Annotated in this window: 53 protein-coding genes and 2 pseudogenes (1 of these 55 running past the window's edge); 24 read left to right on the top strand and 31 right to left on the bottom strand. The window is 63.2% G+C overall.

All coding sequences use genetic code 11. From position 1 onward, the window contains the following. Nucleotides 1-153 precede the first annotated feature (153 nt). Together AC3WPZ_RS09730 and AC3WPZ_RS09735 are read left to right on the top strand one after the other, a co-directional pair. Nucleotides 154-435, top strand: coding sequence for a hypothetical protein (locus AC3WPZ_RS09730; RefSeq protein ID WP_492439331.1), 282 nt, complete (start codon nt 154-156; stop codon nt 433-435). Nucleotides 436-534: 99 nt separating this feature from the next. Then, nucleotides 535-711, top strand: coding sequence for a hypothetical protein (locus AC3WPZ_RS09735; protein WP_492439333.1), 177 nt, complete (start codon nt 535-537; stop codon nt 709-711). 125 nt (nt 712-836) lie between these two features. Here AC3WPZ_RS09735 and AC3WPZ_RS09740 read toward each other — a convergent pair whose 3' ends face one another. Continuing rightward, on the bottom strand, nt 837-1,787 hold the full coding sequence (locus AC3WPZ_RS09740; RefSeq protein WP_492439386.1) for an IS5 family transposase: 951 nt from the start codon (nt 1,785-1,787) through the stop codon (nt 837-839). Here AC3WPZ_RS09740 and AC3WPZ_RS09745 point away from each other — a divergent pair. After that, a complete protein-coding gene (locus AC3WPZ_RS09745) occupies nt 1,787-2,455 on the top strand; it encodes a LysR family substrate-binding domain-containing protein (protein WP_297393939.1) in 669 nt (222 codons plus the stop codon). The genes AC3WPZ_RS09740 and AC3WPZ_RS09745 overlap by 1 nt on opposite strands. Nucleotides 2,456-2,459: 4 nt before the next feature. Here AC3WPZ_RS09745 and AC3WPZ_RS09750 read toward each other — a convergent pair. The 16 genes and pseudogenes from AC3WPZ_RS09750 to AC3WPZ_RS09825 form a co-directional block, all read right to left on the bottom strand. Then, nucleotides 2,460-2,764: pseudogene (locus AC3WPZ_RS09750) on the bottom strand (aminotransferase class III-fold pyridoxal phosphate-dependent enzyme); the annotation flags it as partial. Between the two features lie 71 nt (nt 2,765-2,835). After that, nucleotides 2,836-3,252, bottom strand: a complete 417-nt coding sequence (gene panD / locus AC3WPZ_RS09755) for an aspartate 1-decarboxylase (protein WP_056278406.1) — start codon at nt 3,250-3,252, stop codon at nt 2,836-2,838. A gap of 11 nt (nt 3,253-3,263) precedes the next feature. Continuing rightward, nucleotides 3,264-4,289, bottom strand: coding sequence for a biotin synthase BioB (gene bioB, locus AC3WPZ_RS09760; RefSeq protein ID WP_291086725.1), 1,026 nt, complete (start codon nt 4,287-4,289; stop codon nt 3,264-3,266). A gap of 85 nt (nt 4,290-4,374) precedes the next feature. Then, nucleotides 4,375-5,163 (bottom strand): citryl-CoA lyase, encoded by a 789-nt coding sequence (locus tag AC3WPZ_RS09765; protein WP_056278412.1) that lies wholly within the window; start codon nt 5,161-5,163, stop codon nt 4,375-4,377. A gap of 36 nt (nt 5,164-5,199) precedes the next feature. Continuing rightward, a complete protein-coding gene (locus AC3WPZ_RS09770) occupies nt 5,200-6,045 on the bottom strand; it encodes an HpcH/HpaI aldolase/citrate lyase family protein (protein ID WP_236944073.1) in 846 nt (281 codons plus the stop codon). Next, a complete protein-coding gene (locus tag AC3WPZ_RS09775; protein ID WP_056278598.1) occupies nt 6,042-7,406 on the bottom strand; it encodes an MmgE/PrpD family protein in 1,365 nt (454 codons plus the stop codon). The genes AC3WPZ_RS09770 and AC3WPZ_RS09775 overlap by 4 nt, the downstream gene beginning before the upstream one ends. 16 nt (nt 7,407-7,422) lie before the next feature. After that, nucleotides 7,423-8,601 carry a CaiB/BaiF CoA transferase family protein gene (locus AC3WPZ_RS09780; protein ID WP_069047327.1) on the bottom strand — a complete coding sequence of 393 codons (1,179 nt, stop codon included), beginning with the start codon at nt 8,599-8,601 and terminating at the stop codon, nt 7,423-7,425. An 11-nt stretch (nt 8,602-8,612) separates the two neighbouring features. After that, nucleotides 8,613-9,770, bottom strand: coding sequence for an acyl-CoA dehydrogenase family protein (locus AC3WPZ_RS09785; protein ID WP_056278421.1), 1,158 nt, complete (start codon nt 9,768-9,770; stop codon nt 8,613-8,615). A gap of 51 nt (nt 9,771-9,821) precedes the next feature. Then, the gene (locus tag AC3WPZ_RS09790; RefSeq protein WP_492439338.1) at nt 9,822-10,604 is read right to left on the bottom strand and encodes an enoyl-CoA hydratase-related protein; all 783 of its coding nucleotides are present in this window, start codon (nt 10,602-10,604) and stop codon (nt 9,822-9,824) included. A gap of 31 nt (nt 10,605-10,635) precedes the next feature. Continuing rightward, nucleotides 10,636-12,618 (bottom strand): acetoacetate--CoA ligase, encoded by a 1,983-nt coding sequence (locus tag AC3WPZ_RS09795; RefSeq protein ID WP_492439340.1) that lies wholly within the window; start codon nt 12,616-12,618, stop codon nt 10,636-10,638. Further along, nucleotides 12,615-13,838, bottom strand: coding sequence for a CaiB/BaiF CoA transferase family protein (locus tag AC3WPZ_RS09800; protein WP_056278429.1), 1,224 nt, complete (start codon nt 13,836-13,838; stop codon nt 12,615-12,617). The genes AC3WPZ_RS09795 and AC3WPZ_RS09800 overlap by 4 nt, the downstream gene beginning before the upstream one ends. 14 nt (nt 13,839-13,852) lie before the next feature. Next, nucleotides 13,853-14,641 (bottom strand): enoyl-CoA hydratase/isomerase family protein, encoded by a 789-nt coding sequence (locus tag AC3WPZ_RS09805; protein ID WP_056278432.1) that lies wholly within the window; start codon nt 14,639-14,641, stop codon nt 13,853-13,855. A 208-nt stretch (nt 14,642-14,849) separates the two neighbouring features. Beyond that, entirely contained in the window at nt 14,850-16,442 is a 1,593-nt protein-coding gene (locus tag AC3WPZ_RS09810) for an AMP-binding protein (protein WP_291086736.1), read from the bottom strand. Between the two features lie 99 nt (nt 16,443-16,541). Beyond that, nucleotides 16,542-17,480, bottom strand: a complete 939-nt coding sequence (locus tag AC3WPZ_RS09815; protein WP_492439343.1) for an electron transfer flavoprotein subunit alpha/FixB family protein — start codon at nt 17,478-17,480, stop codon at nt 16,542-16,544. Beyond that, nucleotides 17,480-18,229, bottom strand: a complete 750-nt coding sequence (locus tag AC3WPZ_RS09820; protein WP_291086739.1) for an electron transfer flavoprotein subunit beta/FixA family protein — start codon at nt 18,227-18,229, stop codon at nt 17,480-17,482. The genes AC3WPZ_RS09815 and AC3WPZ_RS09820 overlap by 1 nt, the downstream gene beginning before the upstream one ends. 64 nt (nt 18,230-18,293) lie before the next feature. After that, nucleotides 18,294-18,899, bottom strand: coding sequence for a TetR/AcrR family transcriptional regulator (locus tag AC3WPZ_RS09825; RefSeq protein ID WP_291086741.1), 606 nt, complete (start codon nt 18,897-18,899; stop codon nt 18,294-18,296). A gap of 151 nt (nt 18,900-19,050) precedes the next feature. Between AC3WPZ_RS09825 and AC3WPZ_RS09830 the strand changes: the two genes are divergently transcribed. The 19 genes from AC3WPZ_RS09830 (at nt 19,051) to AC3WPZ_RS09920 (ending at nt 41,971) form a co-directional block, all read left to right on the top strand. Further along, nucleotides 19,051-20,187, top strand: a complete 1,137-nt coding sequence (locus tag AC3WPZ_RS09830) for an acyl-CoA dehydrogenase family protein (RefSeq protein ID WP_297393952.1) — start codon at nt 19,051-19,053, stop codon at nt 20,185-20,187. Between the two features lie 78 nt (nt 20,188-20,265). Next, complete coding sequence (locus AC3WPZ_RS09835) at nt 20,266-21,474, top strand: acetyl-CoA C-acetyltransferase (RefSeq protein ID WP_492439346.1); 1,209 nt, start codon at nt 20,266-20,268, stop codon at nt 21,472-21,474. Nucleotides 21,475-21,519: 45 nt separating this feature from the next. Further along, complete coding sequence (locus tag AC3WPZ_RS09840) at nt 21,520-23,652, top strand: 3-hydroxyacyl-CoA dehydrogenase NAD-binding domain-containing protein (protein ID WP_492439348.1); 2,133 nt, start codon at nt 21,520-21,522, stop codon at nt 23,650-23,652. A gap of 51 nt (nt 23,653-23,703) precedes the next feature. Next, nucleotides 23,704-25,323, top strand: coding sequence for an acyl-CoA carboxylase subunit beta (locus AC3WPZ_RS09845; RefSeq protein WP_492439350.1), 1,620 nt, complete (start codon nt 23,704-23,706; stop codon nt 25,321-25,323). An 8-nt stretch (nt 25,324-25,331) separates the two neighbouring features. After that, complete coding sequence (locus AC3WPZ_RS09850) at nt 25,332-27,293, top strand: acetyl-CoA carboxylase biotin carboxylase subunit (RefSeq protein ID WP_056278457.1); 1,962 nt, start codon at nt 25,332-25,334, stop codon at nt 27,291-27,293. 55 nt (nt 27,294-27,348) lie between these two features. Beyond that, entirely contained in the window at nt 27,349-28,524 is a 1,176-nt protein-coding gene (locus tag AC3WPZ_RS09855; RefSeq protein WP_056278460.1) for an acyl-CoA dehydrogenase family protein, read from the top strand. Beyond that, the gene (locus AC3WPZ_RS09860; protein WP_492439352.1) at nt 28,521-29,681 is read left to right on the top strand and encodes an acyl-CoA dehydrogenase family protein; all 1,161 of its coding nucleotides are present in this window, start codon (nt 28,521-28,523) and stop codon (nt 29,679-29,681) included. Before AC3WPZ_RS09855 ends, AC3WPZ_RS09860 begins: the two co-directional genes overlap by 4 nt. Then, complete coding sequence (locus tag AC3WPZ_RS09865) at nt 29,653-30,621, top strand: AAA family ATPase (protein WP_069047335.1); 969 nt, start codon at nt 29,653-29,655, stop codon at nt 30,619-30,621. The genes AC3WPZ_RS09860 and AC3WPZ_RS09865 overlap by 29 nt, the downstream gene beginning before the upstream one ends. After that, nucleotides 30,605-32,059 (top strand): vWA domain-containing protein, encoded by a 1,455-nt coding sequence (locus AC3WPZ_RS09870; protein WP_056278469.1) that lies wholly within the window; start codon nt 30,605-30,607, stop codon nt 32,057-32,059. Before AC3WPZ_RS09865 ends, AC3WPZ_RS09870 begins: the two co-directional genes overlap by 17 nt. 37 nt (nt 32,060-32,096) lie before the next feature. Next, entirely contained in the window at nt 32,097-33,737 is a 1,641-nt protein-coding gene (locus AC3WPZ_RS09875) for an MBL fold metallo-hydrolase (protein WP_492439355.1), read from the top strand. 38 nt (nt 33,738-33,775) lie between these two features. Then, the gene (locus AC3WPZ_RS09880) at nt 33,776-34,267 is read left to right on the top strand and encodes a PaaI family thioesterase (RefSeq protein WP_082586013.1); all 492 of its coding nucleotides are present in this window, start codon (nt 33,776-33,778) and stop codon (nt 34,265-34,267) included. 31 nt (nt 34,268-34,298) lie between these two features. Continuing rightward, entirely contained in the window at nt 34,299-36,080 is a 1,782-nt protein-coding gene (locus AC3WPZ_RS09885; protein ID WP_322315495.1) for an acyclic terpene utilization AtuA family protein, read from the top strand. 43 nt (nt 36,081-36,123) lie between these two features. Further along, entirely contained in the window at nt 36,124-37,317 is a 1,194-nt protein-coding gene (locus tag AC3WPZ_RS09890) for an acyl-CoA dehydrogenase family protein (protein WP_056278480.1), read from the top strand. 144 nt (nt 37,318-37,461) lie between these two features. Continuing rightward, nucleotides 37,462-38,208, top strand: a complete 747-nt coding sequence (locus tag AC3WPZ_RS09895; RefSeq protein ID WP_235501463.1) for a TetR/AcrR family transcriptional regulator — start codon at nt 37,462-37,464, stop codon at nt 38,206-38,208. After that, nucleotides 38,175-38,423, top strand: a complete 249-nt coding sequence (locus tag AC3WPZ_RS09900) for a hypothetical protein (RefSeq protein WP_492439358.1) — start codon at nt 38,175-38,177, stop codon at nt 38,421-38,423. Before AC3WPZ_RS09895 ends, AC3WPZ_RS09900 begins: the two co-directional genes overlap by 34 nt. 451 nt (nt 38,424-38,874) lie before the next feature. Continuing rightward, nucleotides 38,875-39,495: a glutathione S-transferase family protein gene (locus AC3WPZ_RS09905; protein WP_056278490.1), complete on the top strand. Its 621-nt coding sequence runs from the start codon at nt 38,875-38,877 to the stop codon at nt 39,493-39,495. A gap of 41 nt (nt 39,496-39,536) precedes the next feature. Continuing rightward, a complete protein-coding gene (locus AC3WPZ_RS09910) occupies nt 39,537-40,205 on the top strand; it encodes a cupin domain-containing protein (RefSeq protein ID WP_056278601.1) in 669 nt (222 codons plus the stop codon). 130 nt (nt 40,206-40,335) lie between these two features. Then, nucleotides 40,336-41,397 (top strand): flavin monoamine oxidase family protein, encoded by a 1,062-nt coding sequence (locus AC3WPZ_RS09915; protein WP_492439361.1) that lies wholly within the window; start codon nt 40,336-40,338, stop codon nt 41,395-41,397. Nucleotide 41,398: 1 nt separating this feature from the next. Further along, nucleotides 41,399-41,971 (top strand): TetR/AcrR family transcriptional regulator, encoded by a 573-nt coding sequence (locus tag AC3WPZ_RS09920; protein ID WP_056278498.1) that lies wholly within the window; start codon nt 41,399-41,401, stop codon nt 41,969-41,971. Between the two features lie 147 nt (nt 41,972-42,118). Here AC3WPZ_RS09920 and AC3WPZ_RS09925 read toward each other — a convergent pair. The 3 genes and pseudogenes from AC3WPZ_RS09925 to AC3WPZ_RS09935 all read right to left on the bottom strand — a co-directional run. Then, nucleotides 42,119-42,841: pseudogene (locus AC3WPZ_RS09925) on the bottom strand (heavy metal-binding domain-containing protein); the annotation flags it as partial. Between the two features lie 47 nt (nt 42,842-42,888). Beyond that, nucleotides 42,889-43,176, bottom strand: a complete 288-nt coding sequence (locus AC3WPZ_RS09930; RefSeq protein WP_056278500.1) for a heavy-metal-associated domain-containing protein — start codon at nt 43,174-43,176, stop codon at nt 42,889-42,891. Between the two features lie 11 nt (nt 43,177-43,187). Beyond that, a complete protein-coding gene (locus AC3WPZ_RS09935) occupies nt 43,188-43,664 on the bottom strand; it encodes a hypothetical protein (RefSeq protein ID WP_056278503.1) in 477 nt (158 codons plus the stop codon). A 718-nt stretch (nt 43,665-44,382) separates the two neighbouring features. Here AC3WPZ_RS09935 and AC3WPZ_RS09940 point away from each other — a divergent pair. Beyond that, nucleotides 44,383-45,243, top strand: coding sequence for a P-type ATPase actuator domain-containing protein (locus AC3WPZ_RS09940; protein WP_492439364.1), 861 nt, complete (start codon nt 44,383-44,385; stop codon nt 45,241-45,243). A gap of 387 nt (nt 45,244-45,630) precedes the next feature. Here AC3WPZ_RS09940 and AC3WPZ_RS09945 read toward each other — a convergent pair whose 3' ends face one another. Continuing rightward, nucleotides 45,631-47,157 (bottom strand): Fic family protein, encoded by a 1,527-nt coding sequence (locus AC3WPZ_RS09945; RefSeq protein WP_291087647.1) that lies wholly within the window; start codon nt 47,155-47,157, stop codon nt 45,631-45,633. A gap of 296 nt (nt 47,158-47,453) precedes the next feature. Here AC3WPZ_RS09945 and AC3WPZ_RS09950 point away from each other — a divergent pair, with 296 nt between their 5' ends. Further along, on the top strand, nt 47,454-47,840 hold the full coding sequence (locus AC3WPZ_RS09950; RefSeq protein ID WP_291087649.1) for an HU family DNA-binding protein: 387 nt from the start codon (nt 47,454-47,456) through the stop codon (nt 47,838-47,840). A gap of 108 nt (nt 47,841-47,948) precedes the next feature. Here AC3WPZ_RS09950 and AC3WPZ_RS09955 read toward each other — a convergent pair whose 3' ends face one another. The 10 genes from AC3WPZ_RS09955 to AC3WPZ_RS10000 form a co-directional block, all read right to left on the bottom strand. After that, entirely contained in the window at nt 47,949-48,851 is a 903-nt protein-coding gene (locus tag AC3WPZ_RS09955) for a hypothetical protein (protein ID WP_069047377.1), read from the bottom strand. After that, complete coding sequence (locus AC3WPZ_RS09960) at nt 48,844-49,938, bottom strand: helix-turn-helix domain-containing protein (protein WP_291087652.1); 1,095 nt, start codon at nt 49,936-49,938, stop codon at nt 48,844-48,846. Before AC3WPZ_RS09960 ends, AC3WPZ_RS09955 begins: the two co-directional genes overlap by 8 nt. A gap of 187 nt (nt 49,939-50,125) precedes the next feature. Further along, nucleotides 50,126-50,707 (bottom strand): RES family NAD+ phosphorylase, encoded by a 582-nt coding sequence (locus AC3WPZ_RS09965; RefSeq protein ID WP_291087654.1) that lies wholly within the window; start codon nt 50,705-50,707, stop codon nt 50,126-50,128. A 12-nt stretch (nt 50,708-50,719) separates the two neighbouring features. After that, nucleotides 50,720-51,190, bottom strand: a complete 471-nt coding sequence (locus tag AC3WPZ_RS09970; protein ID WP_291087657.1) for a MerR family transcriptional regulator — start codon at nt 51,188-51,190, stop codon at nt 50,720-50,722. A gap of 24 nt (nt 51,191-51,214) precedes the next feature. Beyond that, nucleotides 51,215-51,571 (bottom strand): hypothetical protein, encoded by a 357-nt coding sequence (locus tag AC3WPZ_RS09975; protein ID WP_291087714.1) that lies wholly within the window; start codon nt 51,569-51,571, stop codon nt 51,215-51,217. Nucleotides 51,572-51,869: 298 nt separating this feature from the next. After that, nucleotides 51,870-52,322, bottom strand: coding sequence for a hypothetical protein (locus tag AC3WPZ_RS09980; protein ID WP_291087659.1), 453 nt, complete (start codon nt 52,320-52,322; stop codon nt 51,870-51,872). Between the two features lie 157 nt (nt 52,323-52,479). Then, nucleotides 52,480-53,592: a tyrosine-type recombinase/integrase gene (locus tag AC3WPZ_RS09985; protein ID WP_291087662.1), complete on the bottom strand. Its 1,113-nt coding sequence runs from the start codon at nt 53,590-53,592 to the stop codon at nt 52,480-52,482. Nucleotides 53,593-53,970: 378 nt separating this feature from the next. Next, a complete protein-coding gene (locus AC3WPZ_RS09990) occupies nt 53,971-54,657 on the bottom strand; it encodes a hypothetical protein (RefSeq protein WP_492439368.1) in 687 nt (228 codons plus the stop codon). After that, nucleotides 54,654-55,037, bottom strand: a complete 384-nt coding sequence (locus tag AC3WPZ_RS09995) for a hypothetical protein (RefSeq protein WP_492439370.1) — start codon at nt 55,035-55,037, stop codon at nt 54,654-54,656. Before AC3WPZ_RS09995 ends, AC3WPZ_RS09990 begins: the two co-directional genes overlap by 4 nt. A gap of 2 nt (nt 55,038-55,039) precedes the next feature. Further along, on the bottom strand, nt 55,040-56,165 hold the 3' portion of the coding sequence (locus AC3WPZ_RS10000; RefSeq protein ID WP_492439372.1) for a hypothetical protein. Its footprint extends 44 nt past the window's final position; 1,126 of the gene's 1,170 nt are visible here — the last part of the coding sequence; its start codon lies beyond the right edge, outside the window; it ends in the stop codon at nt 55,040-55,042.

Below are 56,165 nucleotides of genomic sequence, written 5' to 3' on the forward strand. Positions count from 1 at the left end.
ATGGCGGTCTCCTTGGTAGGTGGATGGGACCTCCATCGTGACCGAAAAAGACTCAGGAGGCGTCCATGCCATCCTCGCTGAACTCGCGGCGCGCATCCGCTGCGATTATTTTGCCGCCAGTGCGCGGCACGCTGCCCTCACCCGCCGCCGATCTTGACGTTGCCGCGCTTGATCGGCGTGCCGCTGTCCATGGGCGGCACTTCACAACGCGCCATGCTCGATACCTTCTTCGGTTCGCTCGATTGGCGCTGGGGGGGGTGCGGGCCTGAGGTGCCCGAGCGTCAGATGCCGTTCGAGGCCCTGGACAAGCTGGGCCCTGCCTATCTGCTGGTGCTGGACCGTGGCTACCCGGCGGCGTGCCTGCAGCAGCGCGGCATTCGCTTTTGCACCCGTGGGACAAGGTCAATGGCTTCAAGGCCGTGCGGGACTTCGTGAGAAGCGGGCTGGACCAGGCAACCGTGACCTTGAGGCCTCCCTTCGCGCCGCGATGCGCTGGACTATGGCTGTACGCCCGTTCCCGTCACGGTGCGGCTGGTGCGCCAAGTCACCCCCGAGGGCCAGGTTCGGGTGCTGCTGACCACCCTGCCCGCCGACGCCGTTGCCTGCAACGTGTTCGCCGACCTGTATCACCAGCGCTGGGGTGTGGAGGAGACGTCAAAAGCAAGGCTTAACGGGCTAAGGAAGGTCTGCAAAACACCCGCTGCAGCGTGAGCTGAGACGATGAATTTCGGATGACGATATTGAAGTCGGGTTCGGATGGTTTGCAAAGACGGATTTCGACCTTCTGCGGCCGTTTTGACCTGGCTCGCAGGGCATCGCCCGGGCTGCAGGCGCACTCACCCCTGCAACCTCAAGATCTGCCTGCGCACCATCCACAGATTGCTTAGCGCAAACAGCATCGTGAGGCGCGCTGTGTTCTTGGCCAAGCCCCGGTAGCGCACCTTGGCATGACCGAACTGCTGCTTGATCACGCGAAACGGGTGTTCCACCTTCGCCCGGATGCGCGCCTTGGTCTGCTCCAGTTTGTCCATGATCTCGCCCATGGGCGTGCTCTTGTCGAGCACCTTGCGCTTGCCCGGGCGCATGGCCACGTGCCAGTTCGCATTGATGCCCTGCGTTTCTTCGCGCTTGGCCACACCCTGGTAGCCCGCATCGGCGAACACGTCCGTCTCTTCTCCATGCACCAGCGCGCCGGCCTGTGTCACGTCGTTGACGTTGGCCGCCGTGCCCACCACGCTGTGCACCAGGCCCGAGTCGGCATCCACGCCAATGTGTGCCTTCATGCCGAAGTGCCATTGGTTGCCCTTCTTGGTCTGGTGCATCTCGGGGTCGCGCTCTCCCGTGCTGTTCTTGGTCGAACTGGGCGCGGCAATGATGGTGGCGTCCACCACGGTGCCGGTCTTGAGCAACAGGCCTTGATGGGCCAGTCCGGCATTGATGGTAGCCAGCACCTGAGGGGCGAGTTGGTGTTTCTCCAGCAGGTGGCGAAAGCGCAGGATGGTGCTCTCGTCGGGCAAGCGCGCGGCGCCGTCCAGGCCCACAAAGCGACGGTACAAGGGGCGCTCGTGCAGCTCTGCTTCCATCGCCGGATCGCTCAGGTTCCACCACAGCTGCAGGCAGTGGATGCGCAGCATGGTCTCGACCGCAAAAGGCGGGCGTCCACCCAGCGCCTGGTGTGCTCCACGGGCGTGTGGCTGGATGAGCGCAACCAAGGCCTGCCACGGCACAATCTTGTTCATCTCTACGCAGCGCTGTCGTCGCTCTGCGTAACGGCGTTGGCGGGCGATTGCGCATTGGCTTTGTAGGCTCCGCCACCTATGCGATGCTGCCACGCGTACTGCCGCTTTTTCGCGAGCGCTACCCGAATGTGGTGCTCGACTTGCGCGAAGGCACGACCACACAGATACTTCGCGACCTGGAGGCTGGTGCGCTGGACCTAGGGCTCGTTCGATACCCCGTGGCAGAAGCCACACCGATCGAAATCAGACCGGTGGAATGGGACAGGCTGGTGGTCGCCTTGCCGATGCACCATCCGCTGACCCGGCGCAAACGCGTGGCGCTATCGGACTTGGCCAATGAAGCTTTCATCATGTACTCAGCGTCGAGCGCGGTAAACCTTAGAGCACAGGTGATGCTGGTCTGCCAGACCGCTGGCTTTACTCCCCGGGTCACGCAGGAAGCCGTGCAGGTTCAGACGTTGGTCAGTCTTGTGGAAAGCGGCATCGGGGTGGCATTGGTCCCTGCAGCATGCAGCACAGGTTCCACCAGGCGAGTGGAGTTTCGCGATGTGTCGTCAGAAGCATCGCTCGCGGTAGCGCTCGGCGTGGCAATGCAGCCGAGCGCCGACGGTAGCGCTGCACAGCGTTTCCGGCAGATGTTGGAAGAGAACCCTCCTCAAAACGGTGACACTGTTCTTTTGCGTCGCCGAAAGCCAGTTCCGCGCGGATCACTTTGACGCTCTCGGTGGCGCTGGCGCCGTCGCTCCCGGTGAAGGCGTGGCCCAGGCCAGTGAGCGCAGCCAGGCGCTCGGACAGTTCAACCGCCGGCCCGTGGGTGAAACCAGCCAGCATCACGTGGTCGAGCGTGTGCAACTGATCGATCAGCGCGGTGCGGATGGCGGGGTGGTTGTGCCCGAACAGGTTGACCCACCAGGAGCTGATCGCATTCAGATGGCACCAGCCTCCGTGGTCGCGCAGCCACACGCCTGGGCCCGCGCCACGGGAATCAGCGGCAGCGCAGCACCCTCGGACGCGTGCAGCTTCATCTGGGTGCAGGGGTGCCAAACCCCAGCCGGGCTGCGCTAGCGCCAGGCGTCGTTGGCCGACACAGGTAGCATCAAAGCTCGGCGCCTAGGGGCAGGATGACCGGATCGCCGGACTGCGGACCGGCGGGCTCGCTGCGGGTCTCGACGATGCGGTTGGCGGCGTCGGGGAACACCAGCTTCGGCACGGCCTCGTCGAGCTTGTCCTCGTGAACCATGCCAAAGGCCGCGATGATCACCAGGTCGCCCACACTGGCGCGCCGGGCGGCCGAGCCGTTGAGCGAAATGATGCCGCTGCCGCGCGGCGACTTGATGGCGTAGGTGATGAAACGTTCGCCGTTGTTGACGTTCCAGATGTGCACCTGTTCGTTGGGGCGGATGTTGCTCGCCTCAAGCAGGTCTTCGTCGATGCCGCAGGACCCTTCGTAGTGCAGCTCGCAGTGGGTGACGGTGGCGCGGTGGATTTTGGATTTCAGCAGGGTGCGAAACATGGTCGTGGTCCTCAGGCGCCCATAGTGTGGCGCGCATGCAGGCCCAGGCGCTGCATCAGCGCCCGGTCGCGTTCGATGTCGGGGTTGCCGGTGGTCAGCAGCTTCTCGCCATAAAAGATGGAGTTGGCGCCGGCCGCAAAACACAGGGCCTGCACCGCATCGCTCATCTGCTGGCGCCCGGCCGACAGGCGCACCCGGGCCCGCGGCATGGTGATGCGGGCGACCGCGATCATGCGCACGAACTCCAGCGGGTCCAGTTCGGCCTGATCGGCCAGCGGCGTGCCTTCGACCTTGACCAGGTTGTTGATCGGCACCGATTCGGGGTAATCGGGCGCCAGGTTGGCCAGCTGGGCGATCAGCGCCGCACGCTGCACCCGCGTCTCGCCCATGCCCACGATCCCGCCACTGCAGACCCGGACGCCCGCCCCGCGCACGCGTTGCAGGGTGTCGAGCCGGTCCTGGTAATCGCGCGTGGTGATGATGTCGCCGTAAAAGTCGGGGGCGCTGTCCAGGTTGTGGTTGTAGTAGTCGAGCCCGGCGTCGCGCAGGGTTTCGGCGTGGCCCTCGTTGAGCATGCCCAGGGTGGCGCAGGCCTCCAGGCCCACGTCCTTGACCGCGCGCACCAGCTCGGCCACGGCTTGCACGTCGCGGTCCTTGGGCGCGCGCCAGGCCGCGCCCATGCAGAAGCGTGTGGCGCCGGCCGCCTTGGCGCGCACGGCCGCGTCGCGCACCTCTTCCACCGCCATGAGCTTGCTGGCCGCTACGCCGGTGTCGTAGTGCACCGACTGCGGGCAGTAGCCACAGTCTTCCGGGCAGCCACCGGTCTTGATCGACAGCAGCGTGGCAAGCTCGACCTCGGTCGGGTCGAAGTGCTCGCGGTGAACGGTCTGCGCGCGAAACAGAAGCTCGGTAAACGGCTGATCGAACAGCGCCACTACGGCTTCGGTCGACCAGGCTCCCACGCTCGATGCCTCGGCAGTCTGCGAAGGTGATTGCACCCAGTGAATGGGTTCTTCTCTCAGGATCGTGTCATTCATCGCGCAATACTCCAGTGGTGTCCAGCAAAATTCAATCGATAGATCGACGCGGGCGCATCGTGCCTGCAAGGCCAGCCACAGCGCTTCAGGCGCCTTGCGGCCTGATGTGCTGGGTGGCCTCGTCTTCGACCCGCTGCCAGATCTCGACCGCCATCGGGTTCTTGCTCTCTTCCAGGATGTGCCCCACCAGCCCGATGGCACGCGCCAGGACGCCGATGCCGCGCACGATTTTCCATGGCAGCCCGAGTTCGCAGCTGATGGCGCCGATGGCGCCGGTCGCGTTGACGGGAAGCGACTTGCCAGCGGCGCGTTCGGCCTCGTCGCAGATCAGTTGTTCCAGGCGGATGTAGTCGCCGGAAAAGCCGTTGTCTTTGGCGATCTGGAACAGGCGCGGGGCACGCGGATCGACCGGCTTGTGCAGCGGATGGCCGAGCCCCGGAATGATCTGGCCACGCTCTCGGTAGGCCGCCACGGTTTCGCGCGCAATGCGCTCCAGATCGGCGTCGCGTGTGCCCGGCGGCAGCGCCTCGTACAGCATTTTGGCGGTGCCTTCGGTGCTGCCGACGAACACGCTGCCCAGGCCGCACAATCCGGCCGCCACCGCCGCCTGCAGCGATTCGGGCGCACCGGCGTAAGTCAGTCGCGCGACCAGCGCACTCGGCGTGATGCCGTGTTCGACCAGCGTCACCGCGATCGCGTTGAATACGTTGGACTCCTGCGGCGTCGGCATGCGCCCGACGATCTGCAGGAAGGCCATATCACCCAGGTTGAGATGGCCAAGAATTTCGTCGGGCAGGCTTTTGCCGTGCACCTCGATGCGGTCGGGGGTACTCCACGCAATGTCGGAGCGGATGGGTTTGTTCTTGCGGGTCATGAGAAATTCCAGTCGGTTTGGGGTGGGCTTAAAAAATCAGGCGCTCAGACCCGCGTCGCGCAGCACGGCTTGTGCACGCTGGTACACCGGCAGATCGACCATCTGGCTGTCAACCGCCACAGCGGAACCACCCGCCGTTTCAAATGCTTTGCAGACGCGGCGCGCCCAGTCAAGCCGTTCGGGGGTCGGCGTGAACACCGCCTGGACGATGGCAAGCTGCTTCGGGTGGATGCACAGCTTGGCACCAAAGCCGAGTCGACGTGAGCGTTCAGTGTCCGCCTGCAAGCGTTGCAGGTCCTCGATCGCGGTGCTGACACCATCAACTGGCGCGGCCAGCCCGGCCAGCCGCGAGGCCAGCACCACTTGTGAGCGGAAAGCCAGCAGCTCTGACTCCGCGCCATCGGGCGCACAGTCAATGCCCAGATCGAGCGCCAGATCGACGCTGCCAAAAGCCAGGCGGATCACGCCCGGCACGCTCGCAATGCTGTGGATTTCCCTAAGTCCGCGCGCCGACTCGATGATCGGCAACACGTCCTTATAGGTGATCTCGACCACGGTGCACACGGCATCGATACCCTCGGCCTTGGGCAGCATCACCGCCGCCACACCAGGATGGCGACACAGTTCGAGATCGTCTTCAAACCAGGGCGTGCCAGCGGCATTGATGCGCACAACCAGCGGTGCCGACGCATCAAGCGCCGCCGCCAACGCGTCGCGTGCGCTCGCCTTCGCCTCGGGGGCAACCGCGTCTTCCAGATCAACAATCACCGCGTCGGCGCCGCTGGCGCGCGCCTTGGCAAAACGCTCAGGCCTGTCTGCGGGCACAAAAAGATAGGCACGCGGCAGGACATGGAGGCCGGGGGTGCTGGTCGCCATGCTCATGCCGCCAACCAGCGCTCGATGTGCGGCGCCTCGGCGACCGCCCAGACGCGCGCGATCAGTGCCTCCACCTCTGCAGGCGTGGCCCCCTTGCCGTAGGCCGCCAGGCGCTGCGCCTTGTCTTCCAGCTCGGCACGTGTCAGGGTGTTGCCAGGGTCGCCTTTGGGCTCATCGACCCGCGCGCCAAAGGTGTGGCCATCGCGCGTGCTCACCGTTACCTTGCCGATCCAGCGCTGCGGGTAGGCCTTATCGACCTCGGCGTCGAGCTGCATCGTCACGCGGTCGCGCAAGGCGGCCACGCGCGGCGCGAGGTAATGCGCTTCAAATTCATTCAGCCCGGCAAAGCCGTATTCGGCGGCCAGCGCCAGCACCGTGCCCATTGAGAATTTGGCCTGGTGCACGGTGGCGGGCACGGTGACGCGGCCCAGCACGTCGATGGCGCCCTGGTGCACATGGGTGGTCACCGCGGCAATATCGTCGGCCTTGAGCCCATGCGTCTGCATCAGCGCCAGCAGCGCGTCGGCGCTGGGGTGGGTGTGGCGGCACGAGGCGTGGTATTTGAACGAGGTTTCCGCCGTGGCCCAGCGCTGGCCCAGGCGGTCGGTCAGGCGCGCCGGATCGGCGTCGTTCGACATGCCCGCAGCCATGCCTTGCGCGCCTTCCAGAATCTGGCGCGCGCCGGTCAGCCCCTCGCGCGCCAAGTAGGCGCAAGCCAAGCCGCTGGACGCCGCATGCGCGGTGTGCAGTTGCTTGGAGTCGGCGGCGTCGCGCAAAAACTCCCACAGCCCGGCGGCTTGTGTGCCGGCGCTGCCGAAGGCATGCAGCATGGTGGTCGCATCGAGCTTGAGCAGCCGTCCGGCCGCCGCAGCGGCGGCCAGCGTGCCGGCGGTGGCCGTGGTGTGAAAGATGCGGTAGTGCGAGCGGCCCAGGAACTCGCCCACCCGAATGCCGACTTCATAGCCCGCCACTACGGCGGCCAGGAACTCGCGGCCGCTGGCACCGATGTCCTGCGCGATGGCCAGCGCCGCCGGGAACACGACGGCTGCGGGATGAAACACCGAGCCGTTGTGGACGTCATCCTGCTCGGCGAAATGCGAGGCGGCCGCGTTGACCATCGCAGCGAAATGGGGCGAGGTGGTGCGGCGCGAGATCAGCACCTCGGCGCGGCCGGAGGCCGGCCCCATGGTGCGGGCATAGGCTTCGATGGCCTCGACCGGCCGGGCGCCCTTGCCCGCCAACGCGGAGGCGTACCAGTCGAGGAACAGGTCTTCGGTTCGGCGCAGCACCGGCGCCGGAATGGTGTCGAATGACAGATCGGCGGCAAAGGCAGCCAGCGTCGCGCTCGGGTTCGTATCTGGGGTCATGGCATCGATCTCGCAGTCAGATGGCTTGGTCTGCACGCAGCCGGGCGATGTCAGTCTCGCCGTAGCCGAGCTCGGTCAGGATGGCTTCGGTGTGCTGACCCAGCGCAGGCACCGGCCCCATGGGCGGCGGCGGCTCGCTGCCCTGGACGTGGTGCGGCGGGTACAGCGCCGGCAGCGTGCCGCCTGGCGAACCGATCTCGGTCCAGCGCCCACGCGCCGCGAGTTGCGGGTGCTTCCACAGGTCGGCCATCTCGTTGAGCTGGCCGTTGGCGATTTGCGCCGCATCCAGCCGCGCCACCAGTTGCGCCGCGGTCAGAGTGGCGCAGACACCTTCGATGATGCCGCGCAGTTTCTCGCGCTGGGCCAGCCGGTTGGCGTTGCCCAGGTACTGTGCGGTCAGCTCGGGCAATTGCAACACCTGGTTGCAGAAGGTGGCCCATTCGCGGTCGTGCTGCACCGCCAGCACCACCTGCTTGCCGTCGCCGCAGGTAAAAGGGCCGTAGGGGTATATGGCGGCGTGCGAGGCGCCGGCACGCAGCGGCGGCGGCTGGCCATCCAGCGTGTAGTAGAGCGGGAAGCCCATCCATTCGGACATGGCTTCGAGCATGGAGATTTCGAGCCGCTGGCCACGCCCCGTGCGCCCGCGCTCCAGCAAAGCGGCCAGCACGCTGCTGTAGGCGTACATGCCAGCGGCGATGTCGGCAATCGACAGCCCGGCCTTGGATGGCGTCTCCGGCGTGCCGGTCACCGACACAAAACCGGCTTCGCTCTGGATCAGCAGGTCATAGGCTTTTTTCGCGGTGTAGGGGCCGCCGTCGCCGTAGCCCGAGATGTCGCACACCACGATGCGCGGGTTGACCGGCGCCAGGCTGGCATGGTCCAGTCCCATGCGCGCGGCAGCACCGGGCGCCAGATTCTGCACCAGCACGTCGGCGCGCTCCACCAGCTTTTGCAGTACGGCGCGTGCGGCCGGGTGTTTGAGGTCGAGCGTCAGGCTTTCCTTGGAGCGGTTGCACCAGACGAAGTGGGAAGCCGAGCCGTGGGCCCGGCTGTCGTAGGCGCGGGCGAAGTCGCCCTCGCCCGGACGCTCGACCTTGATGACGCGCGCGCCGAGATCGGCCAACTGGCGGGTGCAGAACGGCGCGGCAATCGCGTGCTCCAGCGTGACAATCAGCATTCCTTCCAATGGACGCATGGCAATTTCTTTCAGAATGAGCGCGGCAACTCGAGCACATGCTCGGCCACGTAACTCAGAATCAGGTTGGTGGAGATCGGCGCCACTTGGTACAGCCGGGTTTCGCGGAACTTGCGCTCGATGTCGTATTCGCAGGCAAAGCCAAAGCCGCCATGGGTCTGAATGGCGGTGTTGGCCGCCTCCCAGGAGGCTTTGGCGGCCAGGTACTTGGCCATATTGGCCTCTGCGCCACACGGTTGGTGGGCGTCAAACAGCTCGCAGGCACGCCAGCGCATCAGGTCAGCGGCTTCGGTCTCGATGTGGGCCTCGGCCAAGGGAAACTGCACGCCCTGGTTCTGCCCAATCGGGCGGTCAAACACGCGGCGCTCGCGGGCATAGCGGGCGCTGCGCTCGACGAACCAGCGGGCGTCGCCAATGCACTCGGCGGCAATCAGCGTGCGCTCGGCGTTCAGGCCGTCCAGGATGTACTTGAAACCTTTGCCCTCCTCGCCGATCAGGTTCTCGGCCGGGATTTCGAGGTTGTCGAAGAACAGCTCATTGGTCTCGTGGTTGACCATGTTGCGGATCGGGTTCACAGTCATGCCCTGGCCAATGGCCTGGTGCAGGTCAACGATAAAGATCGACATGCCCTCTGACTTGCGCTTCACATCCTTGAGCGGGGTGGTGCGTGCCAGCAAAATCATCAGATCGGAGTGCTGAATCCGCGAGATCCAGACCTTCTGGCCATTGACCACATAGCGGTCGCCCTGCTTGACTGCGGTGGTCTTGATCTTGGTGGTGTCGGTGCCTGTGGTTGGCTCGGTCACGCCCATGGACTGCAGGCGCAGATCGCCGCTCGCGATTTTTGGCAGGTAGCGGCGCTTTTGCTCGTCCGAGCCATGGCGCAGCAAGGTGCCCATGTTGTACATCTGGCCGTGACAGGCGCCGGCATTGCCGCCGCAGCGGTTGACCTCTTCCATCACCACCGAGGCTTCGGCCAGACCCAAGCCAGCTCCGCCGTACTCCTGCGGAATCATCACCGCCAGCCAGCCGGCCCTGGTCAGCGCGTCCACACACGCCTCGGGGTAAGCACGGGCATCGTCAATCTTGCGAAAGTACTCGTCAGGGAAGCGTTTGAAAAGATCGCGCAGCGCGGCACGCAACTCGGGGTAACGTTCTTGGTTCATCATTTTCAGTCTCTAAAAGTTCCCCGCCGAGCCGCGCAGGATAAAGGTTACCGGTTAGCGGAATTTGCTGAAGTCGGGCTTGCGTTTCTCAAGAAAGGCGCTGGCCCCTTCCTGCTGCTCGCCGGTACTGAAATAGTTAGGTGCCACTTCCTGGATCAGGTCGTTCATGTCCTTGCCCATGATCGGAGCCATGTGGTGGTAGAACGAACGCTTGACAATCTTCAGGCAGGTCGGCGACAGCGACAGCAATTCGTCGCAGTACTTCTGCACCTCTTCGTCGAGTTGGGCCATGGGCACCACCGAGTTGGCCAGACCCCAGTCGAACGCCTGCTTCGCGCTGTAGCGGCGGCACAGCATCCACAGTTCGCGCGCCCGCTTGTGGCCAAGCACATTGGCCGCGTGCGAGACGATGTAACCACCGGCCGGTGAGCCGACGCGTGGCCCGTTCTGACCAAAGATCGCATGCTCGGCGGCAATCGTGAAGTCACAAAAGTAGGCAATGTGGTGACCGGCACCAATGGCATAGCCGTTGACGCGCGCGATCACCGGCTTGGGACATTCGGCGATCTGGCGGTTGAAGTTGAATTCCAGGTCCTGCAGGCTGCTCTTGCCACCTTCGCCCTTTTCCCAGTTGACATCACCGCCGACACAAAAGGCGCGCTCGCCAGCACCGGTCAGCACGATCACGCCGACCTTCGGATCGTCGCCGGCCTGGGCCAGCAGTCGCTCCATGTCCTTGATGGTGTCACCAGTGAAAGCGTTGAGCGTCTTGGGCCGATTGATGGTGATGGTGGCAACGTAATTTTTGACGTCGTAAATGACTTCCTGATCGCTCATGGTGTTTCTTCGTGATATTGGTTGGGAGAAACTATCGGGTCTGCGTGGCACGCACGCGCGCAAACTCAAGAAACCAGTCAAGCCTGGCGGGGTTGGCCAGCGCATCGCGGTTGACCACTTTGTCGATGGGCTGGCCGAGCAGCAGCTTCTTGATCGGCAGTTCGAGCTTCTTGCCGGTGAGCGTGCGCGGCACCTCGGCCACGGGAAACACCTCGTCCGGCACATGGCGCGGCGACGCGGCCGCGCGGATGGCGCTCTTGATGCGCCCGATCAGCGGCGCGTCCAGCGCCACGCCCTGGCGCAGCACGACGAACATCGGCATATAGCTTTCGCGCCCCAGAAACTCAAGATCGACCACCAAACTGTCGAGCACTTCGGGCAGCGCCTCGACCACGCTGTAGATATCGCTCGTGCCCATGCGCACGCCGTGGCGGTTGATGGTGGTGTCGCTGCGGCCGTAGATGATTGCGCCGCCGCGCGGTGTGATGCGAAGCCAGTCGCCATGCCGCCAGACGCCGGGGTACATGTCGAAATAACTGTCCAGATAGCGCCGGTTGCCGGGGTCGTTCCAGAAGTAGAGGGGCATGGACGGCATGGGCGCGGTGCAGACCAACTCACCCACCTCGTCCACGACCGGCTGGCCCTGCTCGTTGAAGGCCTCGACGCGCGCCCCGAGGCAGCGCCCTTGCATTTCTCCCACGACAACGGGCAGGGTCGGCACGCCGCCGACGAAGGCCCCTGCGAAGTCGGTGCCGCCGGAGATCGGGTTGATCCAGACATCGCGCCCGACATGCTTGGCAATCCACTGGTAGCTTTCCAGGGACAGTGGCGAGCCGGTCGAACCCACGGTGCGCAGCGGCCCCAGCGCGCCCACCTCGCGCGGCTCTACGCCTGTTTTCTGGCAGGCCGCATAAAACGCCGCACCGGCACCCAGAAACGTCACGCCGACTTCCCCCGCGAAGCGCCACAGCGTGGTGTAGTCGGGCCAGGCCGGGGCGCCGTCGTACAGGCAGACCGTCGCCCCCACCAGCAAGCCACCCACCTGGCAGTTCCACATGATCCAGCCCGTGGTGGAAAACCAGTGGAAGCGGTCTTCGGGACCGAGGTCGTTGTGCAGGCGCATCAGCTTGACCTGCTCCAGCACGATGCCGCCATGGCCGTGCACGATGGGTTTGGGCAAGCCGGTGGTGCCCGATGAATACACCACCCACAGCGGGTGGTCGAAAGGCATTGACTCAATGCGCAGTTCAGCTGGGCCGCTGACCACCTCGCTCCAGAGCACGCCACCGCGCAGCGCGCCCACGCTGGCGCTGCGCTCCAGGTAGGGCAGGAGCACGCAGCGCTCGACGCTGGGCAGCCCGTCGAGCAGCATGGCCACGGTGTCGCGCCGGTCGAAGCGCTTGCCACCCCAGCGGTAGCCATCGACCGCGATCAACACCTTCGGATCGATTTGCCGGAAACGGTCCAGCACCGTGGGCGCCCCCATGTCGGGCGAGCACACCGACCAGATCGCCCCCACGGAAACCGTGGCCAGAAAAGCCACGATGGATTGCGGAATATTGGGCAGGTAGGCCACCACGCGGTCGCCCGGCCCCACGCCCGCTGCGCGCAGCCACTGCGCCAGCGCCGCCACTTGGTCCTGCAGCGTGCGCCAAGACATGTCCGCCCGATCGCCCGCTTCATTGCGAAAAACGATGGCCGGTCTGGCATCCGTAGCGTGCCGGAACACCTGCCGCGCATAGTTGGTGCGCGCGCCCACAAACCATTGCGCGCCCGGCATCTGCCGATCGCTCAGAACCGGGCCATTCCAGTCGTCGAGCGGAAGCTCAAAATAGCCGACGATGGCGCCCCAGAAACCCTCCAAGTCATCCACGGACCATTGCCACAAGGCCTCGTAGCCGGCAAAGCGCACGCCTTTTTCGCGTTCCAGCCATTGTTGGAAACAGGTCAACTCGGCACCCGCGATGCGATCCGCGCTGGGGATCCACAGAATGTCGGGCGAAGTTTTGCTCATGGTTTCCCTACTGCTGCGGTTGCCATGGCAGTTTCGTGCAGGCGCACGACCCCGTCGCGCACCAGTTGGGCAATCTCCGGCCCACCATAGCCCAGTTCGCCCAACACCGGCCCGGTATGCTGCCCCAGCGCGGGAGGTGCCAGCATGTCACCGATCTTGCGCATGCCCGCGGCAAGCTGCGCCGGAAAAGGGATTAGCGGCAGCCCCGGCATCTCAGGATGCTCCACGAAGCGGGCGACCAGCACCGGGTCGGCCATGGCCTCGGACACCGTGTTCACCGGACCACAGGGAATATCGGCGGCCTCGAAGGCTGCCACCCAGGTAGCCGCCGAACGGGTGATGAAAATCGCCTCCAGTTCAGCCAGCAGCGCCGGCCGGTTGGCAATGCGCACCGCATTGCGCTGGTAACGCGGATCGTTGAGCCACTCCAGCCGCTCGATGACGGCGCAAAACCGCTTGAACGCACCTTCATTCACCACCGACACGCTGAACCAGGCACCGTCGGAGCCTCGAAAGTGACGGCTCGGCACAGCAATCGGCAGGTTCACCGCACGAACCGGCTCGCGCTGCTCAACCGCATATTCACCCACCTTGCTGGCAAGAAAATTGAACATGGTGTCCACCAGGGACAACTCCACGCGCTGCCCCTGGCCGGTCTGCTGCCAATGCATCACCGCGGCCAGCACGCCCAACGCGCCGCACATGCCGGACGCCACATCGATGATCGGCAAGCCGATACGAACCGGTGGATTGCCCTCTTCCCCGCTTGCGTAGAAGGCCCCCGTCATGCCCTGCACCACGCTGTCGACCGAGGGCCTGAGCCGGTAGTCGCCCTGCTCACCGAAGGCGCTGACCATGTAGTACACCAGCGTCGGGTTGATGCGCCGCACCGCGTCGTAGGTCAGCGCATGTGTCTCGGCAAAGTCGGGGCGAAAGTTGTGCACCAGAACCTGGGCTTTTGAAATCAGCCGCTCCAGCACCGAGCGCCCAGCAGGGGTGCGTATGTCCAGCGCGATCGACTCCTTGCCCCGGTTGCAGGTCATGAAAGCGACGCTGGAGTCGCCATAAAACGGCGGGCCAAAATGCCGCCCCTCCTCGCCGGTGATCGCCTCGACCTTGATGACGCGCGCGCCCAGATCGGCCAGCACCATGGCCGCGTAAGGCCCGGCAATCAAGCGGGACAGATCGATGACGGTGATGCCACTCAGAATGCCTTGCACGGCGCCGCCCTTTTTTACTTGCTGGCGCGCGAGCGGGTGCGGAAAGCCGCAATGCCGGCGCGATGCTCAGGCGTGTCTTCGAGCACCGCCATGTGCGAGGACACCATGTCCAAGTGCGTGGCGAGCGCCATGGTCTGGCTTTGGTAGACGGCGCGGCGAAAAAAGCGTACCGCCTGCTGCGGCTTGGCGGCAATGGTGCGCGCCATATCGTAGGTGGCGGTCATCAGTTCGGCATCGGGCACCACGCGATTGACCATGCCAATGCGTTCGGCCTCTTCCGCCCCCACCACGCGACCGGTCCAGAACAACTCAAGCGCGCGCGCGGTGCCAATCAGGCGCGGCAAGTACCAGGCACCGGCATCACCAGCCATCAGTCCGATGTTGATATAACTCTCGGCAAGCGTGGCTGAGCTGGCCATCAAACGGATATCGCACATCAAAGCCATGTCGCAGCCAGCGCCTCGCGCAGCGCCGTTGACAGCGGCAATGACCGGTTTTTCCATCCGCTCCAGCGTGAGCGCAATGCGATGCACGTGGCGGTACAGAAAATCCTTGCGTCCCATGCTGTCCATTTCGCTGAATTTGGCCATCTCCTCGAAATCGCCGCCGGCACAAAAAGCACGACCGGCACCGGTGACGACGATGACCTTGACTCGCTCATCAGCTTCGGCCTGCTCAAGTGCTGCGCGCCAAGCATCCACCATCTCAAGATCGAAGGCATTGAGCTGATCGGGCCGGTTGAGGGTCAGGGTCGCAATGCCGTCGGCATCAACCGCAAGCAAGATGGCAGGAACGACGGACATGGAAAACCTTTCTGACGGTGGGATGAACAAGGATCAAGGATCAAGGGCGACTGTCCGCGCCTGCCGGAAACCGCCTGGTTTCGATAAAGGTCATGCGAACATATTGACAGAACGGTGGTTAGTTAGAACCTCAAGCCGAAGCACGCCTTGCAAGCAGCCTGGTCACAGGCGCGGGCGTGTGTTGCACACCCCATGACCTTCCCGACACCTATCGTTCAATGTCCTCGTACAGGGCGCGATAGCTGTCACGCAGCGGATGCTTTTGAATCTTGCCGGTGGAGGTCATCGGCAAGGCATCGACGATGCGGATCGCCTTGGGCACCTCAAAGCCACCGAGATGCTCCTTGCAGTGGTTGATCAACTCGGCCTCGTCGGCCTGCGCCCCTGGCTTGAGCACCACGAAGGCGGTGACCGCCTCGACCCAGCGCGGGTGCGGCAAACCTACCGCCGCCACATTGGCCACCGCCGGGTGGCGCAGCAACGTGGCCTCGACCTTGATGGACGGCACGTTTTCGCCGCCGGTCTTGATCATGTCCTTCTTGCGGTCCCTGAACATCATCTGGCCATCGACCCACATGCCGAGGTCACCGGTGTGGTGCCAGCCGAAAGCGCGTGCCTCGGCGGTGGCTTCGGGATTTTTGTAGTAGCCCTCCATCACGTTCGGACCGCGGTGCACGATCTCGCCGACCTCGCCGGGGCCGAGCAGCTGGCCCGCGTCGTCCATCACCGCCGTGTCGTTGATCAATGCACTGACGCCCCAGTAGGAACCAAAGCGTTTAAGCTGCTCTTCGGGCCGGAAGGCCATGGTGAGCGGGTACATCTCGGTCTGGCCGGTGGCCAATGAGTAATTCGGGCAGAACTCGGCGATCAGGCGGCGCAGCAGGGTCTCGGCCATGGGCGCCATGGCGTACACGCACATGCGCAGGCTCGACAGGTCGCGCCCCGGGCGCGAGGGATGATCGAGCATGGCCTGGTGCATCAGCGGCAAGCCCACCAGCAAGGTCACCCGTTCACGCTCGATGGCGTCGAGCATGGCGGCGGGTTCGAAAGCGCGCATCACAATCACCGTGCCGCCGCCCGCCAGCACGCCGCACATCAGCGTGTGCTGGGCGCAATGAAAGAGGGGCAGCACGGCAATGTTCACGGCATCGCGCCACACCCCCAACTCAAGCGCGTTGTTCATCGCTGCCATCACCACCGACAAATGGCTTTGCATCACCCCTTTAGGGCGGCCGGTGGTTCCGCTGGTGTACATGATCTGGGCTACGTCGCGGTCATGAATTTCGACCTCGGACTCAGTGGCAGACTGCGCAGCAATCGCTGCAGCGAAGCTGCAGAAAGCCCCAGCCCCCTCGCCTTCCAGCACCCATCCGCGACCGGGCTGCGCCTCGATGGCTGCACGCAACTCCGGGCGCACCAGCAGAGCGGCATCCACCAGCAGGAAGCGCGCCTCAGAGTGGTCGATGATGTAGCGAACGTCATCCAGCCCCAGGCCGGTGTTGATCGGCACCCAGATTAGGCCGGCGCGATGGATGCCGAACATGGCCACCAGGAACTCAAGCGAGTTATTGCATAGCGTGGTCACGCGGTCACCTCGCACCAAGCCAGCGGCCAGCAAGGCATTGGCGCAGCGGGTCACGCGCTCATCGAGCTCACCGTAGCTCATGCTCTGATCGCCGAGCACGAACGCCGTCTTGGCGCGGTCTCGCGCTGCCGAGCGGCGCAGGAAGTCGCCGATGGCCACGCGGGCAATTGCGCCAGGGGATGGCACATCAGCGATGACGGAGGTTGATGGGCTCATGATCGATGTCTCCTACTTTTTGAATTGTTTGGCCGGTGCCGCCGACCATACTGCCAGGAACAGGCCTGGCCTCTGCTTTACCTCGGCATCCGCTGCAACCTATAACGCAGTCACCAATTCGGGCACCGCTGTGAACAGATCCGCCACCAGCCCATAGTCGGCCACCTGGAAGATCGGCGCTTCGGCGTCCTTGTTGATCGCAACGATCACCTTGCTGTCCTTCATGCCGGCCAGGTGCTGGATGGCGCCCGAGATGCCAACCGCCACGTACAACTGGGGTGCCACGATCTTGCCGGTCTGGCCGACCTGGTAGTCGTTGGGCGCGTAGCCGGCGTCGACGGCGGCGCGCGAGGCGCCGATCGCCGCGCCAAGCTTGTCGGCCAGCGGCTCCAGCACGGCGTGAAACTTGTCGGCCGCGCCCAGTCCGCGTCCGCCCGATACGATGACCGATGCAGCGGCGAGTTCCGGGCGCTCCAGCTTCACCACCTCACGCCCGACCAGGGTGGTCAAGCCGAGATCGCCAGCCGCGTCCAGCGTCTCGACCGCTGCCGTGCCGCCCGCACCGACCGGGTCGAAGGCGGTGGTGCGGATGCTCAGCACCTTGATGGCATCCTTCGATTGCACGCGGGCCAGCGCGTTGCCGGCATAGAACGGGCGCAGGAAGGTGTCGGGCGACTCGATCGCGATCACGTCCGACACCTGGGAGGCGTCCAGCAAGGCCGCCACGCGCGGCAGCACGTTCTTGCCAAAGGCGGTGGCTGGCGCCAGCACATGGGTGTAGCCGACATCGGCGCGCACGCGTGAGCGCACCAGCTCGGCCAGGTTCTCGGCCAGGTGGGCCTCTAGGTGCGCCGCGTCAACGTGCAGCACCTTGCTCACGCCCCCAACCGCCGCCGCAGTCTGGGCCACGGCAGCGCAGTTGCGGCCCGCCACCAGCACATGAATGTCGCCGCCGATGCGCGTGGCGGCGGCAATCGTGTTCAGCGTGGCCGCTTTGAGTACGGCGTTGTCGTGTTCCGCAATGATCAGGGTTGTCATCAGATCACCTTCGCTTCTTCTTTGAGTCGTTTGACGAGTTCGGCCGGGTCGGCCACCTTGATGCCGGCCTTGCGGGTCGGCGGCTCGCTGACGTTCAGGGTCACGGTGCGTGGCGCAATGTCGATGCCGAGCTCGGCCGCCTTGATCACCTCCATCGGCTTTTTCTTGGCCTTCATGATGTTGGGCAGCGTGATGAAGCGCGGCTCGTTCAGGCGCAGGTCGGTCGTGATCACGGCCGGCAGCTTCATGGCCAGGGTTTCCAGGCCACCGTCGATCTCGCGAGTGATGGTGGCCGTGTCGCCGCTGATCTGCACCTTGGAGGCGAAGCTGGCCTGGGCCCAGCCCATCAGCGCGCCAAACATCTGGCCAGTCTGGCCAGCGTCGTCATCAATCGCCTGCTTGCCGAAGATGGCGAACTGCACACCTTCTTTTTGGGCCACATGCTGCATCAGCTTAGCCACCGCGAGCGGTTCGAGCGCGGCGTCAGTTTCAACCAGCACGGCGCGATCAGCGCCGATGGCCATGGCGCTGCGCAGCGTTTCCTGGCAAGCCGCCGGGCCACAGGAAACAACGATCACTTCAGAAGCGACACCGGCCTCCCTGAGGCGCACCGCCTCTTCGCATGCGATCTCGTCGAAAGGGTTCATGGACAACTTCTGGTTCGCGAGATCGACTCCCGAACCGTCGGACTTGACGCGGGCCTTGACGTTGTAGTCCAGCACCCGCTTGACGGCGACCAATATCTTCACTTTATCTCCATGTGACTAAAATAAACAATTGAAAACGGTAAGATGGAAGCCGAATCCGGCCCGTTCAATCACTGCTCACTCCCGATGCGGCCACACGAGGAAACAGCATCGCGTACATGCGCTGCGCCAACGCATCGATGTCCAGACGCCCGCCAGGCCGGTACCACTGCGCCGTCCAGTTGAGGGCACCGAGAACTGTCTGGCGCACCAACACGACATCTGTATCGACCAGGCCCAGCGCCGCAGCCTCGCTGATCGGCGTCATCCACAAGGTCTCGTAGGCGTCGCGCGATGCCATCACCCGGGTCTGGGCGGCCGGCGAAAGGCTGCGCCACTCATAGAGCAGCACGGTCATGGCGTCGAGCCTCGTACCCAGCAAAGCCTTCAGGTGGCTGCGCACCATCGACAGCAGCCGCTCGGGCAAGCGAACTTCGCCAGCCAGCCCGTCGCGCACCGACCGCATGATGTCGCGAACACCCTCCTCCATGATCGCCACCAGCAGATCCTCCTTGGTCGCGAAATGGTAGAAGAGCGAGCCTGAAGTCATGCCCATGGCTTGGGCAATCTCGCGCACCGAAGTGCGCTCAAAACCCTGGCGCCGGAACCGGCTCGCCGCGGCCGCCAGGATCGCATCTCTGCGCGAGAGTGGGTTGTCTTGCTCCTTTGCCATGCCGTATACTATATCATCTAACAAGCGTTTGGTCGATTGGTTTGTCTATCGTGCGTTGGGTGCTTCCGGCGCTTTCCCACGTGGACGAGCAACTCTTCGAGACCGTCGGCCATGCCAGTGCCAATGCCAATCGAACTTCATGGACAGACCCATGCTCAACCGCACCCTCTTCGGTGAAGAACACGAACTCTTCCGGGACCAGGCACGTCGCTTTCTGGAAGAAGAAGTCATACCTCATCACGCCGGCTGGGAAAACGATGGCATCGTGCCGCGCGCCGTCTGGCGCAAGGCCGGCGCCGCCGGCCTGCTGTGCCCCGCCATACCCGAGCAATACGGCGGCGGTGGCGGTACGCGCCTGCACAGTGCTGTGCTCATTGAAGAAGTCTCGCGCGCCGGCACCAGCGGCATTGGCTTCGGCCTGCACTCCGACATCGTGGCACCCTACATCCTGGCCTACGGCACCGAGGCGCAAAAGCGCAACTGGCTGCCGAAGATGGCCACCGGCGAAGTGATTGGCGCCATCGCCATGACTGAGCCGGGCGCGGGCAGCGACCTGCAAAGCGTGCGCACCAGTGCGGTCCGTGACGGCGACGAACTTGTGATCAATGGTCAAAAGACCTTTATCACCAACGGCCAGAACGCCGACGTGGTGATCGTTGTCGCCAAGACCGACCCGACGCAAGGCGCCAAGGGAACCTCGCTGGTGCTGGTCGAGACCAATCGCCCCGGCTTCACGCGCGGGCGCAATCTCGAAAAAATCGGCATGAAGGCGCAGGACACCTCGGAACTCTTCTTCGAAGACGTGCGCGTGCCGGCCAGCAACATCCTCGGCGGCGATGGCAAGGGCTTTTTCCTGCTGATGCAGGAACTGGCCTGGGAGCGCATGCAGATCGCCATCGGCGCGGTGGCGGGCGCCGAGGCCGCGCTCGAATGGACCCTGGCCTACACCAAGGATCGCAAGGCCTTCGGCCAGCGCGTGATCGATTTCCAGCACAACCGCTTCAAGCTCGCCGAAATGAAAACCGAGGTGCAGATCGCACAGGTCTTTGTCGACCGTCTGCTCGGCCTGCTGATGGACGGTCAACTTGATGACGCCACCGCCGCGATGGCCAAGTACTGGACCACCGACCTGCACTGCAAGGTGATCGACCAATGCCTGCAGATGTTCGGCGGCTTCGGCTACATGTGGGAGTACCCGATTGCCCGCGCCTATGCGGATGCGCGCGTCGCGCGCATCTACGGTGGCGCCAACGAAATCATGAAGGAAATCATCAGCCGCACGCTGTAGCAACTGCTGCCAGCCGCCTGCCGCTCTTCCGCCCTCTTGCCTATCGCATCCCCAGATTCAGAAAGAAGGAAACCCAACATGACCGAAGCATTCATTTTCGACGCCGTGCGCACGCCGCGCGGCAAGGGCCGCAGCGCGGGTGCGCTGCACGGCACCACGCCCATCAGTTTGGCCATTACCGCGCTGCAGGCACTACGCGACCGCAACACCCTGGACACCGCCTTCGTGGACGACATCATCCTCGGCTGCGTCGAACCCGCCGGTGAGCAAGGCGCCAACATCGCGCGCGTTGCGGCCATTGCCGCCGGGTACCACGAAAGCGCTGCCGGCGTGCAGGTCAATCGCTTTTGCGCCTCGGGCCTGGAGGCCTGCAACATGGCCGCCGCCAAGGTGATGTCGGGTCAGTCGCCACTGGTCATCGGCGGCGGCGTGGAGAGCATGAGCCGTGTGCCCATGGGCACCAGCGGCGGTGCCTGGGCGATTGACCCAGCGGTGGCGATTCCGACCTATTTCGTGCCGCAGGGCATTTCGGCCGATCTGATTGCCACGCTTTACGGCCACAGCCGCAGCGACGTCGACAGCTACGCGGTCGAAAGCCAGCGCCGCGCCGCACTCGCCTGGGCCGAGAGCCGCTTCGCCAATTCGATCGTTCCCGTGAAGGATGTGAACGGTTGCATCGTGCTTGAGCGCGACGAACACATGCGCGCCGAAACCACGCTGGAGTCGCTGGCCAAGCTGGAGCCTGCTTTCAAGGTGCAGGGCGAGAAATACGGCTTCGACGCGGTGGCCATTCAGCGTTATCCCGAGATCGAGCGCTTGGTGCACGTGCACCATGCCGGCAACTCATCGGGCATTGTTGACGGCGCGGCTGCGGTGCTGGTCGGCAACGCCGAAGTCGGCAAACGGCTGGGCCTGAAAGCCCGTGCCCGCATCCGCTCGTTCGCCTCCATCGGCAGCGAGCCCACCATCATGCTGACCGGCCCCTCCTATTCGGCGGAAAAGGCGCTCAAGCTCGCTGGCATGAAGGCCAGCGACATCGACCTCTATGAACTGAACGAAGCCTTCGCCTCAGTCGTGCTGCGTTTCATGGAAGTGATGAAAGTCACGCACGACAAGATGAACGTCAACGGCGGGGCGATTGCGATGGGGCACCCCCTGGGCGCGACTGGCGCGATGATTCTGGGCACCCTGCTCGACGAACTCGAGCGGCGCAACCTGTCGACCGGCCTGGTCACGCTGTGCGTGGGCGCCGGCATGGGCACAGCCACCATCATCGAGCGCGTCTGAAGCCTCGGCACGACGTGAACCTCATCACAGACCTGGATCACCAACATGACGATTGACTACAAGCTTGATGCCGATGGCATCGCCACCATCACCTGGGCCATGCAGGACGTGCCCATGAACGTCCTCAACGAGCAATCCATTCCTGCCTTCTCCGACGCCGTGCGCAGGGCCGTCGCGGACGCTGCCGTCAAGGGCGTGATCGTCACCTCTTCCAAGCCCGAGTTCATCGCCGGTGCCGACCTCAACATGATGCTCGCCATCACGGACGTTGCCGAAATGATGGACTTCGTCACCCAGTTGCACGCCCTGATGCGCGGCATTGAGAAAAGCGGCAAGCCCTTCGTCGCGGCCCTCAACGGCACCACGCTGGGCGGCGGCTACGAGGTCGCGCTGGCCTGCCACCGACGCATCGCCGCCGACAACCCCAAGGCCCAGATCGGCCTGCCCGAGGTGGGCCTTGGCCTGCTGCCCGGCGGCGGCGGCACGCAGCGTCTGCCGCGCATGATCGGTGTGCGCAACGCGCTGCCCTTCCTGCTCGAAGGCAAAAAGCTCGCCCCGCAAAAAGCCCTGGAAGCGGGTCTGGTCGATGAAGTCGTGCCGGCCGACCAACTGCTGGCCCGCGCCAGGCAGTGGCTGCTGACTGACGGTGCCGCTGCCGCTGTTCAGCCCTGGGACCGCAAGGGTTTCAAGCTGCCGGGCGGCGCCGTGCAAAGCCCCATGGGCTACGACACTTTGACCGCTGGCAACGCCATGCTGCGCGCCAAGACCTTTGGCAACTATCCCGCACCTGAGGCGATCTTGAACTGCGTCTACAACGGCTGCCAGATCGACATCGACACCGGCTGCAAGGTCGAGATGCGCGAGTTCGTCAAGCTGACGACCGGCAAAGAGGCCAAGAACATGATCCGCTCGCTGTTCTTTGGCATCCCCGCCGCCAGCAAGCTGGCCTCCCGGCCCAAGGGCGTGCCTCAGGCCAGCTACCGCAAGGTCGGCATTCTGGGGGCTGGCATGATGGGCGCGGGCATTGCCTTCGCCGCCGCCGAGGTCGGCATGGAAGTGGTGCTGCTCGACAGCAGCACCGACAGCGCGGCCAAGGGCAAGGCCTACAGCGAGAACCTGTGGAACAAGCGCGTGGCCGCCAAGCGCATGACCGAGGCCGAGTGCACTGACAAGCTCACCCTGATCAAGCCGACCACCGACTTCGCCGACCTGACAGGCTGTGACATTGTGGTCGAAGCGGTGTTTGAAGACCGCGCCATCAAGGCCGACGTGACGCGCAAGGCCGAGGCGGTGATCGCCCCCGGCGCCCTCTTCGCCTCCAACACCAGCACCCTGCCCATCAGCGGGCTGGCCGAGGCGTCCGCACGTCCGGCCAACTTCATCGGCCTGCATTTTTTCTCGCCAGTCGACAAGATGCCGCTGGTGGAGATCATTCGCGGCCAGGCCACCAGTGACGAATGCCTGGCCCGTGCCATGGACTTCGTCAAGGCGATCCGCAAGACGCCCATCGTCGTCAATGACAGCCGCGGCTTCTACACCAGCCGGGTGTTCTCGACCTACGTCGGCGAAGGCCTGGCGCTGCTGGCCGAAGGCGTGAAGCCGGCGCTGATCGACAACGCCGGGCGCATGGCCGGCATGCCGGTGGGGCCGCTGGCGCTGGCCGACGAAGTCTCGCTCGAATTGATGGCGCGCATCCGGAAACAGACCGCCACCGACCTCGGCAAGGCCTACCAGCGCAGCGCCATCGACGACGTCTGCGACCGCATGGTGGACCAGCTGGGACGACTGGGTAAAAAAACCGGCAAAGGTTTCTACGACTACCCACAAGATGGCCAGAAACAACTGTGGGCAGGCCTGGCGCAGGCGTTCCCGCTGGCGGCCACGCAACCCACGGTCGAAGAGGTCAAGCAGCGCCTGATGTTCATCCAGTCCGTCGAAACGGCACGCTGCCTCGAAGAAAAAGTTCTGCTGGCACCAATCGATGCCGATGTCGGCGCGATCCTGGGCTGGGGCTTCCCAGCCTACCTGGGTGGCCCGATCGGCCAGATCCACAGCCAGGGGGCGTCCGCCTTTGTCAAAGTCTGCGAGAGCCTGGCAGAGCGGCACGGTGCGCGCTTCGCGCCGCCGCAGTTGCTGCGCCGCATGGCCGCCCAGGGTGAGCGTTTTTACGACCTGTAAGCAGGCCTGTGACCCCATTCGTTCACTGCGACCTTTCAGCGAGAACCGCCCATGCCCGCCATTCAAAGTCAAGTCGACCCGCAGTCAGAGAGCTTCCAGCGCGAGCGCGCACAGATGCTCGCGCTGATCGACAGTTTCCGCACGCTCGAAGACCGTGTGCGCAACACGTCGAACAGCCAAGAAGCCAAGTTCCGCGCCCGCAAACAGCTGCTGCCGCGTGAGCGCATCGCGCTGCTGCTCGACCGCGGCTCGTCGTGGCTGGAGTTTTCGACCCTGGCCGGCTTCAGGATGCACGACGACGACGGCGAGAAGAACGTGCTGGGGGGCGGGATCATCTGCGGCATCGGGGTGGTGTCGGGCATCCGTTGCGTGGTGATCGCATCCGACAGCGCGATCAAGGGCGGCACCATCACACCGATGGGCATGAAGAAGAGCCTTCGCGCCGAAGCCATCGCACTGGAGAACAAACTGCCAGTGGTGCGACTGGTCGAGTCCGGCGGCGCCAACCTGATGCATGTGGGCGAGGTGTTCATTGAAGGCGGCCGCGGCTTCGCCAACCAGGCGCGGCTATCGGCCAGGGGCATTCCACAGGTCTGCGTGATGCACGGCCACTCAACTGCCGGCGGCGCCTACCTTCCGGGCATGTCCGACTATGTGATCATGGTGCGCGGCCGTGCAAAGGCTTTCCTGGCCGGCCCACCCTTGCTAAAAGCCGCCACCGGCGAGATCGCCACCGACGAAGAGCTGGGCGGCGCCGAGATGCACTGTTCGATGTCGGGCGTGGCCGAGTACCTGGCCGAGGACGATGCGGACGGCATCCGCATCGCACGCGACATCTTGGCGCGGCTGCAGTGGAACGACCGCTTGCCGATGCGCGCGGTGAAGACCTGGAAAGAGCCGCGTTATCCGTTCGAGCAACTGGCGGGCGTGGTGCCGGTTGACTTTCGCCAGCCCTACGACATGCGCGAAGTGCTGGCGCGGGTGATCGACGACTCCGACTTCCTCGAATTCAAATCGTTGTACGGCTCCAGTACCGTGTGCGGCCATGGTGCCATCGAGGGATACCCTTGCGGCTTCATCGGCAACAACGGGCCCATTGATCCGCAAGGCGCCACCAAGGCGACCCAGTTCATCCAGTTGTGCTGCCAGTCGGGCACCCCGATCGTCTATCTGCAGAACACCACCGGCTTCATGGTCGGCAAGGATGTGGAGCAGGTCGGCATGATCAAGCATGGCGCCAAGATGATCCAGGCCGTGGCCAATGCCACCGTGCCGCAAATCACCGTGATGACAGGTGCCTCCTTCGGTGCCGGCAACTACGGCATGTGTGGCCGCGCCTACGATCCGCGCTTCGTGTTCGCCTGGCCCAACGCGCGGGTGGCTGTGATGGGCGGCGAGCAGGCCGCCACCGTGATGCGCATCGTCACCGAAGAAAAATTTGCCCGCACCGGCAAGGAGCCACCCGCCGAAACCATGGCCACCATGAAAAGCGAGATCCTGGCACGTTTTGACCTCGAATCGCATTCGCTGTTTGCCACCGCGCGCCTGTGGGACGACGGCATCATCGACCCGCGCGACACCCGCCGCGCGCTCGCCACCACCCTGGCGGTGTGTCGGGAAGCCGGGTTGCGGCCCTTGCTTTCGAACACCTTTGGCGTGGCACGGATGTGAGAACCCTGATGAACTTCACCAAAATCCTGATTGCCAACCGCGGCGAGATCGCCTGCCGGATCATCCGCACTGCCCAGGCGCTGGGCTACCGCACGGTGGCCGTTTACAGCGAAGCAGATGCCCAAGCGCTGCATGTTGCCCTGGCCGACGAGGCAGTGTGCATCGGCCCGGCGCCGGTACGGGAGAGCTACCTCAACGTTGCGGCGCTGCTGGCGGCGGCGCGCAGCACCGGTGCCGACGCGGTACACCCCGGCTACGGCTTCCTGTCCGAGAACGACGGCTTTGCGCAAGCTTGCCTGGACGCCGGGCTGGTGTTCATCGGCCCGGACCCGCAGGCCATCCTGAAAATGGGCAACAAGGCCGGCGCCAAACGCCTGATGCTGGCGGCGGGCGTGCCCTGCGTGCCGGGCTATCAGGGCACCGACCAGTCCGATGCCACGCTGCTCACGAAGGCTGCCGAGATCGGTTTCCCGATCATGGTCAAGGCGGCGGCGGGCGGTGGCGGGCGAGGCATGCGACTGGTCGAACACCCGCAAGACCTCGCGGTCGCCCTGGCCAGCGCCCGCTCGGAAGCAGGCAACGCCTTCGGCAGCGAAGAGCTCATCCTGGAGCGCGCGGTGATTGAGCCGCGCCATGTCGAAATCCAGGTCTTCGGCGACCAGCACGGCCACATCATCCACCTGGGCGAACGCGACTGCTCGATCCAGCGCCGGCACCAGAAGGTGTTCGAGGAAGCGCCCTCCCCGGCGGTCACGCCCCAGCTGCGCGAGCAAATGGGCGCGGCGGCGGTGGCGGCTGCGCGCACCGTGAACTACGTCGGCGCCGGCACGGTGGAGTTTCTGCTCGACAGCGAAGGGCGCTTCTACTTTCTGGAGATGAACACGCGGCTGCAGGTCGAACACCCGGTGACCGAGTGCATCACCGGGCTGGACCTGGTGGCCTGGCAGATCGCCGTGGCCCGTGGCGAGCACTTGCCGCTGACGCAGGAGCAAGTGCACTTGAACGGGCACGCCATCGAAGTGCGCCTGTACGCCGAAGATCCGTACAACGGCTTCCTGCCGCAAAGTGGCGATGTTGCGCTCTGGTGCCCGCCCACGGGCGAAGGCGTGCGCGTTGACCACGGCTTGGCATCAGGCCAGACCGTCAGCCCGCACTACGACCCCATGATCGCCAAAATCATTGTGCATGGCGCGACCCGCGACGAAGCCCGACGGCGCCTGATCGGTGCGCTGCAACGCACCCGCCTGCTCGGCCTGCCCCACAACCGTGCCTTCCTCGAAGCCGTGGCCAGCCACCCGGCCTTCGCCGCTGGCGAAACGACCACTGCCTTTATCGCCCAGCACTTCGGCGCTGCGGCGCTGGTGCGGCCCCAGCCCGACTCGCTGGCGCTGGCGCTGGCCGGCACGCTGTGGTTTGAAGCCAGCGCCACGCCGGTCGCAGCCGCGCCCTGGCGCTCCAGCGGACCGGCACGCTGGCCGATGCTGATCGGCGAGGGCGAACACCGCCATGCCGTGCACATCACGGTCACTGGCACCCACAGCTACACGCTCGAAGTGGGCGCGGCGCTGCACCACATCACCCTCAGCGGGCGCGAAGGCGAGTGCCTGCACCTGATCGCCGATGGCGTGCAGCAGCACGCGGCTGCGGTGTTTGCCGGCGGCGTGTTGCACTTGGAGCTGGGTGACCTGAGTGCCAGCTTTGAAGACCTGACCTATGACCCCCCGGCCGCGGCGGCAGGCAGTACGGAGTCACGCGTGCTCGCACCCATGAATGGACGGGTGCTGGCCGTTGACGTCCAACATGGCGACACGGTCACCAAGGGGCAACGCCTGGCGGTGCTCGAAGCCATGAAGATGGAGCATCAACTGCTGGCCCGTCGCGATGGCGTGGTGGACCAGGTAGCTGTGCGCGCTGGCGACCAGGTTGCCACGCGCGCATTGTTGGTGTCACTGGTCGAGCAGCCTGATTGAGGCGCGCACCGCTCGGCACGCGCGACACACGCCACATCCACGGAGAGTAAAACGCATGCCTGCCGAAACCCTGCCTGCCAAGAGTCCCTTCTATACGCCCGAGCATCTGGCGTTCCGCGACGCGATGCGCCGCTTCGTCGCCAGAGAAATCAGTCCGCACGTGGATGCCTGGGACGAAGCCGAGTCCTTTCCTGTCGCGTTGTACCGCAAGGCGGCCGAAATCGGCCTGCTGGGTCTGGGTTTTCCTGAAGCCTTCGGCGGCAACGACGGCGACCTGTTCATGACCATCATCGCCGCGCAGGAACTGGCGCGTTGCGGTGCTGGTGGTGTCCTGGCGAGTCTGCTGTCGCACACCATCGGCTGCCCGCCCATCGTCAACGTGGGCAGCGAGGCGCTGAAGCAGCGCGTCTTGCCGCCGGTGCTGCGGGGCGAGAAGATCAGCGCACTCGGCATCACCGAACCCTCCGGCGGCTCGGACGTGGCCAACCTCAAGACCACGGCGCGCAGGGATGGTGATCACTATGTCGTCAACGGCTCGAAAACGTTCATCACCTCCGGCATGCGCGCCGACTTCTACACCGTGGCGGTGCGCACTGGCGGGCCGGGGCCAGGCGGCGTGTCGCTGCTGCTGATCGAGAAAGGCACGCCCGGCTTTACGCAAACGCCTTTGAGAAAAATGGGCTGGTGGTGCTCCGACACCGCCGCCCTGTATTTCGACCATTGCCGCGTGCCAGTGGAGAACCTGGTGGGGGTGGAAAACCAGGGCTTCAAGGCCATCATGAAGAATTTCAACCGCGAGCGCATCTTTCTCGCCGCCGGCGCCAACGGCTTTGCCCGCGTCTGCCTGGACGAGGCGCTGGCCTGGTCGCGTGAGCGCGAGATGTTCGGCGGCCGCCTGATCGACCAGCAGGTCACCCGCCACAAACTCGCCGACATGGCCATGCGCGTCGAGGCGACCCAGGCCATGCTGGAATTGCTCGCCTGGCGCGTCGAACAGGGCGATACGCCGGTGGGCGAAATCTGCCTGCTGAAGAACCAGGCCACCCAGACCATGGCCTATTGCGCCAGCGAGGCGGTGCAACTGCACGGCGGCGCCGGTTTCATGCGCGGCGTCAAGGTGGAGCGCATTTACCGCGAAGTCAAGGTCAACGCCATCGGTGGCGGCGCCGAAGAGGTGATGCGCGACCTGGCGGCGCGCCAGCTCGGGTTTTACGCCGGAAGCCCTGGATGAAGTCCGCCGCCTCACCCACACAGCAAATGCCGCCTTCGGCGCTGCCCGAGGCCATGCGCCTGGCCTTGTCGGGCGCGCCAGCGCCTGACTGCGCGCACGGCTTCCCCCGTGCCTGGTGGCGTCATCTCGGCGCCAGCGGCCTGCTCGGTGTGGGCTTCGACAGCGACGGCGGGGCGCCCGTCACGGACGCCGTGCAGGTCAGCGCTGTGGCCGGCATCGTCGCCCGGGAATCCGCCAGCCTGGGTCTGGGCATGGCGTGGATGATGCAGCAGATGCTGGGACGCTTCGTGCTGGCGCCGAATCTGCGCAGCGACCGGCATCGTGCGCTGCTGCAATCCATGGCGCTTGGCGACACATTACTGGCACTCGCGATCTCCGAGCCCGGCACCGGCGCACACCCCAAACACCTGAGCTGCCGGGCGGTTCAGGACGGCAGCGACTGGCTCCTTGACGGCCACAAGGCCTTTGTCAGCAACGGCCCGGCCGCCGATGCCGTCATCGTGCTGGCCGTCAGCGGCGAACACGAGGGGCGCAAGCGCTTCGATGCTTTCGTCGTTGAGGTCAACACACCGGGCCTGACCCGCCAAGTGGACGACAAAGTGCGCGGACTGGCGCCGCTCGGCCATTGCGGCATGCAACTTTCCGGCTGCCGGGTGCCGGAAAGCCAGCGCCTGGGCGAGCCTGGACAGGCTTTCGACACCATCGCTCGGCCGCTGCGCGCGATCGAAGACGCCCTGCTGCTGGGCCCCATGCTCGGCGCCATGCAAGCCGAGCTGGATACCTTGGCGCGCTGGTTCCAAAGCGCCGCCCGGCCCCCTGGATTGACCCGGGACCTGGGTGGCTTGCAACTCGAACTCGATGCCCTCTCGCCCGTTGCACGTCATGCCGCCCAGCACCTGGACCAGCACGGACCCAACGAGGCGTTGGCGGCATTCAATCTGGGCGCGCGCCGCCTGCTTGATCGCTGGCAAGGCACCTGTGAATCCTTTGCCGCGGCCCTGGACGACCGTGAACCGACCCTGCTCAACCTGGCGCGCGATCTGCGCCTGGTGCAGGGCATAGCCCGCGGCATCGCCGAATCCCGACAACTTCAAACCGGCGAAAAAATGCTGCTCTCCAAGGAACCCCGTGAAAACACTACACCAACCCCACTTTGACTCCATCGATGGCCTGGCGCAGCGGCTGGCTGCGGTCGACTACATTGCCAGCCGCGAAATCGCCACCTCGGTCTATCTGGGCTTCAATCTGGAAAAGCCGATCCTTGTCGAAGGCCCGGCCGGCGTCGGCAAGACCGAACTGGCCAAGGGCATGGCCGAGATTCTCGACGTGCCCCTGATCCGCATGCAGTGTTACGAAGGCCTGGACGAATCCAAGGCCTTGTACGAGTGGAAATACGGCAAGCAATTGCTCTATACGCAACTCCTCAAGGACAAACTGGGGGAGATGATGCAAGGCGCGGTGGGACTCGCGGCCTCCATCGAGCGGCTGCATGCGCACGACGATCTGTTCTTTTCCGAGCACTTTCTTGAGCCGCGCCCGCTCTATCAGGCCTTGCACCAGGAGCGCGGCTGCGTGCTGTTGGTGGACGAGGTTGACAAGTCCGACCCCGAGTTCGAGGCTTTCCTGCTCGAAGTGCTGTCCGACTTTCAGGTCTCGGTGCCCGAACTCGGCACCATCAAGGCCAAGGTAAAGCCCATCGTTTTTCTCACCAGCAACAACACGCGCGAGATGAGCGACGCGCTCAAGCGCCGCTGCCTGCACTTGCACATTCCATTCCCCGAGGCGAAGCTGGAGCGGCGCATTCTGGAGCGCCGCGTGCCAGGCCTGTCGGAAACACTGAACCGCGAACTGGTCGCTTTCATTCAGGCGGTGCGGCAGATGGACCTGAAAAAGCAGCCCTCGGTCAGCGAGACCATCGACTGGGCCAAAACGCTGCTGCTGCTGCACGCCGAACACTTGAGCCTGGACATGGTGAAGGGCACGCTCAGTGTCTTCCTCAAGTTCGAGCAGGACATCGCCTCGGCCAGCGAGCAACTGCCGGCCCTGCTGCAACAAGCGCGCAAGGATGCGGAGATTCCCCGTGCAAGCCACGCTTGAGGATTTCTTCAAGGCGCTGCGCGGCAGCGACCTCGAGATCAGCCTCAACGCCCAGGTCGATGCGGCGCGCGCCGTGGCGCTGGTCGGCTGGAGCGACCGCACCCTCCTGAAAAGCGCACTGGGCACGACACTGGCGAAAACCACCCCGGATCGCGCCCTGTACGACGAGGCCTTTGACCGCTTCTTCCGTTTCAATTCCTTCGAAAACATGGCCGCGCAAGGCAGTCCGGCCAAGCCCTCCTTCAGGCCCGACACCGACCCCAACGCCAACCCCGCTTCAGACGCCATGGCCGCGCAAGACCTGCCGGACCCAGCCCAAAACAAACAGACCGCAACCGGTTCCGGTGGGCCGGGCGGCTGTCAGGGCAGCGGTGGCCAGGCCTTGTCGCAGTTGTTGCTGTCGGGTGACTCTGCGGCACTGGCAAAGCGCATGCAGGAAGCCGCGCGCGAGGTGGGCCTGACCGACATCTGGTTTTTCACCCAAAAAGGCTACTACACCCAAAAGATCCAGCAGGCCATGGGGCTGGAGCTGCTGGACCGCGAAATCTCTGACGCCAAACGCCAGACGCTGGCGCCCGAGCGTGCCAAAGACCTCGAACGGATGCGCAAGAAATTGTTCGAGGAGGTGCGCAATTTTGTCGAACGCAAACTCGCGCTCTACGGCACGGCACCGACGCGCCAGTTGCACGACGACTTCCTGCAATCGCAAAAGCTCTCCAACATCGAAAAGCGTGATTTCGCGCGCATGCACGTCATCGTCAGCAAAATCGCCAAGCGACTGGCCGATCGCCACTCGCGGCGCAAGAAGAAGCGGGTGCGCGGCCAGCTCGACTTTCGCAAGACCCTGCGCAAAAACGCTGCCTACGATGGCGTAATGTTCGAGACCTTCTGGCGCTCCAAAGTGGTGGACCGGCCACGCGTGGTGGCGATCTGCGACGTCAGCGGCTCGGTGCGCCAGTACGCGCGTTTTTTGTTGCTGTTCCTGCACAGTCTGGGTGAGCAGGTGAGCGACCTGCGCAGCTTCGCTTTCACCAACCACCTGGTCGAGGTGAGCGACACCTTTGAGTCGCTGCCGGTCGAACAGGCGGTCGACAAAGTGATGCAGGCGGTGGGCGGCAGTGGCACCGACTATGGGCAGACGCTGCTCGACATCGAGGCGCAGTTGCTCGAGGACATCGATCGCCGCACCACCGTGCTGATTCTCGGCGACGCGCGCAACAACCGCGGTCAAGCCCAGGCTCAAGTCATGCAACTGCTCTACCAGCGCGCGCGCCGGGTCATCTGGCTCAACCCCGAGCCGGTGTCGTTCTGGGGCCTGGGCGATTCGGAGATGAAGCGCTACGCCCCTTATTGCCACATCGCGCGCGAATGCAATTCCCTCGCACACCTGGAAAGCACGCTCGACGCCTTGCTGCGCACCCACTCTGCCAGCGCGTGAAGCCCAAACCCACATCCTCGCTCAACAGACACTGCCCATGGTCCGCTCCACATTGCAGCTCCACCCCCACAGAGAGCCGGTCACCGCGCACCCGGCCGCCACCCTGCTGCTGCTGCGTGATGGTGCGCTTGGCGTCGAAGTGTTGATGACCCGGCGCTCGCCAAAAGCCAGCTTCTTGCCTGGCGCCTATGTTTTCCCCGGCGGGCGAGTGGACGCTGACGACCACCAGGCGCATACACTGGCACGCGCCCCCAACGCGGGCGGACGCTACCGCACGGCAGCACTGGCTGCACTGAGGGAAACCTTCGAGGAATTGGGCATCCTGCTGGCGGTGCAGGCCGATGACAAGCCCATCACCCGCACCCACCTTCAAGCGCTGGACCGCAGTGAAGCGCTGTACCCGCAACTGCAAAGCCAGGGCTGGTCACTAACGCTCGATCGGGCGCGCATGCTGGCCTGCTGGACCACCGATCGCAGCGTGCCCAAGCGTTTCAACACCGCCTTCTTCGTTGCGCTGATGCCCGACCAGCAGGAGCCGGTGGCCGACGAAATGGAACAGTTCGAGCCCGTCTGGGTCAGGCCCGAGGATGCGCTGACGAAACACCAAGCCGGCAACTTTTTCATGATCTTTCCAACCATCCGCACCCTGCACTGGTTGGCGGATTTCGAGCAAGCCGAGCAGGCCCTGGCGGCCTGTACCGAAGACGTGCCACTGTGGAACTCCTGCCCTCGGGGTGGTCTGGTCAGCGGTCAACTTCAGCGTTTCATGGAGCATGAAGCGCCGTACGGCGAACTCGCGCTGGTCTGCCCGGACGGCCAGCTCGAGCACCCGCTGGACTGGCAACACGAGCGGCCGGTGCCCTTGTTGCGGCACCTGCATCGTCTCACCGCCCCCAACGCCAGCATCATGACCGGCCCCGGCACCAACAGCTACATCCTTGGAGACGCGTCCAGCGGCTACATCGTCATTGATCCGGGCCCCTTGCTGAACGACCATATCGAGCGCCTGCTCGCTTTCACGGCAGGCCAGATCACGGCCATCGTCTGCACCCACTCGCACCCGGACCACTCCCCCGCCGCGCAGCCGCTGGCCCAGGCCTGCGCCCGCCTGGCAGGCCATACTCCGCCGGTGCTGGGCCTGGCTTGCGCCGCCACTGCCCGCTCCACGGCTGTCTTCGCCCCCGACCGAGCTCTGGCCGACGGCGAGCGCCTGATGCTGCACGATGGCGAGCACAAAAGCACCCTGCGCGTGGTCCATACACCAGGGCACGCAGCCAACCACCTCTGCCTCATCCTCGAAGAAGACGGTCTGCTGTTTTCGGGCGACCACATCCTCAGCGGAAGTACCACCATCATCGACCCGCCCGATGGCGACATGAGCGCCTATCTCGATTCGCTGGACCGCCTGGCGCAGATCTGCGAGAAGGACGGTATCGAGTTCATCCTGCCGGCGCACGGTCACGTCATTGGCTGGGCGGCGCAGTCCATTGCGCAGCTAAAGGCGCACCGCCTGCGGCGCGAGGCCAGGGTGCTAGCGGCCATGCGCGCCGTCCCGCAAGGCGGCTTGGACGACTGGCTAACTCTGGCCTATGACGACACCCCCGCAGCGCTCTGGCCACTGGCGCGCCGTTCGTTGGCGGCCCATGTGCAACGCATCGAGCAACTGGCGATGCTTTGAACCCCATACGCTTTTTAGACAGCCCACAGGAGCTCAATATGAATACCAACGCCCCCAACCTTGACCGCATCGCAGCTTGCAAGCAAGGCTGGAACGACAGCCCTTTTCTGAAGGCGCAAGGGCTTGAAGTTGAAGAAACAGCTGTAGGCCGAGCTGTTGTACGACTTCCTAAGGCCCTTCCCACCCAACGCGGCGGCGGCGGTTCGGACACCGTGCTCAATGGCGGCGTCATCTCCTATATGTTCGACGGTGCGCTTGGCTGGGCCATCATCTCCTCGCTGCTGGCCATGCCCGAGGCGTCCGACATTGATCCCTTCGAGCTTCGCCAGTTCACGATCAACCTCGACATCACCTTCCTCAATGCCGCCGTGGGCGATAGCTTCGAAGCACGCGGCAAGGTGGTGCGCATCAGCCGCACGACGGCATTTGCCGAAGGGGAGTTCCTGGATGCCAATGGCACAGTTTGCGCCACCGCCAAGGGTATCTGGCGCGTGTTCTGGCCGCGCAGTATTGCATCCACCCCGCGCTGACCCCGCTCCCCCGAATAACCCGGAGACATCCATGAAAAAAATAACCCTTCGTATTGGCAGCGCCTCGGGCTTCTGGGGCGACTCCGAGTTCGCCGCCGCCCAACTGGTGCAGCGCGGCAACATCGACGTCCTGGTGTTCGACTACTTGGCCGAAATCACCATGTCGCTGCTCAGCCGCGCCAAGGCCAAAGACCCGGCACAGGGCTATGCACCGGATTTCGTGACCACCCTCCAGCCCCTGATGAAGGAACTGAAGTCGCGCGGCATCAAGGTCATTGCCAACGCGGGCGGTGTCAACCCGTCCGCCTGTCGCGCCGCGCTGGTGGCAGCAGCCCAGGCCGAAGGTGTCGATCTGAACATCGCCGCCGTGCTGGGCGACGACCTGATGCCCCAGGTTGAGGCCCTGCGCTCGGCCAACACCCAAGAGATGTTCGCGGGCAGCCCCTTTCCACAAAAAGTCATGAGCGCCAACGCCTATCTGGGCGCCTTCCCGATCGCCGCGGCGCTCGATGCCGGCGCCGACGTCGTGGTCACTGGCCGCTGCGTCGACAGCGCGGTCACACTGGCGCCGCTTATCCATGCCTTTGGCTGGACCGCCGCCGACCACGATCTGCTCGCGCAGGGCAGCCTGGCTGGTCACCTGATCGAGTGCGGCACGCAGGCCACCGGCGGCAACTACACTGACTGGGATTCGGTGCCGGGCTGGGACGACATGGGCTTTCCCATCGCCGAGTGCCGCGCCGACGGCAGCTTCGTCATCACCAAGCCCGAAGGCACTGGCGGGCTGGTCTGCCACTCCACGGTGGGCGAGCAGATGCTCTATGAAATCGGCGACCCGCGCGCCTACATCCTGCCCGATGTGGTGTGCGACTTCACCAGCGTCACGCTGACGCAGATCGGCCCCGACCGCGTCGAGGTCAAGGGCGCGCGCGGCCTCCCGCCGACCGATCAGGCCAAAGTCAGCGTCACCTACGCCGACGGCTTTCGGGCCATGAGCTTGTTCATGATCGGCGGCATCAATGCCGGCGCCAAGGGGCAGCGCGTCGGCGCCGCAATGCTGGCGCGCATGCGGCGACACTATGCACAGCGCGGTTGGCCCGACTTCACCGAAACTTGTGTCGAGGCCATCGGCGCTGAAGACACCTACGGCCCCCACGCTCGGCCCGATGCGCGCGAAGTGATGCTCAAGGTCGGCGTGCGCCACCCGGTCAAGGACGCACTCGAACTGTTTTCGCGCGAAGTGGCGCCGATGGCCCTGATGTCGGCCCCGGCCATCACGGGCTTCACCGGTGGTCGACCCAAGGTGCAACCGGTGGTTCGGCTGTTTTCCTGCCTGATCCCCAAGACCCAGCTGGCCGCGAGCATCGACATGGGCGACAAGACCGTGGCGGCACCGCCATGGCACGGCCAGGCGTTTGATCCGGCGACCCTGCCCCAGGTCGGCGGCCCGCTGCCTGCCGCCGACGCCTATGCGCGCGGCACGCGCATAGTGCCGCTGGTGAAGCTGGCCTGGGGCCGCAGCGGCGACAAGGGCGACGCCGCCAACATCGGCGTCCTGGCGCGTCAACCCGGCTACCTGCCTTTCATCCGCGCCGCCCTGACCGAGCAGGCCGTGGCGGCCTGGTTCGCCCACCTCGTCAAGGGCAGCGTGCAGCGCTTTGACCTGCCCGGCACGCACGCGCTGAACTTTCTGATGCACGAAGCCCTGGGCGGCGGCGGCATCGCTTCGGTTCGCATGGACTCGCAGGGCAAAGCCTTTGCGCAGATGCTGCTCGATTTTCCAGTCCCGATCCCAGCCGACTTGGCACTTTGACAACTTTCGCCCCTGCCCCCAATCCAAGACAGAGAAATACACCATGAACACCTCGGCCACTACCGCGATAGCCAACACGGCTTCCACCGCCTTGAGCGCGCGTATCCGCGACGTGCAGGAAGCCACCCGCGGCGTCACCACCCTGTACCCGCGCAGCTACATCCTCCAGTGCATCAAGGAAGATCGCTTCCCCGACGAGCTGTGGCAAAAGCTCGGCGAGTTCGGCCTGCTCGGCCTGTCCGTCCCGGAAGAGTATGGCGGCTCCGGAGGCGGCGTACTGGAGATCACCGCGCTCAATGAAGCGCTGGCTTTGGCCGGCGTGCCCACGCTGTTCCTGGTCGTCACAGGGCTGGGCCGGGTACCGATCATGCGCCACGGCACACCCGAGCAGATCAGGAAATACGTCACGCCGACTTGCACCGGCGAGAAGAAGTTGTGTTTTGCCATCACCGAGCCCAATGCCGGCACCAACAGCTTTGCCATGACCACACTGGCCACACCGGACGGCGATGGCTGGGTGCTCAATGGCCAGAAGGTCTTCATTTCTGGCGCGCGCGATGCCGACTACATGCTGGTGATCGCTCGCACCACCAAGGCAGGCGAGGTGAAGCATCGCACCGACGGCATCTCGCTGTTCGTGCTTGACATGAAAACGCCCGGAATCCAGCTGACGCAACTCAACATCCAGGTCGAAACCGCCGAGCGCCAGTACATGGTGTTCTTTGACAACGTCAAGCTGCCCGCCGACGCACTGATCGGCGAAGCCGGCAAGGGCGCCAAGCTGATGTTCGAAGGCCTGAACTCGGAGCGCCTGCTGGCCGCTGGAGCCGCAATCGGCTTGGGCGACTATGCGCTGGCCAAGGCGGTAGCCTATTCGAAGGAGCGTAAGCCCTTCGGCAAGCCAATTGGCTCCTACCAGGCACTGCAGCACCGTATGGCGCAGGCCAAGGCGCAGATCGAGGCAGCGCGGCTGATGACCTACAACGCCGCCGAGCGCTTCGACGCCGGCGAGGATGCTGGTGCCCACGCCAACATGGCCAAGCTGCTGGGCTCGCAAGCGGCGGTGGCCGCCGTAGAGGCCGCGCTGCAAACCCACGGCGGCTACGGATTCGACCGCGACTACGACATCATCACGTTGTGGCCCATGGTGCGCCTGCTGGAAATCGCGCCCATCAACAACGAGATGCTGCTCAACTACATCGGCGAACATGTATTGGGCTTGCCTAAGTCATACTGAGCCGATGGCCGTCATCCCCGGTACCGACCACCCAGACCGAGACCGATGTTCGCAATACGGTCGAGGCCTCCGTCCGCCGTTTTCGGGGTCGCCTGAGCTTTCGACCCGACATCATTGGCAGGCCTCGCTACTCGTTTTCGGATGATGTGTGCCGTGCGCTCCCTCCCCACTTTCGAAGCAGCCAAGCGGCCGCGAGGCCGCCCACGCAAGACGCCGCAGGAGCGAAATGAAGGCAATCGCCGCCAAGATGTCGTCAAGGCCGCGGCCAAACTGTTTCGACGCTACGGCTTCAACGGCACGAGCACGCGCGACATCGCCTGCGCCGTCGGCATGCATTCCGGATCACTGTTTTGTCACTTCAAAAGCAAGGATGCGCTATTGCATGAAGTGATTCAGGAAGGCATGCGCAGCGCGATGGCGCGCCAGATGATCGTGCTACTTGCCGAGCATGACGCTGTGACCACGCTGCGGCAATTGATCCGATCGCATTTCGAAACGATTCTGGGACCAAACAGCGACTTCATGCATGTGGTGCTCTACGAGTCGCGCTACCTCAATGCTATGCAACACAAAGTCATCGCGAAGCTGCAAGGTGAATACGAAGCGACATGGACGTCCGTGCTCCAAGAGCTCTCGCTGACTGGCTGCTTGCAGGTCGAGGTTCCGGTTGCGCGCCATTTGATCTTTGGTGTGCTGAACGGGTCAGCGCAGTGGTTCAAGTCTGAAATGGGAATCTCGATTGATGACCTGACCGACGCAGTGGTGGCCCTGTGCATACACGTCCCCCCGGCAAAGCCGGACTTGATGTTGAACGCGCCTTTGGGCGTCAGGCGGTGTATCCGGACGACGCCAACACCGTGGCCGATCTGCCCAGCCAGGCCGAACTCGTGAAGTACAAGAGCCAGGGCATCAACATCATGGCGCCGCCGGTCTTCGCCCTGCTGAGCACCGACACTTCAGAGTGGATCGCGCCCTCGCAGTACGCGCGAAACGCCCGCTCGGCCGGTCTGGACATCATTGCCTGGACCCTGGAGCGCTCGGGTCTGCTGGCCGATGGCGACAACGGCCTGTATTACCAGACGTTCGATTCGGCCATCAAGACCTAAGGCGACATGATGCGTGTGCTCGACGTGCTCGTCCGCGAGGCGGGTGTGATTGGCGTTTTCTCGGACTGGCCAGCCACGACTACGTCCTACGCGAACTACTCCAATCAGCGGTAGTCTTCATTGGCGCCCGGCGTTCTTCTCCATGGCGGAGATACGGCATGACTGTCGGCCGCAACCACCACAACAAGGTGGAGACAAGAAGATCGCGCCATGACACTACCTGAAAGCGAGTCACAGTCGTAGAGCCGAACAGCGCAGAAGGTGTTCCACTTGACGTCGCTGGGTCGCGCTGATCCTGCCGATCATGTGAATGTCGCGAACGGTTCAGCTCAGCTGAAGCAGCGAATTTCGCTTGGTCCTGGGGCCTGTTTGTAAAGCCGCACATAAGAATTGACAACCTACTGATAGGTAGTACAATGGCGCGTTACAAAAATCGTCAATAGAACACTCAATGAAAATCTACGACATCAAAGGCTTTCCAAACCCACTGCGAGTCCGCATCGCTCTGGCAGAAAAGGATGCAACGGACAAGGTTGAATTCGTCCCAGTGGATGTGATGAGCGGCGAGCACCGCTGCGATGCTTTCAAAGCGAAAAATCCGGATGCTACCGTGCCCCTGCTGGAGCTTGACGACGGCACCTGTATCGCCCAGTGCAACGCCATCACTGAATATATCGATGGCGTTTTCGATGGTCCTTCCCTAACCGGCGCAACCCCAAAGGAGCGTGCCCGCATCACGATGATGAATCTGCGGGCAGAAAACGGTTTGATGAACGCGGTCGGCGCCTATTTCCATCACGCTACTCCCGGCCTTGGTCCGGATCTGGAGACCTGGCAATGCGCCGAATGGGGCAACAAGCAGAGGGAAGTTGCTAGCGCTACCATGGCCTATCTGGATAGCGTTCTGTCGGAAAATGAGTTTCTCGCAGGCGACAACTTCTCTATCGCTGACATCACTGCCTTTGCGGGTCTGGCGTTTGCGGATTTCGCCAAGGTTGAAATCCCCGAGTCCCTGGTCAATCTCCATGCTTGGCGTGCAAAGGTTGCAGCCCGTCCTTCGATTGCCGGTTAATGCGCGATCTCCGGGTTGTAGGGGTCAAAGGAGTGGGTTTCATGGAGATCAACGCAGATTTTTCCAAGCGTGTTGTGGTGCATTCGCGCGAGTTGGAATGGCGACCCTCGCCCATGAAGGGGGTAGAGCGGCGCATGCTGGACCGAATTGGGGGCGAAGTTGCCCGCGCCACGACCATCGTGCGGTATGCGCCGGACAGCAAGTTCTCGGCACATACCCATACGGGGGGCGAGGAGTTCATCGTGCTCGATGGAGTGTTTCAAGACGAGCACGGTGATTTTCCTGTCGGCACCTATGTGCGCAACCCCCCAACGACGTCCCATACGCCAGGCTCTGACGAGGGATGCACGATCTTTGTGAAATTATGGCAATTCGACATGGCGGATCGCACACAGTTTCGCAAGGACATGGAAGCCGAACTGGGCACCCCGGTGGATGGCATTGCCAGCGCAATGCTATATGAGGACCATCGTGAGACCGTCAGTTACAGCAGGCTTGAGGCGGGCGCAACTCTGAAGTCTGAGGTGTCCGGCGGGATAGAGCTGCTGGTGATAAACGGCGCTCTCACCGTGGAAGGCGAGATACTGGGAAAGCACACTTGGCTGCGCCTGCCCGAAGGCCAAAGCTTGTCCGCGATGGCGACGGGCGATGGCGCGAAAATCTGGATGAAGACAGGACACCTGCCATTTGCCAAAGCACCCGCTGCTTAGCCATGGCTACGGCAGATTCCCCGGCAGAGCTTACAGCACCACCGCTACCGACCCGCGGGTGTCTATCGTGACGACTGTGTGGCCAACAAAGACGAATCGGTTGTCCTTCGCTGGCGAGGTGTCTTGAGCGATGCTGACCGATACCCTGATCATCGGTGGTGGCCTGTCCGGGCTGGCCTTGGCTGCAAAGCTTGCTGCACAAGGCCGCGATTTCCTTTTGGTCGAGGCGCGTGACCGCTTGGGCGGTCGCATCCTGACCGTGCGCGAGGGTGCCGCTCATTTTGATCTGGGTCCCACGTGGTTTTGGCCAGGACAACCCAGGATCGCAGCGCTCACCGAACGCTTAGGGCTGTCCCGGTTCGATCAGTTCTGTCAGGGCGATGTGATCTTCGAGAATGAGCAGGGCCGTGTTCATCGTGGACGAGGGTATGCCTCAACGCAGGGGGCCTGGCGGCTGGAGGGGGGGTTGGGCGCCTTGATCGCGGCCCTTGAGAATGAGGTTCCGGCGCAACGACGCCGTGTTTCGACAACGATCCGTATGCTAACCCGGGCAGCACCGGGGATCATCGCAACGTCTGAGGATGGCGTGAGCATCCAGGCACGGCGGGTGGTTCTGGCCCTGCCCCCGCGCATGGCCGTAAGAATGTCCTTTACGCCGACGCTGCCAATCGCTGCGTTGACAGAGCTGGAGGGAATCGCAACCTGGATGGCAGGCCATGCCAAGGCCGTGGCTGTCTATGATCGGCCTTTTTGGCTTGAGGCTGGCCTTTCCGGTGATGCCATGAGTCGTCATGGTCCGGTGGTCGAAATCCATGATGCCAGCCCGGCCTCAGGCGGGCCTTATGCCCTTTTCGGGTTCATCGGCGTGCCGCCCAGGGCGCGATCCGACCAACAGGCCCTGCGCCGACAGATACAGGCCCAGTTGATCCGTCTGTTCGGACCAGAAGCCGCCACACCAAGTATTCTGTGTCTCAAGGACTGGGCTTATGACCGCTTGACAGCGACCGAACTGGACGGACAGGCGCCACATGTCAACTCGCAATACGGTTTGCCCCGCGTTCTCAATGGACTTTGGGATGGCGATTTGATCCTTGCCGGGACCGAGGTGGCGCCTAAATTCGGAGGATACCTTGAGGGGGCGCTGGAAGCATCGGAGCTGGCGCTGGCAAACCTAGGACACATAGAAAGGTGAAATGACAACGAACAGAGACACCAGAGTCGCCCTGATGGATTTTGCTGAACACGCAGCCCGGTCACGGGGTTTCGACGGCTTCAGCTATGGCGATATGGCAGAGGCGATCGGCATTCGAAAAGCGTCGATCCACCACCATTTTCCGACCAAGGCCAATCTTTCCGAAGCATTGATCGAGCGATATCAGACCAACCTGCAGCATCGCCTGGCCGAGATCGAAGCAACCCACGCCACCGCCGGTGCACGCCTCAAGGCCCTGATTGCCCTGTACCGAGCAGCCCTGGATGATGGCCGCACCGTTTGTCTGTGCGTTGCCTTTTCAACCAGCCGGGAAAGCTTGTCTGAAGTGGTCATCGCCAAAGTCAGCGCCGTCCGCGCAATGATCCTGCAATGGATCACTGCGACGTTCGAACTCGGCCAAAGGGACGGGTCCATATCGGCAATCCTTGATCCGGCATACGAGGCGCCCGCGACCCTGGCCATGCTGGAAGGTGCCCATCTCGCAGCGCGTACTGAAGAGGACCTTGTTGCGTTTGACGTCGCAACCCGACTGCTGAACGCCCGTTGTCAGTAGCTTTGGTCCAGTTCGTGCGCTTTTATTGGGCTACTCGCCCTCTTCCTTTAATTCTGACGTCTCCCCCGAATTCCGGACTTTTCAAAACTAGAGGCACGGTTGCTTTCCGGCAAGCCCGAAGGGGCGCAAGGAGAAGCAATGAAGAGGTCGAGATTTATCGCCTACATGCACATGGGCCAACGGCACGTCTTCCTCCTGCCCGTCGGGCTGGATGCGCCGCGCGGTCTTGGGCGCCAGCCCCAGCAGCGAGCGAATGGCCGCCGAGGTTTGCGCACGCGCCTTGAGTTCCAGCAGCTGGCCCAGCAAGGTGAGCGAGATGATCACCGCCGCCGCCTCGAAGTACACCGACACGCGCCCCATCGAAACGAACGAATCGGGAAACACCTGGGGCGCCACCGTGGCCACCACGCTGTAGACAAACGCCGAACCCGTGCCCAGGCTGATGAGGATCCACATGTTGGGGCTGCGGTTCAGCACCGACTGTGCGCCCCGCACAAAAAACGGCCAGCCGGCCCACAGCACGATGGGCACGGTGAGCACGAGTTCGATCCAGCTCTGGGTCGCCATCTCGAACCAGCCGAAGCTGTGGCCGAACATCGCCAACACGGCCACCACCACCGTGAGCGGCAGGGTCCACCAGAAGCGGCGCTGGAAATCGAGCAACTCGGGGTTCTCGGCCTCGTCCAGCGCCGGCATGACCGGCTCCAGCGACATGCCGCACTTGGGACAGTTGCCCGGCTGGTCCTGTCGGATCTCCGGATGCATCGGACAGGTGTAGCCCGTGCCTTCCAGCGGAGATGTCACAGGTAGAGAGGCCGGCGCACCCGGGCCTCCAGCGTGACGGTGTTCGTGATGACGATGTGACTCCATGGCATGGCTCCAATCTTCAGGCTGGCTTTGCCAAGCCCGTGGTGGGGTCAACTGCAGCAGCAACCGCCCTTGGGCGCAGCTGGCGGTGGCGGACTGTCGGTTGCCTGACCCGACGGGGCGCCATTTGTGACCACCTCGCTTTCGTAGCGCCTTGCCGCCAATGCAGAAATCAGCTGCGATGGCGCCACGTTCGCCTCAGCTGTGACCCTCACACGGCCAGCTCGCAGATCCACTGCGACGTCTTGCACACCGTCGATTGGAGCCAGGGCCGTCGTGACGCGCTGGACGCAGGCACCGCAGGTCATGCCCTGCACATCGAGATCGATGATGTTCATCGTGATCTCCTTCACTTGCCGGCGGGCGGCATGGTTCCATCCGGCATGCGCTGCATCATCATTTCCATCATGGTCTGCATCAGGTCCATGCGCATCTCCATCATCTGATGGTGCTTGGACATGTCCATGGGCATGTCCTTCATGCCCGCCATTCCCGGCATGCCCGCCTTGCCGTGCATGCTGCCCATCCCCTTCATGCCTTTCATCATGGCCATGCCTTCGTGCATGGTTTTCATGTGCTCGGCCATCAAGGCCTGGCGCTCTGCTGGCGTCTTGGCATTCATCATCTTGTCGCGCATGGCCTGCATGTCTTTCATGTGGTCGTGCATGGCTGACGGCGCCCCAGACGGTGCCACAGCTGCTAGATGCGCAGCGTGTTGATCTGCATTGGCCGCCGACATGGGACCCGCTGCCGGGGCGTTGGGGTTCGCGCAAGCGGTCAGCAAGACGGCGGTCGAAAGCGTGAGGAGGGTGTGGATGGTTTTCATGATGGTGTTCTTGAAGGAATGGGGGAGCCGCCGCAGGCGGCAACAAAGGGGATGCCAGACAGGAGATGGGACGCCATCTGGGTGACCCAGACAGCAAGAGCGCTCTTCGCAATGGGCTGCGAAGCGGTCTACAAGGTCAAACGATGGGGTCGCGCAGCGATGGGCGAAGCCATGTGCGGGGGTCTGGTGGCGTGTACCCGCAGCTGAACTGCGGTGGGTGTGGCCATGGTTGGCGCCCCAGTCCGCGAAAGCACGCCCACCCAACCCGAACTGCCGTCGGCGAGGGGCTGATCGACCTTGGTGATGGCCAGCGGTGCTTCATCACAGAACCTCAAGCATCCCGCATCAACAGGGTCGCTTTGTGCGCGGTGATGGCCTTGTGCAACCGATTCATGGTGTGGTGACACCGTTGAAGAATCGTGACCGCCGTGGTCAGGCTCGCTCAAGAGGCAGGCATTGGCCACCCCGGCGCCCAATGCAAACAGCCACACCGCCAGGATGATCCTGGTGGCATGGCGCAGCGAGCGGCGGTGAATGTGCATCTTGGTCAGACGAACTGTGGAAACAATTCAAGGCTAAACATGTGGGCTCAAGCCGTCTTGATGCAAATCAAGAAAGCTGGCCGGAAGACGGTCCCCGACCAATAAAGTGTGCGGCGGCGCAGCACGATGGTCGGTTCGCCACCGAACAGACTGGAAGGCTGGCACTGGCCACACCGGTGCAGTACTGGCTGGACGCGCGCCTCTACCGCGCGGGCTGGAATGCCGTGCGAGCAGGTGCCGGCAACATGGACCTGTTGGTGGCCCAGGGTACCAGCGCCGGATACGGCCTGAGCGTCTATCTGCTGTTCAAGCACGCGGAGCACGGCACGCCGCACCCGTACTTCGAAGCCGCAGCGGTGATCGTCACACTGGTTCTGCTGGGCAAATGGCTCAAGTCGCGCGCCAAGCGCCATACCACCGCCGTCATCGCGGCGCTCAACACCCTCAAGCCCAAGGTGGCACGCGCACGTATGCCTTATGGCAACGTGGATATTGCGATTTCGCAGGTAAAGATCGGGGGCATCGTGGTGGTGCGCCCGGGAGAGCGTATTCCGGTCGACGGTGTAGTCACCATCGGCTCCAGCCGGGTGGACGAATCGCTGATCACAGGCGAGAGTCTGCCGGTGGCCAAGCACGCGGGCGACAAGGTCACCGGCGGCGCCGTCAATGCCCGGGTACTGCTGCGGGTGGAAACCACTGCGGTGGGCGCGGAGTCCACGCTCTCGCGCATCGTTCGTATGGTCGAGTCGGCGCAGGCCGAGAAAGCGCCGCTACAGCGTAGCGTTGACCGCGTGAGTGCCGTCCTTGTTCCGGTGGTGCTGTTGATCGCGTGTCCGCGTGCCGTGGGCCGTGGACCTTGCGACGTCCACAGGCAGCATGGCCGGCACCGGGGTGGCCGTTCGCCAAGGCATCCTGATCAAGGATGCCGAAACTCTGGAGGTCGCGCACAGTGTCGACACCGTCGCGATCGACAAGGCGAGCACGTTCACCGAAGGCAAGTCGACGTTGGTCACGGCGCTGGCAGCGCCCGATCATGAAGATAGTCTACTGTCCTGGAGCGCCGCTATCCAGGCCGGCAGTGAGTACCCGCTGGCGCGCGCCATATGAACGCCGCCGAAGAAGCTAGTCTAGTGTTGCTCTCCTCTACCAAAGTAAGCGACGTTCCCTGGCGCGGCATGTCGGCCGAGGTGCAGGGTCGTGCATAGGCTCAGCATGCTGGGTAGATAACCAGAAAACGCACACCAGGGCCGTGACCTTACCGTGCCGACCAAGAGGTCATACGGCAAATTCCTTGGTTCGGACGGGCCAAGCCCGGAAGCACGAGCGGTGGCAGAAACGTTCATTCCAAAACCAACCACTTGAAAAAACGTCTTTGACTGCGGAAATTCGTCTACCAACGCCCGTATCCACGGAAAAACATCTACTCAGACGCGGGCGTCGATGTATGCCGCAAAGTGCTCGCCTACGACGGACTCCACCCTGGCAAGTTGCTCATCGGTCAGGCCTTCCGCCAGTTTGCGCTTGCGTTTGGACAGCGTGCCGTTGCCCTGAACGATGACATCGATGAGGGTATTCAGCTGGGACTGGCGCATGTCCAGCCAGGCTTCCAAGTCCTTGACCGTGTTGTCGTGAGCGCGCAGGTAGATCACCTCGGACAGCAGATCCTCTTCAACGCACAGCTTGCAGCATTCCAGGATGAATTCGCACAGATCGGTTGCGTCGAAGTAAGCGTACAGCCACTGCGGCTGTGGTGACTTGACCAGGATCGTTGCGCTATCGCCGTCCAGCATGTATTCCAGCAGATCCGTGCGTGGGCGTGAATAGCTCTTCAACAGCTTCGAGTAGCGCTCAAGCTGGCTCAGCATGCGGGCCGACAAAGGCAGCACGACGCCCCCGGGGGTGAAACCGGCCTGGCGAAGCACGTGGTGGAGCAAGAACCGGTGCAGTCGCCCGTTGCCGTCAAAGAAGGGGTGCACAAACACCAGACCGAACGAGGCGCAAGTGGCCGCGACAACAGGATCGAGCTCGCCGTTGGACGCGGCTGTTGCCAGTGCGGCAACGTCATCCATCATGGGGTCGACCAGTGCGACGGGCGGTGGAATGAAGTCTGCGATGTTGCGCATACGCCCTGGACGGGACAACCAGTTCTGCTTGGGGCGGTACTGGTACTCCGCTGCGTGGTCGCTGACGATCTGGTTCTGCCAGGCACACAGTTGCTCTTCCGTGAGTGGGCCGGGTTCGCCGGCGGATTCCAGCAGCTTGCGAAACCGGCCCGCGCGATGGCTGTCGGGGATTTCGTTTTCGATGTTGTAGGTCGAGCGAGTCTCGGACAGGTAGAGGTAGTCCACCGCGCGGGCCAGCATCTCGGGTTCGATGCTGCTCATGGCGGTTTTCACCTTCTCAGCAAGTCCCTCCTCCAGCAAGGCTGTAAGCCGAGGCGTTCGACGAACGAGCGGGCTGTACGCGCGACCACCAAGCACGTTGTTGATGATGCCGAACTTGGCGTCCAGCACCTTGGGCCCGCAAACATGGTGCACCGGGTCGAGCAAGAAAATTCGCGGGTTGCCGGCGGGCATGTCGTAGTCCAACTTGTGCTCAGAGAGCCATTCCACGAGGTGGCCAGCCATTCGAGAGTAACGCGAGCTGGGCATGGCATGCAGCCATTCCTGTACGCCGTCACGAGCCTCTTGATGTTCAAAGAGCGCCCCCAGCACCGTCAGGTTCAAGTGCTCTCGCTTGAGCGCAAAGGTGAGTTGGCCCGTATATGCCTCGGGATCGCTCAGGCGCCTCAAAGGCAACTCGATGCGCTCACTGCCGTCTGGGGTGAAGGTATGCCTTTCCAGCGTCTGCTCGGTCGCCACAAAAATCCGCTGCAGAGGCGGCACGCGCAAACCGAAACGTCGGATTAACGACTCGTAACCCAAGTACAGGCGAGGAGTGGGATGCGGCATGGGTTTTGTGTGTTGGAGCGACCAGCAGGACGTTGCAATCGCCAGAACATCTTTGAAACTGGAAAAACATCTACATGTTATCAATCGTTCGGCAAAACGTCTACAGCCGCCGACCAACGTTCCACTGAGAGGCCGCACTTGTGGCGCTCAACAGACCGGCTGCGGTGTCGAGACCAGCACATGGATTGAGCAACTCATGCCATGCGAGAAAAAGGCGCCTCTCCTGCCGCCATAAACTCCACGTACTGCGCGAATGGCGCAGCGTCCTATTTACCCAACCGTGGAGTCACAAAAGAATGGCCACTGCAAAGAAGGCAGCCCCCAAGGCAGCCGCGAAGAAGACCGTCACCAAACAGGTGAGCGTGCTCAAGCCGATCAAGGAAACTTTCAACAAGACCACGCTGGTCGCCCACCTGGTGCAAGCCTCCGGTGCCGAGCCCAAAACGGTCAAGGCCGTGCTCGGCTCACTGGAGGCGGCCATCCTCGCGTCTTTGTCCAAGAAGGGCGCGGGCGAGTTCACTTGGCCAGGCGTCTTCAAAGTCGCTGCCACCCAAGTGCCTGCCAAGAAGGCCCGCAAGGGAATTGACCCATTCACCAAGGTCGAGCGCATGTTTGCCGCCAAGCCCGCATCGGTCAAGGTCAAGGCTCGCTTCTTCAAGAAGGTCAAGGACGCCGCTCTGTAATCGGCGCTGATCTCGTGCAAAGGGGGCTATCGTGCCCTCTTTCTCTTTTCGAGCAGTCTGCGGCCAGCCTCGCCGTGTCCCAAGCTTCGTTTGCGGGCCGTCGCGGACTCAGCCCTTTTCAATTTCCGCCTGGACCAGCTGTACATACATATCCACCAGAGCACTGGCCTGAAGTTGCAACTGCAGGCGTTCGTCGACGTTGTCGGGCTTGTGAAATCGGCCGTAGGCGACCGAACCCTTCATGAAATGGCCCTCCGTGTCACCGCGGGCGCAGAAGCTGCGTCGAAGGCAGTCCAACGCGCTCTCCAGCGCAGCACGGTGGGCACCCTGTTTGAACTGCGCCGCGAACGCGCGAGCGCCCTCCTCCAAGTCGCTGCCGTACTGCAAAACGTGGATGAGATCCCCCACGTCCTTGTTCGCGCCGCGCTGGTCGAACGCGATGGCCTTGAGCACAACAAATGCCAGCTGGTTGGCGTAGTGAATGCGCTCCACGGCAACGCCCTTGCCGTCCAGCAGTTGCGCTTTCACCTCTTTCGTTTCATAGAGGGTTTGCGCAATCGACATGTGAGGGATGGCCATCGCCGAAATCGATTCCGCACCCAGCGAGCGAAGCCGCGCGGGTTCGTCGCCAGTCGCATCGCACAGAAACTCCACGCGCACCGGCACGCCCCGCTCTGTCTTGGCCTCCCACTGCCATGAGGACACACCGCCCTGCTCCCTTTTCATCTTCGAAAACCCACGTTCTTTGAGGCGGGTCGAGATGGGGGTGTAGTCCTCGCCGGCGGCGATCACGGCGAGGTCGATCACCAGATCAAGGTCAGAGGTGCCCGCGTGCGCTGGCACCTCGGGCGGGCTCTCCGGGGTGAGATACCTGGGCACCAGTCCACCGACCAAGCGTACCGTGTCCTTCAGGCTGCCCATGCACCCGAGTACGGTGACCAGCGCCTGTTCACAAGCCTCGGTGACTTCAAGTGAATAGCCCGACGCGCTTTCTGGCTTGGAGTCAGACATCGCGTGCACCTCCAGCGAGAAGTTGCTTCTTCACTTGGCCTGCCAGTTCCCCGCTGCGCCCGCCTGCGTTTGCCAGTTCCAAGTATTGGACAACCGGGCTGGCAAACCATCCCGGTCGATCAGCCAGGTGGAGGCGATGCTGCAGAGCGAAATCTTCGCACTCGTGGAGAGTGACGTTAAAGCCTCTGTCGGCGCGCTTGAGTCCCAGCTGCTCGGCAACAGCCGAGGTCGCCCCTAGCGGCACGATCAAGTCATAGCCGCTGACGGCGGTGAGAAGTTGCGCAATGCTGTTCGCAGCGTACTGTCCAGTGAAGGCCCAGTCATTGTGATGTCCTTCTCCCATACGTTTGGCCAGCATCTCCCCAAGGGAGGCCGGGTTCTGGGTGAAGGCGAACCAGCGGGGCTTGCTGACCTTTCTGCTCCCCCAGTCCTTTGCCCATGTGTCCAGAAGGACCTCTGGATCCGTTAGCTGGCGGCGCACACTGCGCCCGTTTCCTTCGCTCTGGACCATGCCGCGCTTCTCCAACTCGCGCATGAGCACAGAGACCGTATTTGGGCTGGCACCTGACGCCTGCGCGAGGTCGGAGCCTGTGCGCCAGGCGTCCCAGTGCAGCAGCAGGGCGTGCAGCACTTTTTCGCGCTCGGGCGTAAAAAGAGAGCCTACGTCCCGCCAACTGGGCTTCAGGGGGGGGCGGTCGATGAGCAGTTGGCGCGCGCCCAACCGAATGGAGAGGCTGCCGCTGCCGTCGAAGTAGCCGATACCGGCGGACTCCAGCGATTTTCGGGCCCCTTCGCTGAGCGATTCCGCCCAGACCATGACCTGGTTGATGCGCGGGTCAGCGCCAGCGAAGTCAGCGAGTTGCCTTCGCGCCACCTCGATATCCCGCGGAAAGGCGTGTCGCTTGAATTCAACCAGGACATGGTTCTGCTCGCCGTCGATGGTGATCGCCAGACCAAGGTCACCGCGGCGCCCGTCGCGCAGCCTGGGTTCGTGCTCGACCTCCATGCTCTGAACCGGGAATCGTTCACTGAGTGCTGTGCGGAAGTGATCGAGGAGCTTTTCGGTGGCGTGGCGTTCCTGAAGCATGGAGCGACCTCCGTGATGATGTGCTGTACAGCGTATTTATGCGTTCAGAGATATGATACGCTGAAAATGCTCAATACGCTGTACAGCTTATGAATAGCGCCGTAAGCCAGAACGTGAGGAGGAAGCGTTCAAACGCGACTGCTGCCATGCCTCATGCGGGGAGCCGCCTACAACCGCCCAACAATGATCAACTCGCGTCTAACGGCACACCCGAATTCCATAATGCGATCTCCAACACCTGCAGCAGCCGATTGGTCCTTGGTTTAACGAGTCGTTGCGAGCCTCGCTTGCTCAGTAGTCCGATGCCGGAATGGAACAGCGCAACACAGAAGTGCTGGGGATGTTGCGCTGACGCGTAGACCACGCCATCCAGCGCCATCGCTCTGCACTCGACGGCCAGCTCCTGTGTTTGCGTTATTCGTAGCGACTGCAGCACGGGGTAGGGCTCGGCAAGGCCGCGCAGGTCGGCCAAACGCAATGAGCCTGTTGTCACGAACTCAACCAGGCATCTGCGGCGCAGATCAGAAAGGGCTCTGCTCACAGTTTCACGCCTGAGCAACGATTCGTAAAGCGCTGTCTCGGGGCTATCTGCCGAGTAGGCAACAGGCTCGTTTGACAAACAAAATCGACCTTGCATCAAGCCGACGGGGGGCATGGACAAACCATTCATTCGCAGACTACTGGCTCGGGGCCGGATCAGCTGGACGCGGTGCAGTACGCAGGGGGATGGGAGTTCTACAACGGGTGGGTTCAGGTCTTTGAATTTCATGTGCAGGCAAGCTCAATGCCCTTCTGCTGTTGCCAGATCAACGATGCGACGGCCAGGCACGCCCTGCTCCAGGGCGATGCGTGGCGCCAGTCCGTCAAGTGCGTCGTGCGGCGTTTCCAAAAACGACAGCATTTGCCAACCATCGGCGGTGCCCAAGGCTTCAGACAGCGCCTGAATCACCGGGAAGACGTAGGGCTCAAACTGCCATTTCGGAATCTTGAAGCCACGACGCAAATGCGTCACGCCGATGCAGCGGCCACTCTTGATCCAAGCGTTGATCGTCACGCGGGTCGTCCCGCTTAGCTCCGCCGCTTCTTCAGTCGTGATCATGTCCGAGGCAATGATTCGTTGGCGCCGGTACTCGGCACCACGGCGCAACAACACAGTCGTCTGCGCCTCACTGGCGTAGGGGTCGACCGTACTGGAGCGATGTGGGTTGAGAGAGTCAAGGGCAACAGAAAAAGGAGAAGTCAATGTGTTCATGGCGGTCGTGTCTTGAACACCCGTTCAGGGTGCATTGCGCATATCGGGCTTGCTGCTGCCGAAGAACCCAGGCTGCTTGACCTGGCGTTGATGCGAGGCCTGAGAGAGCGGCCGATCGCACGCAGTTGCTCTCGCAATCACAGGTGCACTGCCCTTGGGTGGAATGAGCGCGTTCCACACATCGTCAAGCCACCTACTACAGGTGCGCTGCGCAATCTCGCTGGTGGCACGCACCGCCAGGAACACCTTCATGATGGCTAGGGCGATTTTTGAGGGCTCAAACGATACGACGGCCCCATTGCGGCGAATGATTTGGTAACAGGCAAAGACGCTGGACCTCGCAGGGTGGCCAGATTTCGTGGGTTCGTCCCAAGTCAGCATGTGTGCTCTCCGGTTCACGAGCTGCCTCGTTGCAGCGCGTAAAGGCATTCTCGATCACTTCGATTTGTACGTCAAGTTCGTAAAGTTCGTTAATCTCATCGGCCTATGTGTGCAGCTCGACGACGGTGTGCCAACCACTCCTAGACGCTCGCGATTACAGATTCGGCTATCCGGCACGGGCGGCACGGGCCCAGGATAAAATGGCAATTTAGGAGCCACGGGTGCCCAACTAGCATTAACACAACGCAGTCGGCTATCGCGGGAATTGATCACTCTCGATCTTTTGCGGACACCACGCTCAAGATTGACGTGAAGTACTGGCAACCCCTGAGGCGTACCAATCGAGGAAGCGACGCTGAACACGCTCATGGGTGTTCGCGTCGTTCGCGCGAGGTTCGAAAGGTGCGTAAATATGAACGTACAGTGTGTGCTGACGGGCGTACGACTCACCACCACGAAGATGGTTACGCCGGACATCGCGCCACTCCAGCGCCTGTGGACTTGCAATGAGAGTGCGCACCCATGCCGGATCGACAACCCGACCCACCCAAGAATAGAGGGTGGTCAGTTCGCCTGCGTCCATGCTGCGCAATTCGATGATGAGACGCTCGGTGGCGAGCATGTGGATACCGACGTCGATACGGTGCACGAGACCGACCTCGGGCGTGCATTTGGATATGCGTTTATGCGAGCATTCGGTGGTGAATTTTGGTTCAACGCAATGGGATGGTTTGGTCGCTACGGTTGTCATTTCGTGATCTCCTTTCATCCAAGCTCTCACGAAATCTCTCCACGTCAAGTCCACAAGATCCTCTTTTTGCAGATCCTCTCGCTCAGATGTCGATGACCAAAATGAGATGGACATCGACTCACACTGCACTGCCGCAGGCCCCCTGCCGCCGAGGACCTCAGCCCAGCGGAAGGACCAGGCTCACTGGCTGGTTCTCATCGCTCCAGCGCCGGTCGTAGGCGGTGGTTGTCGTGATGCAGGCGTGCCCCAGGAAGTGCCGCACTTCGTTGAGATCGGCGCGCTCACGCAAAGCGAGCGTGGCGGCTGTGACCCGCAGCGCATGCGCAGAAAACCGCTCCCCCACCACTCCGATCTGCGCCAAGTAGGGCTGCACAATGCGCTGGGCCACAGCGCCCGCAGTGAGTCCAGAAGACTTGAGTGGTGTGTCGGGCTGCCCCTGACGCCGCGACTGATTAGAAGCGTTGGTCTGTAGATTTTGAGGACTCTTCGGCCTGCGCTCGAACGACGCGGTGTACGGCCCAATTTCCAGGGGCGCGCTGGTGCGTCGCCCGGTGCTGCCGCTGTCATTCAATAGTCCACCGTCTTCCTCGATAGGACGACCTTGAGGATTGACATCGCACCCGGCACCGGAGTGACGGCGGACAGCCTTCATCCGAACGAACAGGCGCTCATCGCTTTGAGGCTGTGCGCCCCTCATCGCCAGGTAGCGCTGCACCCTCTCGCGCATGAGGGGTGCAGCGGCAATGAACCGCGTCTTGCCACCCTTACCCAACACTCGCAGGTGCGACACACCCGCGCGCTGACAATCAAAATCCCGCACCCTGAGGGCCACCACCTCGGCGCGGCGCAGACCGCCCAGCAGCATGACGGCCAGGATAGCGCGGTCTCTGAGGCCCTTGAGCGTGTTCGCATCGGGCGCCTCCAGCAGGGCCTGGGCTTGCTCCAGTGAGAGCGCCGGGGTCCTGCCCTCGTGACTCTCCAGGCGTGGCCTGCGCACGCCGCGTGCCGGGTTCGTGGGGATGAGCTGCTCATCGACCAGATGCTCCAGCAGCGAGGACAGGGCCGCGAGCTTGCGCCGCTGCGTGCTCGGCGACAGGCCTTGGGCCTGCAGGTGGTGGCGCCAGGCCAGCACATGGGAGCGCGCGACCTGCAGCAACTCGGACGGGGTTTGCAACCCCGAGAACGCCGCAAAGTCCCGGACGTCGGCGGCGTAAGCGCGCCGGGTGCAGGTGCTGGCGAAGTTGGCCAGCCACTGGGTCTCGATGGTCATGAGACCCAGTTGTGCGAAGCGTGTGGCGCCTGCGGCAAGCTCGGGCCAGCACGGGGGCCTGTGGATGTGAGAGGCAATGGAATCGGAGGTGTGTTCGTGAGAGTGCATTGACGGTGGGTGTCTCCCCTTCCCTGCACGCTGCAGAAAAATCTGGGGGTCCCTGTATCGATAACATGTGTTTTCGATACGTCAAGGGCAGTAGCAGACACGGAACTTAGATATTCAGCTTCACCCTTAACCGCGGCTACGGCTTGCTGACGTGCGGGTCGTGCAGTCATGCCATAGACCAATGGATGAAGAAGTGCGTCAAGCGCAGAGAGCCCAATAGGTACAGGTCTCAAGCACGGCGATAGGCGCAGACCACCTGCTTCTTTTTGCCTACTTGAGCGCTCGGCTCGGCTTGCTTGCTGTCGCCTGCTTGGCCGTCTTATTTGCGGCGGACGTGCGCGCCGACTTGTCCTTCGGCTTGTGATACAGAGCGACCCCCATCGTCCGAACCTTGAAGTTCGTTCCCGAACTTTCGAGCTTGTGGTCCGAGTAGAAGGCCAGCTGGTTTCGCTTGCAATCGAGGCAGGTATGGCTCTTGGAAGTCAGATCGTCGCGCCAGGTGTCAAGCTTTGCGCGAGCGTCTGGCGTAGCTATCAAGTAGAAGATCAGCCCGCCCTGGTTGTGCGCGAAATTCCCCGAGGCGGGCACGTACCGCGTGGTCAGTTGAAGGAAGCCTTCATGGAAGTTACCGTCCTTCTTGGCTTCACCGATCCATGAAAACTCACCCATCTTCACCGACAGGTCGACGTGCCCGCCGGTCTTGCTATCGGCAATGGCTTCGTATCCATGCAGGCGGAGCCCGAAGAGGACCTCGGCGCTGAGGCGGTCTTCGCTGTCCTTCTGCCTGACCTCACGGCCTGCTTGCATTGAGTAGATAAGCTGATCGATGTCGTCGTAGAGTTGGTCAACGAACTCCTCGTAAGACCCTTCCTCACTGATCTTTGCGCGGCGCAAAGATGCCTGGACGGCGCGTTTCGATGAGTAGCGTTCAAAGTCTTGGAGCGATATCGATGTCATCGAGCCGCCTTCTTTTGAAGGCAAGCGCCTGGGGTGAAGCAGACCAGTATTTCCGCCTCACCGATCGGTTCGCCGTACTCCGGATGGAAGACCTCCTCGCCCCGCGAGTAGTGGTTCACCTCGTCATCCGGCAGTTCGAAGAACCCGCCGTTGAACTCGTACATCAGGCAGGTCTTGAGAATCCTAAGCTTTGGATTTGAGAGATACAGCAAAGCCTGCGACACCACGGCTGGATCAGCCTGCTCAGCGAACTGCCGAAGGTCGTCGAAGGTGTAGTGGTCGAGGTGCACTTCGCGTGAGGCGAGCTCCCTCCACATGTGCAGGCACGCGTCCCTGACGCGGGGCTCGTGAGCCCAGTCGTCCTGAATGATCCCGATCACGTTCACCTTTTCCTTCGAGGCAGTCGGCGCAGAACTTGGTCGGCGATGAAGTCGTAGTCTGCACCGTCTAGGCAACCAAGGAACTCGGCGGTGGTGACCGCTCGCAGCTTGCCCGAGTAGATCGCACGGACGCTACCCTTCAATTCGAGGTACAGGTCGCCCTTGGGCGGCTTGGCAGGCCAAGTGATGCCGATCGTGTAGGGGTCAACTTTATCAACATGTTGCTTGCCGCCGACATGGAAGCTGTCCTTGCGAAAGTCTTGGGTCCGCGTGCGATGAATCTGGCCGTGATTGTTCGATGAGGATGCCTTGCTCGTCGCCACGAAGCCAAGCGCCGTCACCCGACCGCAAGCAGCGTCCAGATACATCGGGTTGATGGCCGGATGCAGGTTCATGAGGCCAACGCCGACGGCCCCCTGTCCGATGAACTTCGTAGTGGCGCGGTTAAGTTCGTTCATCACGCGCGCAAAGGCCGTGCTGTTCTTGTCCTCGGTCATGCCCGGTTGGAAGTCGATGCGGAATTCGACAAGATCATTGGTGGTGTCGACAACCACGGTGTCGAAGCACGGAACAAGGCGTGTCTTGACGCCGATCACCTCTTCGTATTCCTCGAAGAGCTTGATCTGTGCAGCGCCCATCTTAGTGATGTCTAGCGGTTCCCGCATCGAGTACGCGCGTGTGCTGAAGAACTGCAGGTACAGCTTGCCGTCGTGCAAATCAGCCGCGAGCAACTTCGGCTCCGAGGTCTTGTACTGCTCAAGGTCGGCTTTGTGGATCGGCGCGTCGAGGATATCGAACGGTCGACGGCGTACCATCGGCCGGAGGTCGTCGACGGCACGCTTCAAGGCCCAATCCAGCACTTGAGCCTTGGAGTTCTCGTTCTGCTCTCGTAGGTCGAAGAAGCTGACGTGTTTGTTGCCCACGTAGGTGTGCCACCGGGCAGCCGTGGAAAGCGACTTGTATGCATTCATCCACATCGCGTCGCTGTATGAGTCTTCGCGGGCATGTGCGAGGGTCTCTTGCCATCCTCGACTCACGTGGATGCCTGTCGCGGAGATGATCGCCTTAGCGGCCGACCACAGCATGCGAGTTTCCATGAGTTCCAGAACAGTCACAACTTGCTCACGC

Source organism: Hydrogenophaga sp. FW305-3-2-15-A-LB1 (assembly GCF_058787875.1).

Excerpts from the sequence above, each read along its gene's own strand:
- panD (WP_056278406.1), bottom strand. The coding sequence starts at position 3,252 with ATGTTTCGCACCCTGCTGAAATCCAAAATCCACCGCGCCACCGTCACC.
- bioB (WP_291086725.1), bottom strand. The coding sequence starts at position 4,289 with ATGAATGACACGATCCTGAGAGAAGAACCCATTCACTGGGTGCAATCA.
- AC3WPZ_RS09765 (WP_056278412.1), bottom strand. The coding sequence starts at position 5,163 with ATGACCCGCAAGAACAAACCCATCCGCTCCGACATTGCGTGGAGTACC.
- AC3WPZ_RS09770 (WP_236944073.1), bottom strand. The coding sequence starts at position 6,045 with ATGAGCATGGCGACCAGCACCCCCGGCCTCCATGTCCTGCCGCGTGCC.
- AC3WPZ_RS09775 (WP_056278598.1), bottom strand. The coding sequence starts at position 7,406 with ATGACCCCAGATACGAACCCGAGCGCGACGCTGGCTGCCTTTGCCGCC.
- AC3WPZ_RS09780 (WP_069047327.1), bottom strand. The coding sequence starts at position 8,601 with ATGCGTCCATTGGAAGGAATGCTGATTGTCACGCTGGAGCACGCGATT.
- AC3WPZ_RS09785 (WP_056278421.1), bottom strand. The coding sequence starts at position 9,770 with ATGATGAACCAAGAACGTTACCCCGAGTTGCGTGCCGCGCTGCGCGAT.
- AC3WPZ_RS09790 (WP_492439338.1), bottom strand. The coding sequence starts at position 10,604 with ATGAGCGATCAGGAAGTCATTTACGACGTCAAAAATTACGTTGCCACC.
- AC3WPZ_RS09795 (WP_492439340.1), bottom strand. The coding sequence starts at position 12,618 with ATGAGCAAAACTTCGCCCGACATTCTGTGGATCCCCAGCGCGGATCGC.
- AC3WPZ_RS09805 (WP_056278432.1), bottom strand. The coding sequence starts at position 14,641 with ATGTCCGTCGTTCCTGCCATCTTGCTTGCGGTTGATGCCGACGGCATT.
- AC3WPZ_RS09810 (WP_291086736.1), bottom strand. The coding sequence starts at position 16,442 with ATGAGCCCATCAACCTCCGTCATCGCTGATGTGCCATCCCCTGGCGCA.
- AC3WPZ_RS09815 (WP_492439343.1), bottom strand. The coding sequence starts at position 17,480 with ATGACAACCCTGATCATTGCGGAACACGACAACGCCGTACTCAAAGCG.
- AC3WPZ_RS09825 (WP_291086741.1), bottom strand. The coding sequence starts at position 18,899 with ATGGCAAAGGAGCAAGACAACCCACTCTCGCGCAGAGATGCGATCCTG.
- AC3WPZ_RS09830 (WP_297393952.1), top strand. The coding sequence starts at position 19,051 with ATGCTCAACCGCACCCTCTTCGGTGAAGAACACGAACTCTTCCGGGAC.
- AC3WPZ_RS09835 (WP_492439346.1), top strand. The coding sequence starts at position 20,266 with ATGACCGAAGCATTCATTTTCGACGCCGTGCGCACGCCGCGCGGCAAG.
- AC3WPZ_RS09840 (WP_492439348.1), top strand. The coding sequence starts at position 21,520 with ATGACGATTGACTACAAGCTTGATGCCGATGGCATCGCCACCATCACC.
- AC3WPZ_RS09845 (WP_492439350.1), top strand. The coding sequence starts at position 23,704 with ATGCCCGCCATTCAAAGTCAAGTCGACCCGCAGTCAGAGAGCTTCCAG.
- AC3WPZ_RS09850 (WP_056278457.1), top strand. The coding sequence starts at position 25,332 with ATGAACTTCACCAAAATCCTGATTGCCAACCGCGGCGAGATCGCCTGC.
- AC3WPZ_RS09855 (WP_056278460.1), top strand. The coding sequence starts at position 27,349 with ATGCCTGCCGAAACCCTGCCTGCCAAGAGTCCCTTCTATACGCCCGAG.
- AC3WPZ_RS09860 (WP_492439352.1), top strand. The coding sequence starts at position 28,521 with ATGAAGTCCGCCGCCTCACCCACACAGCAAATGCCGCCTTCGGCGCTG.
- AC3WPZ_RS09875 (WP_492439355.1), top strand. The coding sequence starts at position 32,097 with ATGGTCCGCTCCACATTGCAGCTCCACCCCCACAGAGAGCCGGTCACC.
- AC3WPZ_RS09880 (WP_082586013.1), top strand. The coding sequence starts at position 33,776 with ATGAATACCAACGCCCCCAACCTTGACCGCATCGCAGCTTGCAAGCAA.
- AC3WPZ_RS09885 (WP_322315495.1), top strand. The coding sequence starts at position 34,299 with ATGAAAAAAATAACCCTTCGTATTGGCAGCGCCTCGGGCTTCTGGGGC.
- AC3WPZ_RS09890 (WP_056278480.1), top strand. The coding sequence starts at position 36,124 with ATGAACACCTCGGCCACTACCGCGATAGCCAACACGGCTTCCACCGCC.
- AC3WPZ_RS09895 (WP_235501463.1), top strand. The coding sequence starts at position 37,462 with ATGTGTGCCGTGCGCTCCCTCCCCACTTTCGAAGCAGCCAAGCGGCCG.
- AC3WPZ_RS09905 (WP_056278490.1), top strand. The coding sequence starts at position 38,875 with ATGAAAATCTACGACATCAAAGGCTTTCCAAACCCACTGCGAGTCCGC.
- AC3WPZ_RS09910 (WP_056278601.1), top strand. The coding sequence starts at position 39,537 with ATGGAGATCAACGCAGATTTTTCCAAGCGTGTTGTGGTGCATTCGCGC.
- AC3WPZ_RS09915 (WP_492439361.1), top strand. The coding sequence starts at position 40,336 with ATGCTGACCGATACCCTGATCATCGGTGGTGGCCTGTCCGGGCTGGCC.
- AC3WPZ_RS09920 (WP_056278498.1), top strand. The coding sequence starts at position 41,399 with ATGACAACGAACAGAGACACCAGAGTCGCCCTGATGGATTTTGCTGAA.
- AC3WPZ_RS09930 (WP_056278500.1), bottom strand. The coding sequence starts at position 43,176 with ATGAACATCATCGATCTCGATGTGCAGGGCATGACCTGCGGTGCCTGC.
- AC3WPZ_RS09935 (WP_056278503.1), bottom strand. The coding sequence starts at position 43,664 with ATGAAAACCATCCACACCCTCCTCACGCTTTCGACCGCCGTCTTGCTG.
- AC3WPZ_RS09945 (WP_291087647.1), bottom strand. The coding sequence starts at position 47,157 with ATGCCGCATCCCACTCCTCGCCTGTACTTGGGTTACGAGTCGTTAATC.
- AC3WPZ_RS09950 (WP_291087649.1), top strand. The coding sequence starts at position 47,454 with ATGGCCACTGCAAAGAAGGCAGCCCCCAAGGCAGCCGCGAAGAAGACC.
- AC3WPZ_RS09955 (WP_069047377.1), bottom strand. The coding sequence starts at position 48,851 with ATGTCTGACTCCAAGCCAGAAAGCGCGTCGGGCTATTCACTTGAAGTC.
- AC3WPZ_RS09960 (WP_291087652.1), bottom strand. The coding sequence starts at position 49,938 with ATGCTTCAGGAACGCCACGCCACCGAAAAGCTCCTCGATCACTTCCGC.
- AC3WPZ_RS09965 (WP_291087654.1), bottom strand. The coding sequence starts at position 50,707 with ATGAAATTCAAAGACCTGAACCCACCCGTTGTAGAACTCCCATCCCCC.
- AC3WPZ_RS09970 (WP_291087657.1), bottom strand. The coding sequence starts at position 51,190 with ATGAACACATTGACTTCTCCTTTTTCTGTTGCCCTTGACTCTCTCAAC.
- AC3WPZ_RS09975 (WP_291087714.1), bottom strand. The coding sequence starts at position 51,571 with ATGCTGACTTGGGACGAACCCACGAAATCTGGCCACCCTGCGAGGTCC.
- AC3WPZ_RS09980 (WP_291087659.1), bottom strand. The coding sequence starts at position 52,322 with ATGACAACCGTAGCGACCAAACCATCCCATTGCGTTGAACCAAAATTC.
- AC3WPZ_RS09985 (WP_291087662.1), bottom strand. The coding sequence starts at position 53,592 with ATGACCATCGAGACCCAGTGGCTGGCCAACTTCGCCAGCACCTGCACC.
- AC3WPZ_RS09990 (WP_492439368.1), bottom strand. The coding sequence starts at position 54,657 with ATGACATCGATATCGCTCCAAGACTTTGAACGCTACTCATCGAAACGC.